Annotated in this window: 49 protein-coding genes and 1 tRNA gene (2 of these 50 running past the window's edge); 12 read left to right on the plus strand and 38 right to left on the minus strand. The window is 68.0% G+C overall.

Annotated features, from left to right (window positions below):
* A protein-coding gene (locus FHS07_RS08820; RefSeq protein WP_183419555.1) for a S9 family peptidase crosses the window boundary here: on the plus strand, positions 1-196 show its 3' portion. Its footprint begins 1,775 nt before the window's first position; 196 of the gene's 1,971 nt are visible here — the last part of the coding sequence; the start codon falls outside the window, past its left edge; its stop codon occupies positions 194-196.
* Between the two features lie 47 nt (positions 197-243).
* On the opposite strand, the gene FHS07_RS08825 is transcribed toward FHS07_RS08820, so the two are convergent.
* Together FHS07_RS08825 and FHS07_RS08830 are read right to left on the minus strand one after the other, a co-directional pair.
* Positions 244-795, minus strand: a complete 552-nt coding sequence (locus FHS07_RS08825) for an HdeD family acid-resistance protein (RefSeq protein ID WP_183419556.1) — start codon at positions 793-795, stop codon at positions 244-246.
* Positions 796-881: 86 nt separating this feature from the next.
* A complete protein-coding gene (locus FHS07_RS08830; protein ID WP_183419557.1) occupies positions 882-1,811 on the minus strand; it encodes an AEC family transporter in 930 nt (309 codons plus the stop codon).
* A 743-nt stretch (positions 1,812-2,554) separates the two neighbouring features.
* Here FHS07_RS08830 and FHS07_RS08835 point away from each other — a divergent pair.
* From FHS07_RS08835 to FHS07_RS08860, 6 genes are all read left to right on the plus strand, one after another.
* The gene (locus tag FHS07_RS08835; protein WP_183419558.1) at positions 2,555-3,313 is read left to right on the plus strand and encodes a DUF4839 domain-containing protein; all 759 of its coding nucleotides are present in this window, start codon (positions 2,555-2,557) and stop codon (positions 3,311-3,313) included.
* 204 nt (positions 3,314-3,517) lie between these two features.
* On the plus strand, positions 3,518-4,240 hold the full coding sequence (locus FHS07_RS08840; protein WP_183419559.1) for a hypothetical protein: 723 nt from the start codon (positions 3,518-3,520) through the stop codon (positions 4,238-4,240).
* Positions 4,237-6,183, plus strand: coding sequence for a Mu transposase C-terminal domain-containing protein (locus tag FHS07_RS08845; protein WP_183419560.1), 1,947 nt, complete (start codon positions 4,237-4,239; stop codon positions 6,181-6,183). The genes FHS07_RS08840 and FHS07_RS08845 overlap by 4 nt, the downstream gene beginning before the upstream one ends.
* Positions 6,184-6,312: 129 nt before the next feature.
* Positions 6,313-6,960 carry a DNA methyltransferase gene (locus FHS07_RS08850; protein WP_183419561.1) on the plus strand — a complete coding sequence of 216 codons (648 nt, stop codon included), beginning with the start codon at positions 6,313-6,315 and terminating at the stop codon, positions 6,958-6,960.
* Positions 6,953-10,285 (plus strand): DEAD/DEAH box helicase family protein, encoded by a 3,333-nt coding sequence (locus FHS07_RS08855; protein ID WP_183419562.1) that lies wholly within the window; start codon positions 6,953-6,955, stop codon positions 10,283-10,285. Before FHS07_RS08850 ends, FHS07_RS08855 begins: the two co-directional genes overlap by 8 nt.
* Position 10,286: 1 nt before the next feature.
* Positions 10,287-11,342, plus strand: coding sequence for an Eco57I restriction-modification methylase domain-containing protein (locus FHS07_RS08860; RefSeq protein WP_183419563.1), 1,056 nt, complete (start codon positions 10,287-10,289; stop codon positions 11,340-11,342).
* A gap of 18 nt (positions 11,343-11,360) precedes the next feature.
* Here the strand turns inward: FHS07_RS08860 and FHS07_RS08865 are convergent, their stop codons facing one another.
* Entirely contained in the window at positions 11,361-12,446 is a 1,086-nt protein-coding gene (locus FHS07_RS08865) for a PDDEXK family nuclease (protein WP_183419564.1), read from the minus strand.
* 305 nt (positions 12,447-12,751) lie between these two features.
* Between FHS07_RS08865 and FHS07_RS08870 the strand changes: the two genes are divergently transcribed.
* Entirely contained in the window at positions 12,752-13,027 is a 276-nt protein-coding gene (locus FHS07_RS08870; protein ID WP_183419565.1) for a hypothetical protein, read from the plus strand.
* Here FHS07_RS08870 and FHS07_RS08875 read toward each other — a convergent pair.
* Positions 13,009-13,614: a GIY-YIG nuclease family protein gene (locus FHS07_RS08875; RefSeq protein ID WP_221189367.1), complete on the minus strand. Its 606-nt coding sequence runs from the start codon at positions 13,612-13,614 to the stop codon at positions 13,009-13,011. The genes FHS07_RS08870 and FHS07_RS08875 overlap by 19 nt on opposite strands.
* Positions 13,615-14,182: 568 nt before the next feature.
* On the opposite strand from FHS07_RS08875, the gene FHS07_RS08880 reads away from it, so the two are divergent.
* Positions 14,183-15,451 (plus strand): AAA family ATPase, encoded by a 1,269-nt coding sequence (locus tag FHS07_RS08880; protein ID WP_183419567.1) that lies wholly within the window; start codon positions 14,183-14,185, stop codon positions 15,449-15,451.
* The gene (locus tag FHS07_RS08885; protein WP_183419568.1) at positions 15,448-16,089 is read left to right on the plus strand and encodes an HNH endonuclease; all 642 of its coding nucleotides are present in this window, start codon (positions 15,448-15,450) and stop codon (positions 16,087-16,089) included. Before FHS07_RS08880 ends, FHS07_RS08885 begins: the two co-directional genes overlap by 4 nt.
* Positions 16,090-16,394: 305 nt before the next feature.
* Here FHS07_RS08885 and FHS07_RS08890 read toward each other — a convergent pair whose 3' ends face one another.
* On the minus strand, positions 16,395-17,243 hold the full coding sequence (locus FHS07_RS08890) for a hypothetical protein (protein ID WP_183419569.1): 849 nt from the start codon (positions 17,241-17,243) through the stop codon (positions 16,395-16,397).
* A 171-nt stretch (positions 17,244-17,414) separates the two neighbouring features.
* Positions 17,415-17,897, minus strand: coding sequence for a hypothetical protein (locus FHS07_RS08895; RefSeq protein WP_183419570.1), 483 nt, complete (start codon positions 17,895-17,897; stop codon positions 17,415-17,417).
* Between the two features lie 70 nt (positions 17,898-17,967).
* Here FHS07_RS08895 and FHS07_RS08900 point away from each other — a divergent pair, with 70 nt between their 5' ends.
* Positions 17,968-18,138, plus strand: a complete 171-nt coding sequence (locus tag FHS07_RS08900; RefSeq protein WP_183419571.1) for a hypothetical protein — start codon at positions 17,968-17,970, stop codon at positions 18,136-18,138.
* 16 nt (positions 18,139-18,154) lie between these two features.
* Here FHS07_RS08900 and FHS07_RS08905 read toward each other — a convergent pair whose 3' ends face one another.
* The 7 genes from FHS07_RS08905 to polA form a co-directional block, all read right to left on the minus strand.
* Positions 18,155-18,967, minus strand: a complete 813-nt coding sequence (locus tag FHS07_RS08905) for an SDR family NAD(P)-dependent oxidoreductase (RefSeq protein ID WP_183419572.1) — start codon at positions 18,965-18,967, stop codon at positions 18,155-18,157.
* Positions 18,968-19,241: 274 nt separating this feature from the next.
* The gene (locus FHS07_RS08910; RefSeq protein ID WP_183419573.1) at positions 19,242-19,613 is read right to left on the minus strand and encodes a hypothetical protein; all 372 of its coding nucleotides are present in this window, start codon (positions 19,611-19,613) and stop codon (positions 19,242-19,244) included.
* A 197-nt stretch (positions 19,614-19,810) separates the two neighbouring features.
* Positions 19,811-20,575 (minus strand): SGNH/GDSL hydrolase family protein, encoded by a 765-nt coding sequence (locus FHS07_RS08915; protein ID WP_183419574.1) that lies wholly within the window; start codon positions 20,573-20,575, stop codon positions 19,811-19,813.
* A 215-nt stretch (positions 20,576-20,790) separates the two neighbouring features.
* Positions 20,791-22,125 (minus strand): MFS transporter, encoded by a 1,335-nt coding sequence (locus FHS07_RS08920; protein WP_183419575.1) that lies wholly within the window; start codon positions 22,123-22,125, stop codon positions 20,791-20,793.
* Complete coding sequence (locus tag FHS07_RS08925) at positions 22,122-23,198, minus strand: LLM class flavin-dependent oxidoreductase (RefSeq protein ID WP_183419576.1); 1,077 nt, start codon at positions 23,196-23,198, stop codon at positions 22,122-22,124. Before FHS07_RS08925 ends, FHS07_RS08920 begins: the two co-directional genes overlap by 4 nt.
* A 98-nt stretch (positions 23,199-23,296) precedes the next feature.
* Positions 23,297-24,973: a DUF885 domain-containing protein gene (locus FHS07_RS08930; RefSeq protein ID WP_183419577.1), complete on the minus strand. Its 1,677-nt coding sequence runs from the start codon at positions 24,971-24,973 to the stop codon at positions 23,297-23,299.
* Between the two features lie 245 nt (positions 24,974-25,218).
* Complete coding sequence (gene polA / locus FHS07_RS08935) at positions 25,219-27,855, minus strand: DNA polymerase I (RefSeq protein ID WP_183419578.1); 2,637 nt, start codon at positions 27,853-27,855, stop codon at positions 25,219-25,221.
* Positions 27,856-27,927: 72 nt separating this feature from the next.
* Between polA and FHS07_RS08940 the strand changes: the two genes are divergently transcribed.
* Positions 27,928-28,359, plus strand: a complete 432-nt coding sequence (locus tag FHS07_RS08940) for a hotdog fold thioesterase (protein WP_183419579.1) — start codon at positions 27,928-27,930, stop codon at positions 28,357-28,359.
* Between the two features lie 97 nt (positions 28,360-28,456).
* Here the strand turns inward: FHS07_RS08940 and FHS07_RS08945 are convergent, their stop codons facing one another.
* From FHS07_RS08945 to carA, 25 genes are all read right to left on the minus strand, one after another.
* A complete protein-coding gene (locus FHS07_RS08945; RefSeq protein ID WP_055954901.1) occupies positions 28,457-29,077 on the minus strand; it encodes an ANTAR domain-containing response regulator in 621 nt (206 codons plus the stop codon).
* A 59-nt stretch (positions 29,078-29,136) separates the two neighbouring features.
* A tRNA-Leu gene (locus tag FHS07_RS08950) sits at positions 29,137-29,217 on the minus strand.
* A gap of 75 nt (positions 29,218-29,292) precedes the next feature.
* On the minus strand, positions 29,293-30,738 hold the full coding sequence (pyk, locus tag FHS07_RS08955) for a pyruvate kinase (protein ID WP_183419580.1): 1,446 nt from the start codon (positions 30,736-30,738) through the stop codon (positions 29,293-29,295).
* A 55-nt stretch (positions 30,739-30,793) separates the two neighbouring features.
* Positions 30,794-32,260 (minus strand): glutamate synthase small subunit, encoded by a 1,467-nt coding sequence (locus FHS07_RS08960; RefSeq protein WP_183419581.1) that lies wholly within the window; start codon positions 32,258-32,260, stop codon positions 30,794-30,796.
* Positions 32,253-36,830: a glutamate synthase large subunit gene (gene gltB, locus FHS07_RS08965; RefSeq protein WP_221189368.1), complete on the minus strand. Its 4,578-nt coding sequence runs from the start codon at positions 36,828-36,830 to the stop codon at positions 32,253-32,255. Before gltB ends, FHS07_RS08960 begins: the two co-directional genes overlap by 8 nt.
* A gap of 52 nt (positions 36,831-36,882) precedes the next feature.
* Positions 36,883-37,887 carry a prolipoprotein diacylglyceryl transferase gene (lgt, locus tag FHS07_RS08970; RefSeq protein WP_183419582.1) on the minus strand — a complete coding sequence of 335 codons (1,005 nt, stop codon included), beginning with the start codon at positions 37,885-37,887 and terminating at the stop codon, positions 36,883-36,885.
* On the minus strand, positions 37,884-38,690 hold the full coding sequence (trpA, locus tag FHS07_RS08975; RefSeq protein ID WP_183419583.1) for a tryptophan synthase subunit alpha: 807 nt from the start codon (positions 38,688-38,690) through the stop codon (positions 37,884-37,886). Before trpA ends, lgt begins: the two co-directional genes overlap by 4 nt.
* Positions 38,687-40,066 carry a tryptophan synthase subunit beta gene (gene trpB, locus FHS07_RS08980; RefSeq protein ID WP_183419584.1) on the minus strand — a complete coding sequence of 460 codons (1,380 nt, stop codon included), beginning with the start codon at positions 40,064-40,066 and terminating at the stop codon, positions 38,687-38,689. The genes trpA and trpB overlap by 4 nt, the downstream gene beginning before the upstream one ends.
* A complete protein-coding gene (gene trpC / locus FHS07_RS08985; protein ID WP_183419585.1) occupies positions 40,063-40,839 on the minus strand; it encodes an indole-3-glycerol phosphate synthase TrpC in 777 nt (258 codons plus the stop codon). The genes trpB and trpC overlap by 4 nt, the downstream gene beginning before the upstream one ends.
* A 2-nt stretch (positions 40,840-40,841) precedes the next feature.
* Positions 40,842-41,072, minus strand: a complete 231-nt coding sequence (locus tag FHS07_RS08990) for a DUF6704 family protein (protein WP_183419586.1) — start codon at positions 41,070-41,072, stop codon at positions 40,842-40,844.
* Positions 41,073-41,347: 275 nt separating this feature from the next.
* On the minus strand, positions 41,348-41,935 hold the full coding sequence (locus FHS07_RS08995) for a Trp biosynthesis-associated membrane protein (protein ID WP_183419587.1): 588 nt from the start codon (positions 41,933-41,935) through the stop codon (positions 41,348-41,350).
* Positions 41,935-42,273: a phosphoribosyl-AMP cyclohydrolase gene (hisI, locus tag FHS07_RS09000; protein WP_183419588.1), complete on the minus strand. Its 339-nt coding sequence runs from the start codon at positions 42,271-42,273 to the stop codon at positions 41,935-41,937. Before hisI ends, FHS07_RS08995 begins: the two co-directional genes overlap by 1 nt.
* Positions 42,270-43,034, minus strand: a complete 765-nt coding sequence (hisF, locus tag FHS07_RS09005) for an imidazole glycerol phosphate synthase subunit HisF (protein WP_183419589.1) — start codon at positions 43,032-43,034, stop codon at positions 42,270-42,272. The genes hisI and hisF overlap by 4 nt, the downstream gene beginning before the upstream one ends.
* A complete protein-coding gene (hisG, locus tag FHS07_RS09010) occupies positions 43,034-43,876 on the minus strand; it encodes an ATP phosphoribosyltransferase (protein ID WP_183419590.1) in 843 nt (280 codons plus the stop codon). Before hisG ends, hisF begins: the two co-directional genes overlap by 1 nt.
* A 46-nt stretch (positions 43,877-43,922) precedes the next feature.
* Positions 43,923-44,186 (minus strand): phosphoribosyl-ATP diphosphatase, encoded by a 264-nt coding sequence (locus FHS07_RS09015; RefSeq protein WP_094732978.1) that lies wholly within the window; start codon positions 44,184-44,186, stop codon positions 43,923-43,925.
* A gap of 263 nt (positions 44,187-44,449) precedes the next feature.
* Entirely contained in the window at positions 44,450-45,121 is a 672-nt protein-coding gene (rpe, locus tag FHS07_RS09020; RefSeq protein WP_183419591.1) for a ribulose-phosphate 3-epimerase, read from the minus strand.
* A 203-nt stretch (positions 45,122-45,324) separates the two neighbouring features.
* Positions 45,325-46,695 carry an RsmB/NOP family class I SAM-dependent RNA methyltransferase gene (locus tag FHS07_RS09025; protein WP_183419592.1) on the minus strand — a complete coding sequence of 457 codons (1,371 nt, stop codon included), beginning with the start codon at positions 46,693-46,695 and terminating at the stop codon, positions 45,325-45,327.
* On the minus strand, positions 46,692-47,609 hold the full coding sequence (gene fmt, locus FHS07_RS09030) for a methionyl-tRNA formyltransferase (protein WP_183419593.1): 918 nt from the start codon (positions 47,607-47,609) through the stop codon (positions 46,692-46,694). Before fmt ends, FHS07_RS09025 begins: the two co-directional genes overlap by 4 nt.
* Before the next feature lie 88 nt (positions 47,610-47,697).
* The gene (locus FHS07_RS09035; RefSeq protein WP_183419594.1) at positions 47,698-49,680 is read right to left on the minus strand and encodes a primosomal protein N' family DNA-binding protein; all 1,983 of its coding nucleotides are present in this window, start codon (positions 49,678-49,680) and stop codon (positions 47,698-47,700) included.
* A 193-nt stretch (positions 49,681-49,873) separates the two neighbouring features.
* Entirely contained in the window at positions 49,874-51,067 is a 1,194-nt protein-coding gene (gene metK / locus FHS07_RS09040; RefSeq protein WP_183419595.1) for a methionine adenosyltransferase, read from the minus strand.
* A gap of 121 nt (positions 51,068-51,188) precedes the next feature.
* Complete coding sequence (gene rpoZ, locus FHS07_RS09045; RefSeq protein WP_055837405.1) at positions 51,189-51,443, minus strand: DNA-directed RNA polymerase subunit omega; 255 nt, start codon at positions 51,441-51,443, stop codon at positions 51,189-51,191.
* Positions 51,444-51,725: 282 nt separating this feature from the next.
* Positions 51,726-52,667 (minus strand): guanylate kinase, encoded by a 942-nt coding sequence (gene gmk, locus FHS07_RS09050; RefSeq protein ID WP_183419596.1) that lies wholly within the window; start codon positions 52,665-52,667, stop codon positions 51,726-51,728.
* Positions 52,660-53,520, minus strand: coding sequence for an orotidine-5'-phosphate decarboxylase (pyrF, locus tag FHS07_RS09055; protein WP_183419597.1), 861 nt, complete (start codon positions 53,518-53,520; stop codon positions 52,660-52,662). The genes gmk and pyrF overlap by 8 nt, the downstream gene beginning before the upstream one ends.
* Positions 53,517-56,804, minus strand: coding sequence for a carbamoyl-phosphate synthase large subunit (gene carB, locus FHS07_RS09060; RefSeq protein ID WP_183419598.1), 3,288 nt, complete (start codon positions 56,802-56,804; stop codon positions 53,517-53,519). Before carB ends, pyrF begins: the two co-directional genes overlap by 4 nt.
* A protein-coding gene (gene carA / locus FHS07_RS09065) for a glutamine-hydrolyzing carbamoyl-phosphate synthase small subunit (protein ID WP_183419599.1) crosses the window boundary here: on the minus strand, positions 56,797-57,671 show its 3' portion. Its footprint extends 358 nt past the window's final position; 875 of the gene's 1,233 nt are visible here — the last part of the coding sequence; its start codon lies off the right edge, out of view — the gene reads right to left on this strand; it ends in the stop codon at positions 56,797-56,799. Before carA ends, carB begins: the two co-directional genes overlap by 8 nt.

Consider the following 57,671-nt stretch of genomic DNA (forward strand, 5'->3'; position numbering starts at 1 on the left):
CGAGCTCGACTTCCGCTGCCCGCTCGAACAGGCGACCCGCTACTACGCCGCGCTGAAGCACAACGGCGTCGACGCCGAGATGCTGGTCTTCCCGGGCGAGGATCACGAGCTCACCCGCGCGGGCCGACCCCAGCATCGGGTTCAGCGTTTCGACGCCGTCCTCGAGTGGTGGAGCCGATACCTCCCCACGGACTGACGAAGGAAGGGCCCGGATGCCATGGCATCCGGGCCCTTTTCGTTCGGTCAGACCGTCTTGCCGAACTGGATCGCGCGCACGATCTGGAACACGCCGAGGATCACGAGCGAGATGCCGATGAGGAGGAAGAGAGTAACCGCACCGAGGAGCGGTGAGAACAGCAGCACGACGCCCGCGAGGATGCTGATGATCGCGAAGAAGATCGTCCACGCCCGGGCCTTCGACCCGTGGCCGACGGTGGTGAGCGAGACGACTCCCTCGATGATCCACAGGATGCCGACGAGGGTCCCGATGAAGACGCCGAACCATGCGGTCGCGGCCGAAAGGTTCGCGAACGAGAAGATGCCGGCGACGATGAACAGCACGCCGAGCGCGAGGTAGCCCAGGCGCGCCCATCCGGAGCGCCAGAACAGGCCGATCGCGATGTTCACCAGGCCCGCGATGATGACGTAGACCGCGAGGATGGCGACCGCCACCTGGGCGGTGCGGCCCGGCCAGATGAGGATCAGCAGACCGATGACGAGCGACAGGACGCCGCTGACGCCGAGCGCGGTGCGTACGGCTCCGATGGCGGGGTTGGACGTGGGGGCGGAAGACATGGCGAGCCTTTCTGAGTGAAAGCTGAAAACAGCTCTCACCTTAGACCTGAGGGTTCGACTGTGCGAACCCCCCCGGTCACGCCGTGTCACGCGGGGGAGTGCTGGAGCAGCAGGGCCACGGTGAACAGCACGGGCAGACACCCGAGCGTCGAGATGAAGACGACATCGCGCGAGAGGATCTCGCCCACCCCGTACCGCTGAGCGAAGTTGAACACGTTCTGCGCCGTCGGCAGCGCCGCCAGCACCACGACGATGAAGATCTGATCGTCGGGCAGGGCGAACAGCGTCGCCACCGCCCACGCCAGGGCCGGCATTGCCAGGAGCTTCAGCATCGACGCGACGACGACGTCGACGCGGCGACCGGGCTCGGTGAGCACCCGTTGCCCGTAGAGCGACATGCCGTACGACATCAGCAGCACCGGCACGCAGGCGCCGGCGATGAGATGCAGCGGGTCGAACACGATCGGCGGCAGGTCGACGCCGACGAGCGCCACGATCACACCCAGGGCGGAGGCGATGAGCATCGGGTTCTTCGCCGTCTGCAGCACGATCCGCCCGATGTTGCGGGAGCCGGAGGTCACGGCATCCAGGATCGACAGCGCGATCGGCATCAGCACGAGCAACTGGAACAGGATGACGGGAGCGGAGAACGCCGCGTTCCCGAGCATGTACAGCGAGATCGGGATGCCGATGTTGTTGCTGTTCACCTGTCCCGCCGACAGTGCACTGATCACGGTCTCACCCGCGGGGCGACGCAGGATCAGCGTAGAGATGAGCACCGAGACGCCGATGATGACCGCGGCCGTGATCATCGACACCGGCAGCAGGGCGGAGAACAGGGTCGCGACGTCGGCGCGCGCCAGCACCGTGAAGAGCAGGAAGGGTGACAGCACGTAGAACGTCAGACGGCTCAGCACGTGTCGGGCGTGCGGACCGAGCAGGTCGATGCGCGCGATCACGTAGCCGACGACGACGGCGAGACCGACGACCGCGAAGCCGGTGAGGACACCGCTCATGCGCGGAGGCGCCGTTCACGGCGGGCGGGGGAGTCGGGCATCGGTTCGAGCGTACTCGGAGGTCGTCTGTGATCCGGGCCCGAGTCGACAAACCCGGCCACGTTCGCATACTGCTATACAACGGGCGCGTGGAATTTCCGCGGTATGGTCTTGCGGGTGAAGTAATCGGAGTATGCAATGAGTCGAAGTCTGCTCATACAGCTCGTCGGTATGCCGATAGCTGCGCTCATTGCCATCCTGTTTGTCTTCGGCTATTGGATACCCGCAGTCCTCGCGCTCATTGCGGCGACTGTAGGAATAGTCTGGGCGGCTCGGGCGCGGAACAATGCGGAGCTCGATGACGCCATCCGCCGGAGCGAGATCGGGGACGACTGACCCATGCGCTCGCGCCCATGTCCGAGGCGCCTGAGGGTGAGGGCGTGACCCGTGTACCGGCCGTGCTGCGTTATCCGATTCAGGCGTACGCCCCGTGCGTGGCCGATGCAGACCCGCTGGCGGCAAGGCCGATAATGCACATTATGTCAGTTTGCACCGCTCACCCGCAGACCGCACGACTCCGCGTGCCCGTTGCCAGCAGAAATGACATTCCTGCCATCGAACGCGTCAATCTACGGATTGCGCTCCTCTGCGGCGCGTTTGTGACACGAGATCTGTCAGTCGCGCTTCGCACGATGGGTGCTCATTCATGTCGATAAGCTCGCGGAGTCGGTCGAAACTCCGGCACCAATCTGGGGGTTGCGCTGATGACGACGGACGCTGACGTCGCCTACGAAACGAAGACCGTCCGCGCAGTTCGCGGAATGGAGTCACGCACGATCAAGAAGTGGGAAGCTGACGGCTGGAAGCTCGTCGCGCAGACTCACGGCAAGGTGCAGACTGAACTCACCTTCCGACGCCCGAAGCCGAAGTCACGCCAATTGCTTTGGATCATCGGAGGCGGCGCCTTCGCACTCATACTCGCGACGATCATCGCCTTCGGAGTCCTCAGCGAACGGAACGCGGAGACCGCGGTGAGCGCTGCCCCGGTGTCGAGTGAGTCCACGAGCGAGCCCAGCGCCGAGCCCTCTCCTGAGCCGGATGAAGTCACTCCGTCCGCCGAGCCCCAACCTGAACCCCTTGTGCTCACGCCGGCCAACAGTCCCGAGCTCGCAGCGCTCCTTGTGTTGACCGACTACTGCGCTCCAGAGGTTGCAGCCTTCGCGGCCGCCCACAGTGGTCAGACCATCTCGTTCCCCGGGTACATCGGCGCGATGGCGCCACATGACGGTGCGACCACCAGATACGACTTCCTCATCGGCGCCGGCGACTTCAGCGAGTCCTCTGCGCCAGGTCCCGCGTTCCAGTTCCGTGACGTGAACGCAACCAATGACCTCCAGTGGGTGGGTGCGGTTCCGGACTCGATCGGCGTCGGGACGAACCTGAGCGTCACAGCACAGGTCGACCGCTATGAGCAGAGCTCGTGCCTGTTCCTCCTTGAGCCAGTTGGCACCGCGGTGCGATAACTGGTTCGTTCGCACCTGTTGATCTTCTAGCGGGCGGGCGCGTATGCCTATATACGCAGACTGAAAGCCAGGAGAATGCCTGGTTAGACAGGAGAAAGGACGATCTTCGGGTATCTGTGTCGTTTTGCTTGTCACGGCCCGGTCGATTAGCGATGCTTCTTCTCAGAGGCTGACTTAGGCGGCTGAGGAATGAGGTGGCGCGCGGTGGATCTTTACAATCTGCTCGCCGAGCCACCAGTGCTCTGCAGACGCGACGGCGATCGAGCGCCGGTGAATCTGAGCGTCGACGAGTTCTCGGCGCTCGCCCCTGGCTCGCTCGCACCCGTTATCGGGATACCTTCGTGGATCGGCAAGCAGTCCTACGAAGGTCGATGGTGGTTCTCGCGAACGGGGCACCACGTAGCATTCGCGTCAACGTGGGAGCGAGACCTCCTAACGTGTCTCGACTACTCGGGGGACGCGACTGCCCTCGTTCGCGATCCCGCGATCTTCGTGTCAGCCCGAACGATTCGCACTCCCCCGCTTCGCCCGTGGCTCCTCATCCAGAAAACCGACGGCATCCGCGTCATCCCTCTGAACGCCGCCGATCACGACCGCTCGCCGGAGCTGTCCGAAATCCTCGCCGGGAGCGACGTCAACGTCGCCATCCCCCAGATGCCCTTCAGCGCTGAGCTCCACCTCATCAGGTGGCTGGCCGGATATCGATTCACGCGCTTCCGCCTGCCAGACGACATTGAACAAGAAGTTCGCCGGTCGTGCACCACGCCAAAGCCGCTTCTTGAGGCCGTGGCGAACGCTGCCGCTTCCACTACGTACGCTCTTCCCACAATCCAAGCGAACCTGTATTCCCAGATGTGGCGGCGAGCCATAGAGCTCGTCAACAGGGCTGGGGGCCTCTCCGACACATCCACTGTGCGCGCAGCATGAACGCCGACCTCACCACCGTCGCTGACCTGGCCAGGTACTCCCCCGCCGTGCAGGCAAAGTGCATCTCCATCGCAACCGCTATCGACGCCGTCGACTCGGACCCCGCGAACCACGCCTCAACGCGCGCCGCCCGCGTTCAGCGCACGCTTCAAGAACTGGCCGGAATTCACATCGGCCAACGGCAGGTCTATCGGTACCTCGCCGCCTACCGAGTGAAAGGCGTCGCCGGCCTCGCCGACGCTCGCAAGACACGCAGCCGTCGAGAATCAAGAACCGATCCACGACTCATCGACCTGATCGAGGCGGAGCTGAAAGCCCAGCAGCCCGCTTCGACGGGGACGAGATCCCGAACAATCGCGCGCGTCCAGTGGGAAGCATCTCGAAGTGACATATCAACCCCCTCGAGGCGCACGATGTACAGACTGCTCGAGCAATTGGACCGAAAGCGAGGGACCTTCGGGCCTGCGACAACCCGCAGGTCGAAGGCGGCGAGACCCGACCGGACATTCCATCCCGCCGCTCCCTCACGTCCGGGTGAACTCGTCGAAATTGACGCCACGCCGCTTGACCTGTTCGTCCAGATGCCCGACGGAGAAATCGCGCGTCCAGAACTGACCTATGCCATCGACGTCGCCACCGGCACGATCGGTGCCACGCTTCTTCATGAGAGCTACGCGAAATCGGTAGACATAGGCGCCATCCTTCCTGCTCGCATGCTCACCCGCACGAGCGACCAATCCTGGTGGCCCGAAGCAATCTCGATGGCGGAGCGGCTCTTCGAACCCACGGCCGAACCGACGCGGCGGATCCTCGAAGAAGCAGCCGCACAACTGCCACTCATCGTTCCCGAGTCCGTGACCGTGGACCGCGGCAAAGTCTTCATCGGATCCACCTTCACCGCCGCGTGCGAGCGACTCGAGATATCCCAGACCCGCGCCAACCCACGACAGGGCACAGACAAGCCCCATGTAGAGAGTGGATTCAAGCGGATTCGCGAAGGGTTCGTGCAGTACCTCTCCGGCTACACGGGCGGGACCATCTCCAATCGCGGTGAGGACCCACGCGCCGACACGGTCTGGACGCTCGGTGAAGTACAACTTCTCCTCGACCTATGGGTGATCCTCCACTGGCAGACGACGCCGCAATCCGGTCTCCGTCTCCCGGGGATGCCGCATCGCAATCTCTCCCCCAACCAGATGTACTCCGCACTCTCCGCCGCCGCGCCGCACGTGCCCGTCAGCCTCAGCAGAGACGATTACATCGCCCTGCTGCCACTGACGTGGCGCACCGTTCAGCCGTACGGCATCAACCTCGGCGGACTGATTTACGATGCTGACCTCCTGCATCCGATGCGCGGAAGGAAATCCGGCCTTGCCGGCGAAGCGCGCGGTCGATGGGAAGTTCGCTACGACCCCTACAACCTTCGGCAAGTCTGGGTTCGGGATCTCCACAACGACAGATGGATCACCGCGTCTTGGGCCCTGGCGAATAAGACCGAGCACCCCTTCAGCCACGAAATTCTCCGCGCGGCACAGCGAGCGCTGAGGCAATCAGGGCCGAGCACATCGATCGACATCCTCGAGCAGATCAACCGCATCCAGTCGCACGAGATAGGCGCCTATAAGGTTGCCGGGCGGTGGCTGATCGCGCGCATCGACCTGCGCGGCTTCGCGGCGAGCGACGCGCGAGCGGCGAAGTCCGACCTCCGTCTCGTGCTCGATCCGGCACCAGCGTTCACAGGCGACGTTGGCGGGGCCCTTACGCACTTGCCTGAGCGGATTCACACTCAATCGGTCGCGGAGATCCTGCGCATTGATGTTGCGAAGGTTCCGGCACTTGGACTCGCCGTCGACGCGCAAACCCTCGTCAATCGTGCCGCGCTCGTGACGTTCTTGCAGTCGGTTTCCAACTTCGGCCCGCACTACTCCCCCGCGTCGGCGTGATCGCCGACGTTTTCGTCGCACATGTCGACCGACGCGGCGAAGGACTCGATGTGTCTGCCGCGCACGGCATGATGGTCTAACCGGCACTTGAAGGGGTAGCACCGTGACGAAGACCAGTGGAGACGCTCGGTGACGACCCTGGTCATCGAGGAGCGCATCGTGAAGTCTCGGAACCGTGTGAGGGCTTACGGCGAGGTTTTCACGCCGCGCCACATGGTCGATCAGATGCTCGATCTCGTCAGCGACGATCTCGAGGAAGGGCCGGAGTTCGTCGATAAGACCTTCCTGGAGCCCGCCGCCGGCGACGGGAACTTCCTCGTCGCGATTCTGCATCGCAAGCTCCGAGCTATTGAGCGGCGTCTCTCCCCCAGCGTGTGGGCAGACGAATCCCTCTTCGCGCTTGCGTCGATCTACGGCATCGAACTCCTCGAGGACAACCACGAGGATGCCCGGGCAGCGATGCTCGCAGAGTTCGTCGCCTTTCACGCGAGGCATGGCGCTCCGCAGAGTCCTGACACCGACTTGATGCGCGCCGCATCGTTCCTCGTCGACACGAACATCCTCCGAGGCAACACTCTGACCGGCCGCGACTGGCGTGGCGAGGAGATCCAGTTCTCCTGGTGGACCCGTGATGCCCACTCCCCCGGCATGGTGGTGCGCGAACCGTTCTCGCTCGCCTCCCTGCGCGAGAGCCACGGGTTTGACTTCACCGTGTACGAGACGTACGCAGTGTGCCGAATCGACCACATCCATGAAGAAGTGAGAGCCGGTGCCTAGACCGAACATCAGCACTTTCCGCGAGGTGGTGCCATATCTCTACTCTTGGACCACCCCCGACATCCCGAAGTACGAGGGCTGGGAAAAGATCGGGTACACCGAGCAGGAGTCTGCCGACAAGCGCATCTCGCAGCAGGCGAGCCAGCTCAATATCGCGAAGGTCAAGCAGTGGGCGTACCGCGCGGCGTTCATCACCGAGGACGGCGGTACGTTTCGCGACTCCGATTTCCATGCGTTTCTCCAGCAGCAGGGCATCCAACGCGAAGTCGATCCCACGAATACTCCGAGCCGCACGGAGTGGCATAAGTTCGCCGGCGCGCCCAAGCCGAGTCAGCAGTACTTCTTCGACTTTGCGTCGAAGTCGTTCACCACGCCGGCCGGAGAATCGCAGGACGACTATGAGTTGCGCCGTGAGCAGCACGAGGCAGTCGCCCAAGCGCTGACGGCGTTCGGGCACCACAAAGCCGACGAGGTGCTGTGGAATGCGAAGCCGCGATTCGGCAAGACGCTGACGACGTACGACCTGGTGCGCAAGATCGATGCTCGGCGGGTGCTGATCGTGACGAACCGCCCGGCGATCGCCAATTCCTGGTTTGACGACCATCAGCGGTTTATCGGCCACCAGACCAACTATCACTTCGTGTCGGACTCCCCGTCGCTCGATCATCGCGGTCCAATGACGCGCGACCAGTGGAAGGCCTTCCTTCGCGAGACCGCCGACCAGGACCCCCGCGTCATCGAGTTCGTTTCGTTGCAGGATCTGAAGGGATCCAAGTACTTCGGCGGCTCCTTCGACAAGCTCAAGCACATAGCTGACGCCGACTGGGATCTGCTCGTCATCGACGAAGCGCACGAGGGCATAGACACGACAAAGACGGATGTCGCGTTCAACCAGATCACGCGCCGGCACACCCTGCACCTGTCGGGTACCCCCTTCAAGGCGCTCGCCTCCGGCCGGTTCAGCGTCGACCAGATCTTCAACTGGACCTACAAGGACGAGCAGGACGCCAAGGCAGAGTGGTCGGACGACTCTGTCGACAACCCGTACGCCCAGCTCCCTACCCTGAACCTGCTCACCTACCAGCTGTCCCGTATCGTCACCGACCGTCTCGCCGAAGGCGTCGCGCTCGAAGAGGATGCAGCGAACGTCGACTACACCTTCGACCTGGCGGAGTTCTTCGCCACGAAGGATAACGGGTTCTTCGTCTACGAGAACGATGTCGTTCGGTTCCTGGATGCGCTGACGACACAGGAGAAGTACCCGTTCTCCACCTCTGAGCTGCGCGACGAGATCCGACACTCCTTCTGGTTGCTCAATCGGGTCGCATCGGCAAAGGCGCTGGAAAGGCTGCTGAAGAAGCATCCTGTCTTCGGTGAGTACACGGTCATCGTCGCTGCCGGCGACGGTCGCCCGAACGTCGGTGAGAACGACGGGCTTGATGAAGATGCCGACGATTTGGTGACCGTGGGCAAGTCGCTCGACAAGGTCCGCGCCGCCATCGCGAAGGCCGAGGTCCAGGGTGGTAAAACGATCACACTCTCGGTGGGGCAGCTCACCACCGGTGTCACCGTGCCGGAGTGGACCTCGGTCATCATGCTGTCCAATCTCTCCTCCCCCGCGCTCTACATGCAGGCAGCGTTCCGGGCCCAGAACCCGTGCACGTTCACGCGCGGCGACTCCATGTTCCAGAAGAAGAACGCCTACATCTTCGATTTCGCCCCCGAACGTACGCTCACGATCTTCGACGCGTTCGCCAACGACCTCGCCCCGAGTCCTCCCGTCGACGCCAGTGAGCGCAGGGAGAACATTCGTCGGTTGCTGAACTTCTTCCCCGTCCTCGGTGAAGACACTGAGGGTCGGATGATCGAACTCGACGCCGCCCAGGTGCTCACGTTCCCGCAGGTGTTCAAAGCTCGTGAGGTCGTTCGTAGAGGCTTCCTGTCGAACCTCCTGTTCGCAAACGTGTCAGGCATTTTCCGCGCGGTCGAGCACTTTCAAGACATCCTCAACCAGCTGCCCGTTGCCAAGGAGAAGAAGACCAAGCAGGGCGATCCCGTTGAGGTTCCGTTCCCTCCGCCGATCACCGACACGGAGGGGAACGCGAAGGTCGACTTCGGCACTGTCATCAATCCGAAGGTCGTGGAGCTGGGCAAGCCGGTCTACTCGAGTGAGGACGTGCCACAGCTCGATCCGGCCACGACGAAGGCGGTCGACGCCGCCAAGCAGATTGCCGCGGCGATAACGGAGAAGGCGCGAGAGACGCGGGCCAAGGTGGCGGCTGAATACGGGATGACTTCGAAGCAGGTCGAGAGCGACGAAAAGTCCACCGAGGCGCACGTGACAGCCAAGGTGGAGCGCGCCTACGTCGACCACCAGATCACGCTGAACCACATCAGCGCCGAAGGCGCGGATGCGGCTACGGAGGCCGAATTCGTCGCACTCGACGCGAAGAGGGAGGAAGCGAAGGCGGAGCTCGACGCGCGAGTGCTCGCGATCTTCCACAGCACGCTCGACAGTGTCACTGAGACCGTGGTCACGCGTGAGGAGACCAAGAAGGCCCAGACGCAGGTGAACAAGACCATGGATGCCGCGCGCGATCATCTTCGCGGGTTCGCGCGGACCATCCCCATGTTCCTCATGGCGTACGGCGATCGGAACACGACGCTCGCCAACTTCGACGATTACACCCCGGACGACGTATTCACCGAGATCACCGGGATCACCGAGGACGACTTCCGCAAGCTCCGCGACGGTCGCGACGTGACAGATCAGGCCACCGGGGAGGTCACGCGTGTCCCGGGCCTGTTCGACGAGTCGGTCTTCAACCAGGCGATCCAGGAGTTCCTGAACAAGAAGGATGAACTCGCCGACTACTTCGACCCGGAGCTCACCGAAGACATCTTCGCGTACATCCCACAGCAGAAGACATCGCTCGTCTTCACGCCCAAGCCCGTCGTGCAGCTAATGTGCGACACGCTCGAAGCGGAGAACCCTGGCATCTTCTCCGACCCGGACAAGACGTTCGCCGATCTGTTCTCCACCGCCGGCCTCTTCTGCATGGAGATCGTCCGCCGACTCGACAAGGGGCTCGTCGACGCGATCCATAACCAGGACGAGCGGCTGCTGCACATCTTTACCCGCCAGGTCTTCGAGATGAGCCCCAACAAGATCCTGCACAACATCACGCTGGAAGCCGTCAGCGGCGGCGTCGCAGAGCGCCGAGCGTGGCTGCAAGATTCCGGACACTTCCGGGTCGGCGACCTCGCGCGAATGACCAGCGAGGAACGCGAGCATGTCGTCGACGAGATGCTGGGAGGCAACTGACATGGCCAGGAAGTTCGATGTCGTCATTGGCAACCCGCCGTACCAGGAGGACTCCGTCGGCGAGTCGACCCACAACATGCCGATCTATGACAAGTTCATGGATGCCGCATACGAAGTGGGCATCAAAGTCGTGCTCATTACTCCCGCGCGCTTCCTCTCCAACGCCGGTTTCACGCCTAAGCCGTGGAACAAGAAGATGCTCGCGGATGAGCACATCACCGTGGCACACTTCGAGCCGGACTCAAATCGCTTGTTCCCGGGTCTCTCCGACCCGATCAAAGGTGGTATCGCCGTCACCTACCGCGACTCAGAGCAGAAGCTGGGCCCGATCGGCTTCTTCACGAAGCACCCTGAGCTTCACACAGTCCTTCGCAAGGTTGAGGTCGCAGGAGACGTGCCACTAACTGACCTTGGCATCACAAACGACCGTCAGCATCGCTATACGGACAGGATGCACGCGGAGAACTCCGGGGCACGGGCACTCATGTCGAAAGACAACCCGTACAAGCTAGACGCGAGTGCATTCGCGCGGCTCTCGTTCCTCTTCCACGATGAAAGGCCCGCCGACGAGTACGAGTACGTTCAAGTCCTTGGACTGTCTGCCCGGAAGCGAACCACTCGGTGGCTTCGGCGCGACTACATCACCGGTCCTGCTTCGTTCAACACGTACAAGGTGGCTCTCCCGGAGGCGAACGGCACCGGGGCTACGACGGACTTTTTCGGCGTCGCCCTCAACAACCCGACTGTGCTCGAGCCGGGAGTGGCGGTGACGAGTACCTTCCTCACGATTGGTGCATTCGAGACAAGCGCAGAGGCTGAGGCGCTGCTCAAGTACCTCAAGTCAAAGTTCGCTCGCGCGATGCTCGGTGTGCTCAAGGTGACGCAGCACACGGCCGCGCACACGTGGCGGCACGTCCCCAGCCAGGACTTCACCGCCCACTCCGATATCGACTGGTCGAAGTCGGTCCCCGAGATCGACGCGCAGCTCTACGCCAAGTACCGACTGGACGCCGACGAGATCACCTTCATCGAATCCCACGTGAAGCCGATGGAGTGATTCCGCCTCCCTCCCGTGTCAGTCGTCGAGGCCAAATGCGCCCGTGACCTCTTCGATTGTGAACTGTTGGCGCAGTTTGGCGGCGGTGTTCTGGTTGGCGAACATACCGGTCCTCCAGAAGCCCTGTTCGCGCGGCACTGTGTGGGTCCACTCGACCGGTACGGCCCATTCGGCCATCGTGTCGTCCTGATCATCCGTGTGCCTGTAGTTTCCGCTTAGCGGAAGGTCGATCAGGCGCGTGTCGACGCCGTCGACTGTGACGCTGGTTTCGTCAAATCTCTGGGCTTCGCCGATCACTGTGCCGACACCGACATACCCAATCTTGGGGATACATGCGAAGACGCGTGCTCCGGGCGTGAGATTCTTCAGGGTGCGAGAGAACCACTCGCCGCCGCCTCCGGATACGAAGCCATACTCCCTTCCATCGGACCAGTGACGGCCCTCCGGGCTGTCACCGAACGAGACGTACCAATCCGTGCCGTTCCATGTCTCACGAGTCTTAGCGCGGACGGAGGCTGTCTTCGGGATTGCCCGACCTTCGTGCTCGACGAGCCAGGTGCGCGCAAGATAGGACGCGCCGTTGTCCGTGAAGTGTCGAAAGAAGACGACGTTGATCGGGACACCGAAGCCCTCGTTGAGAAAGCGGACGATTCGCTCGGTTGCGGCATCAACGCTCGCCGCCACGATCGTGAAGACCTGTGTCGCGTTCACCTCGTCGGGAAGCGTCTCGTTGAAGCGTTCCGCAAACGCCTCTTCCAACGCGATGTCGGGCCTGTAAGCCTCGAAGATCGCATGGACTTCTGCGCGGCTGAGAGCGGACACCCAGGAGCCGTAGTCCAGCGCCTGCGCGGTCACGTCTCGGGGTGTCTTGTCGCGCTTGAGCTCGATCACATGAACAGCAGCGGTCTCATCGAGGGCCAGGAGATCAATGAACCCGCCGTGTGCAGTCGGAACCTGCCGGCCGATGACAAGCAGAGTGCTTCCGAGCATGGTCGGATCGGACTCGATGTAACTCTCGAGTTGGGACTCAAGTCCGATCGGCGTCGGCACGATTCGGCTCAACTTGTCGCCGTCGGCCCGCCAGAGTCCCATCTCTACTGCCATGAGTATCGGTCCCTCGGTTCGGCGGCACAAGGAAGCCGCCAGCTGACATGGGTCGTCTTGATCGTATGGGTTCCAGCACTGAGACGCAGATCGATGGGCAGGATCACCGAAGTGCACAATCCGCGTCGGGTTGGTCAATGATGGCTGCGGGTGACATTCCAGCACGGAGCTCCGCGAGGTGTACTGTCATCTTCACCCGGCTCACGCATCAGGCGAGAGCCACGAATCGTCCGCATCCAGGCGGACGGGATGGAACGACGATGAGCGTTGTCTTCGTATCAGTGAACCAGTCCTACGAGGCTGGAATGACCGCCGACGAGCTTGCTCGGGTTTCGCACCGCGCGTGGCCGCTTTCGATTGCGACCGCCAGCCGGATGGAGTTCCTCGTGGCGGTGCGGCACGACCGCCCGCTGATGGCGTGGCACGTCCTATCCGCGTTCACCACCGACGAGACCTACCAGACCAACGGCGGCGCGCGGCCTCGGATCGGGTTCGCGCTCGGCGGGCCGGTCCCACTCAAGCCCGACTGGCACGAGGTGCCGGCGATGCGCCGAGGCGTCGCCTACGACTCCAACCGCTGACCAGCGCTCCACGCTCGGGCTTCAGCCGCCATCCGTGCGCGGGCGGCGCTCAGGCCCGGCGCCGGGCGCGGGTTACCGGCGAGGTTCAGGGGTGGCGTCCACCGGATGATGATGGCGCTTTCCGTATAGCGCAATGGCCCGGTGAGACCGCTCGCTGGCCAAACGGCGAGCGTAAGGTGCTCGTGCATCCACCCAGTGAGGAGGACGTCGTGTTCGGAGCTGAGTCCGAAGTTGCCAAAGTAACCGGGTTTGGCCAGATTCCGCGGGACGCCCCGAAGCCCGAGCGTGTCGTGCAGGAGCGCGGCGAACGAGCGGCGCACTGTGCTGCTACCGGTGCGTGCACGTTGGGTGGCGGCGGCGAAGTGTCCGCGGAGCTCGCGGCGGACGAGGCTGTCTTCCGCCTTCCCCACGTACAGCAGGGCATCGGCTCTGCGCTCCAAACCGAGCTGAGACCACGCCTGATCGTTACCGTAGATGGCGTACACGCCCGGTGAGTCCGGCACGTTGGCGGCGGCATCGGTGATGCTCCACCGGGGGCCGCGGAGCGCTGCTCGGGCTGATTCATCGTCGGTCACATTGAGCACCATACCTGCCCACTTCTCTGCGCCGTGGGACTTATCTGCACGTTGCCTCTACGGCCCCCGGCTGGGATGACGTACGCGATGCCGCAAGCTGCCGTAGAGCCTGTCTCCGGACATGCCAAGCCGAGCTCAGGGGGGTTCGCGGTGTGATCTCTGACGACGCTGGGAACCTGCTTCCCGTCGAGACCGGCACGTCACGCCGGTTATCACCAGGGCATTCGCCCACCTTCCTCGCACCGAGATCCTGCGCGGCGTGCTGTTGCGAGCGGCGCCCGGGCCGGCATTTGGCAAGTCGCTGACGCCCAGCGGATCCGAGTGCTCAATCTAGATATCGTTGGAGCACTATCGAAATGCGGGAGTCTGACTGATGGCTACAACGCGAGCTATGCGGCTCCTCCGGGCGGAACTCATCGACGACGACGGCTCAATTCTCGACGTTGAGTTCGCATCGTCCCCCGGTCCCGGGTCGTGGACAACCCTTGTAACTGGCCGAAACGGTTCCGGGAAGTCGCGCCTACTATCAGCGATCGCCTTGGCGTTTGACGCCGTCGACGGAAACAAGCCTCGACGCTCCGTGAATGTGTCCGTTCAGTACACACTGAACGGACACGACTGCGCCATACACCTCGAACGGAGAAGGGTTTCCGCCTTCCTAGACGGCCAGGTGATTCCGATCGATGCGCTTCCCCGGCCTCGGGCAGTGGTGGCGGTGACAGCAAGCGCGTTCGACAAGTTTGATTTACCAACGCCGGAGGGCCTGTTCGCCAAGTCCGCACAGCGCAGTGAGCTCTACCGCTATCTCGGGCTCAAGGATGCCCGAGGACGGGTATCGACGAAGGCTGGCATCTTTCGCGCACTCGAGAGCCTCTTCGAGGCCACTGGCCTCGATACCGGACGGAGATTGCGAATCGCTCATGTCTTTGACTACCTAGGCTACGAACCGCGGGTCGAGGTTCTCTACCGATGGACCTCGCGAGGCCGTTCGTTCCTGGAAGCTGGTGCCGGTGAAGGCTCCGTCGGCTACCGCAGATTTTTGGAGAGCGAACGCGCTGTAGGGACTCGTGACCGGCCCATTCTCGGTGACTACTTTTTCGAAGATCCGTCGGCGATCGATCAACTTGGTGCGGCCGCTGACAATCTCCAACAGTCGAGCGACGGCAAGGGTACTCGTCTGGTGGCTGACTTCTCCGCTTTGCGCTGGTCTGAAGACCAGAGGTTTCGTCAAGCTCAGCAGCTATCTCGCGCGCGCCTGTTGGAGATGGAGGAAGTCAGCTTGAGTCGGGCATCAACTGGCGTATCCGTCAACATCGAGGACGCAAGCTCGGGCGAACTGGCGATCGCGACTGCGATGCTTGGGATCGCTTCATCAATTGATGACCAGAGCCTCATTCTGATGGACGAGCCCGAGATTAGCCTCCATCCTGAATGGCAGGCGGACTATCTGACGCGCCTGGCTCAGACTTTTGAGCCATTCGCTGAATGTCATTTTGTACTTGCTACTCATTCGGCAACGCTCGTGTCCGGAGCACACCCCGAACTGTCGAATACTCTTGACATCGAGGAAAGCCAGGGCGCTCGTAAGGAAGTGTCGCCTGGCAAGTCAGCCGACGAGGTACTCGTTCGTACCTTCGGCGTTGCGCAGGATGGCAATCTCTACGTCCGTCAACTTCTCATCGAGGCACTGCGACTCGTCGCCGACCGACGCACCACTGAGTCGAGATTCTCAGAGGTTCTCGAGAAGCTACAGCGCGTCGACAGCATGCTGCCAGACTCGAGTCCGATGCGGCAGGTAATCGCAGACCTCGGGCGGACACGATTCTCGAGCGATGGCGCCAGAGCATGATCTCGCAACCCGTCGAGCTTTCCACGGAGGACGTGCTCGCTACTCAGGCAGTGTCCGAACGTAGCCTCACCCCTGACCCCTGGGCTGACGAACGCATAGGAGCCATGAAGGCGAGGGCGAAGAAGCACTACATTGCCGAGCAGGACAATCGCTGCTGCTATTGCGCCGAACAGTGGCTGACCGAGCACGGTCGCGTCTGGGATCTGGAACATGTCGTGCCGAAGGTGTTACGTCCTGAGTTCATGTTCGAGCCTCGCAATCTCGCGGTCGCTTGCCCTGACTGCAATCTGGCCAAATGGGACAAAGAGACGTTGACCGGCCCGCAGATTGCTGAGTATCCATCACAAGCCGGTTCGTTCCTTGTTGTTCACCCGCACTTTGACCGTTGGGAGGATCACATAGAGAAGTGCGGAGTCGTCTTCAGGCCGATCACCGAGAAGGGCACGTGGACCGTCACTGAATGCAATCTGGGACGCTTTGCGCTGAAGTACGCGGATCCCACCGACGAGGCGGACCCGCTCGATCGCAGATTCGAAGCCGCTCTCACTGACCTGACGGCTGACCCCGTCACAGCGCAGGCCGCCCTTGTGCGAATCCAGACTTACCTGGCGAGCGGAGCGGGCGCGGTGCCCTTATAACGAAGGGGCCAGATTGCCTCTCGGTCTCTTGTTGCAGTTTTAGGCGCTCACGGGTCAGAATCTCAGCCCAGGCATCGCGGACTTTTGTACCACTCCCACTAGTGTCAGAGTCCACGGAAATGACAGTTCAGTTGGCTGAATGCAAACAGAGTCTTGACTCGACACCCGTCAAACGCCCTGATCACTGCGGCCCGCGGCTGACAACTCAAGTGGCACCGGGCACCGCGGCCCGCTGTGGGGGCCCCCATCGCTCCCACTCGTTCAGTACCGGCGTAACGAATCGCTGCCGCCTCGTCTCGCGCCCTCTACTCGATGAAGACGGCCGTTGTGGTGGTGCGCCAGGTGCCCGGTTCGACCTCCCAGGCGACGGTGAGCGGCTGCGTTTCCGTGGATGGCGGTGAGGTGACCCATGCGATGTCCCAACGGGCTTGGATATCGCTCACCGCCGACGAGGCAGGTACTTCGTCGAGGCCGAGGTAGGCGGTGACCGTAGAAGGGAAGCCGACGAGTCCGGGGCCGTCCACCCCGGCATCCGCCGCCAGGTCACGGAAGATCAGAGCGGCGGGAGACGCCGGATCGACGGCGACGGACCGGCGCGCATCCTCCGGCCCTGACGCGGGGTTCACCCATTCGTACGGGCTGGCGCCGGTGGTGGGGACGCCGGCATCGTCGATGCGCACCCCCGCGCCCGTGTCGCGCACGAGCCACCCGTCCGCGATCCGGTCGCGAACGGCCGTGACCAGAACGGTGCCCTCGGTCGGGCCTCGTCCCGCCTCGATCGTGCCGTCGGCTCCGAGGTACCCGGCAGCCTCATCCGGTCGGACGATGCTGTTCGCGGCCGACTCAGCGAACTGCTGCTCGGAACCGACCAGGGCGCGGGATTCGTCGGTCAACAGCGCGTAGGCCGCTGCGTATTGCTCCGCCTGGATCGCGCTGAGATACTCCCCGACGACGGTCATCGCCGCCTCGCCGGTCAAGGAGTCGGTGGGTGTGGTCTCCGGTGCCGGAGAGCTGGGCGCGACGGATGCCGCAGGTGCGGCGGTGGCGGGGGCGGAAACGGCGTCTCCTCCCCCGGTGCAGCCTCCGAGAACCAGGACGGCCGTGGCTACTCCCCCGAGGAGGACGAGCTTCGCGTGCATCATCTTCTGGGTCATACGGCGACGTTAGGCGAGGCGATCCGGCCGACTGTACGCGGTGGCCGGCGCGACGAGAGTGTGAAAGGGTGCGCCCCGTGCACCGCCAGGGGCCTTCCGCGTCGCTGCCGGCGACCGCCGTTCCGCCTCAATCCCGAAGAAGGGCCACCGCTGTCACACGCGCATCTCGGCTCACCGCAGCACCTCGACGAGCACGATCCACGAGATCATCAGGGCCACGATGATGGAGAGCAACGCCCCGAACGCGAAGGCTGTTGTTCCGGCGGCCACCGACCCCGAGATCATCAGGATGCCCCCTACGGCGTACGCGGCGGGAACGAGAAACCCCAGCACGCTCTTCAGGCCGCGCAGCCGGTTCAGCGGGCTGCGATCGGCCGTGATGCGGCGGGCGGCATCGACCGCGAACGTCGCCGCGATGAGGGAGGCCAGCACCGCGACCGCGCCGTAGACCACGCCGTCGAGGTCAGGAACGAGCCCGAGCGCACTGACCACGAGCGCCAGCACGAGGGACGAGATGGCCGTGCCGAGACGCGCGGTGAGCGCCGGTGCCTTCACGATCTCGGCGATGTTGACGCTGGCCGCGACGATGACGAGACCCGCGAGGGCGGCCGTCGCGCCGACGAGCGCGAGGTTGAAGTCGCCCCAGTCATCCATGACCGGATGCTAGCGCTCGACCTCGCACCCGGCCAACCCTCGCGCGAACCCCGGCCGTTACGCTGGGCGCATGCCCGACGACGACGGCGAGACGCAGGAGGAACGCGCGCTCCGCGCCATCGCGAACATGCAGGCGGGAGCCGACATCTCCGACGAGGCGCTGCGCCTCTCCAACGACTACACCGACCGTCAGACGCGGCGTGTGAAGGCGTGGCTCACTCGGATGACTCGGCGCGGGTGACCCGTACGGCGCGGGTTCACTCCCCCGGCCGCACCCACCCCGAGGTCACCGACAGCACCCGGGAGCCGTCGAGGTCGGCGAGCGAAAGGCTCGCGAAGCGCACTGCGGCATTCGACGTCTGCCAGCGAAACCGCGGCGCCGAGGTGGTCGCGGCCTCGACCACCGTCTTCGCGGCGTCCTCCGCCGACTGCGCCGACGCGAAGGCCGTGGCCGTGCGGTCGAGATACGCCTGCTGCTGCTCGGCGTAGGGGCCGGGCTCCGCACGGTGCACCGAATCGGTGAAAGACGACGCGACCGCAGCGGGCTCGACGATCGCCACGTCGATGCCGAACGGTGCGACGACGGGGGCGAGCGACTGCATGAGTCCCTCGACGGCGAATTTCGCGGCGCAGTAGGCGTCGGCGAACGGCTGTCCCACTGCTCCCCCGACGCTCGTGACGGTGACGATCCGTCCGCTTCCTCGCTCCCGCATGCCGGGCAGCACGAGGCGCGTCAACCGCGCGACCGAGAGGTAGTTCGTCTCGAGTTGCTCCTGCAGGTCGGCGTCGCTCAGCTGCTCGAGCGTGCCGACGGCGCCGCGCCCGGCATTGTTGACGAGGATGTCGACCGGGCCCACTGCGTCGATGAGCGCCCGCGCGGCGGTGGCATCCGTCACGTCCAACGACCGGATGTCGATTTCGACACCCGCCTCGGATGCCGCGGACCGCAGCGCGTCGGCACGCGAGGCGTCGCGCACGGTGGCGACCACCTCGACCCCCGACAGTGCGAGTCCGATGGCCGTGTGCAGGCCGATGCCGCTGGAGGTGCCGGTGACGATTGCGAGGGTCATGACGCCATGTTGTCGCACGCACCCGTGTGGGAGCTATGGGGTGATGGTCGCCCTCGCCGCAGCCGGTCCTCGAACCCGCCGCGGCGAAGACGTTCGGCGACCTCAGCCTGTCTCGGCGGCGTGAGAGCGCAGGCCTCCGGCGAATGCGGTGCCCTCACTCCCCCGCCCGCGCCACCACGGGGATGGGCGCCGTCGGCACACGGATCGTCCGAAGGCCCGACCACTCGTCGCGGCTCGGGCGCCGATGACCGGCATCCGATGAGCAAGGGGTCGATCAGGGGCGCAGGAGATCCGAGACCACGCCGATCGCGATCGCGACGACCGCGCACACCAACAGCACCGCGGCGACGATGCTGCCCGCACCGCTCTCTCCGGCAACCGCGCGCCGCCGCGCATGACGCAACAGAGCCGCGCTGCCGACGAGAAGGCTCCCGCAGGCGAAGATCCCGAGGGCGAGGAGAAGACCCGCGCCGATCTCGGGGGTGTGCAGGTACCCCAGCAACACGGCGCCCGCGTAGACGATGGCCGCGGTGAGTACCCCGGCGAGCACCCGGGCACCGATGTCGCGCCAGAACCGCTCTTCGCGGAGCCACGTCCGCACCCATCCCCACGGACTCAGCGGAGGAACGTCGGTATCGTCATGCACCTCTGCACCTTAGCTTCGATGTCGTCGCGGCGGCCGACTCAGCGCGGTGAGAACCGTGGGTCTACTCCGGTGGCGCGTCGTCCCCCGTTGTCGGTCCGCGGCGAACGTGGCATCCAGCACACGAGCGGTCGGGGATCGCACGTGACGGCGGTGAACCGCGCCGCGGACTCGATGCGGCGGGTGCGTCGTACGGGCCGTCAGCGGTTCGGCGCGAGCTCGACCCACTCCCCGCCGAACTTCGCCGCGCGACCGTCGCCCGAGGAGGTGCCCGCGAGGCGCCGGCGCACCCACGGTCCGACGTGCTCACGGTAGTAGGCCGTGCCCTTCAGCCGCTCGATCTCGGGGATCTCGCGCAGACGCCACCAGCCCTGCGGCGGGGTGAGCCCGACCGCCTCGACGACCCGGGCGGCGACGCGGTGGTGTCCGCGGGTGTTCATGTGCAGGCGGTCCACCGACCAGAACTCTCCGCCCGCCAGGTCGCGGTCGAACCAGTTGTAGGCGGTGATGACGTCGGCGCGCGCCGCGAGTCGCTTCTCGACCGCGCTCGACAGCCGATCGCCTCGCGTCTGCAGAACACGCCCCAGCGGCAGCCCGGCCGACGGGTTCGCACCCGACAGCACGATGAGCTGCACGCCCTCTTCGTCGCAGCGGCGCAGCACGTGCTCGAACACCCCGACGATGCGCTCCAGGTCGGCGCGCGGGCGCAGCATGTCGTTGCCCCCGCCGTTGAACGACAGGTGCGTCGGTTTCAGCGCCAGCGCGGGTTCGAGCTGCTGCTCGACGATCGGCTCGATGAGCTTGCCGCGGATCGCGAGGTTGGCGTAGTGGATCGGCTCGCCCACGGCATCCGCCCATCCCTGGGCAGCCAGGTCGGCCCACCCCCGCACGGTGCCGTCGGGCAGTTCGTCGCCGACCCCTTCGGTGAACGAGTCGCCGATCGCGACGTACCGCACGAATGCCATGCCCCGAGCCTACGCGGGCCGACTCCCTGGTTGAGTGTCCAGGACACGCCGCGCGTGCCGCGTCGGCGCGGCGTGTTGTGGACGCTCGGTGGTGCCTGCTCCCCTCGGTTGAGTGTCCAGGACACGCCGCGCGTGCCGCGACGATGCGGCGTGTCTTGGACACTCAACGGAGCGGCGAGACGCGACCGTCGGGACCGCGGTCGCGGTCGCGACCGTCACGCCAGTGCGCGCCCGCGCTGCTCCCGCAGGAACAGCGCCGCGACCACCGCGACGGCGAAGAACGCCGCGAACACGACGAACAGCAGCTGCGCCCCGCCGAGGCCCAGCAGGGGTGGCACCGCGAGAGGCGCGATGATCGACGCGATGCGCCCCACCCCGGCGGCCCAGCCGGCCCCGGTCGCGCGCAGCGCCGTGGGGTAGGTCTCCGGCGTCGCCGCGTACAGGGCACCCCACGCGCCGAGGTTGAAGAACGACAGCATCATGCCGGTCGCGATCACGGAGAACTCGCCCGATGCGGTCCCGAAGAGCACCGCCGCCACCGCCGAGCCGGCGAGGAACGTCGCCAGTGTCGCGCGCCGGCCCCACGCTTCGATGAGCCACGCCGCGACCGCGTAGCCCGGCAGTTGCGCGAGCGTGATGATGAGCGTGAAGCCGAAGGAGCGCACGAGGTCGTAACCCTGGGCGACGAGGATCGTCGGTATCCAGATGAACGCGCCGTAGTACGAGAAGTTCACGCAGAACCACAACACCCACAGACTCGCCGTGCGGGGGCGGAGCGCCGGTGCCCACAGGGCGCTCACCTTCGGGCGGGCGGCCGGAGCGGATGCCGCGACACCCTCCGTCGACGCTTCGAGGGCCACGCGACCGGCCGCGGCCTCCAGGTCGCGCACGATGACGATCGCCTCCGCGTTGCGTCCGCGCGAGGCGAGCCAACGAGGCGATTCGGGGAGGCCCCAGCGCACGATCAGCGCGTACACCGCCGGGATCGCCCCGATCGCGAATGCCCAGCGCCAGCCGTCGGCCGACGACGGCACGACGAGGTAGCCGATCAGCGCCGCGGCGGTCCACCCCACGGCCCAGAACGCCTCGAGGAACACGATGAGCCGCCCGCGCATGCGCGCCGGGGCGAACTCGCTCACATACGTCGAGGCGACGGGCAGCTCCGCGCCGAGGCCGAGCCCCACCACGAAGCGCAGGACCAGCAGGGCGGCGAGGCCCCCGACCAGCGCGCTCGCGCCCGTCGCGAGACCGTAGACGAGCAGGGTGAGCGCGAAGACGTGGCGCCGACCGAAACGGTCGGCGAGCAGCCCTCCGACGCTCGCGCCGATCGCCATGCCGGCGAACCCCGCCGACGCGATCCACGACGCCTCGGTCGGCGCGAGCCGCCACTGCACGCTGAGGGCGGCGATGACGAACGAGATGAGCCCGACGTCCATGGCATCCAGTGCCCAGCCCAGACCCGACCCGCCGAGGATCCGCCCGTGCCGCCGCGTGAACGGCAGTGCATCGAGACGTTCGGACACCCGGACGGTGTCGGTGCCGATGGTCACCGGATGCCGGAGACGTCGGTCGTGACGCGCGCGTCGCTGTCGGCGAGCATCTCGTGCACGAGCGGCATTACCCGCGTGCCGTAGAGCTCGATGCTCGTCATGAGGCGGTCGTGCGAGATGGAGCCGCTGGCGAACTTCATCTGGAAGCGGGCATTGCCCAGTGCCTGAACGGTCGCGACGATCTTGCGGGCGACGGTCTCGGGTGAACCGATGTACATGGCCCCGTCGGGGCCGACGTCCTGCTGGAAGCGCAGGCGGTTGTACGCGGGCCAGCCGCGCTCGCGACCAATCGTGGTGTTCAGCTCCGCCACGCCCTCGTAGGCCTCTTCCCACGCCTGCTGGTCGGTCTCTGCGATATGGCCGGGAGAGTGCACCGAAATGGGCAGCTGCGGCCTGCCGAGTTCCTGCAGCGAACGACGGTAGAGGTCGGCGTAGGGACGGAACCGTGCCGACGACCCGCCGATGATGGCGAGCACGAGGCCGTACCCGTAGCGCGCGGCGCGCACGACGGACTCCGGGGAACCACCGACACCGACCCATGCCGTCAGTCCGCTCTCGGTCTTGGGGTACACGTCGGCATCCTGCAATCCGGCGCGCGTGCGACCCGACCAGGTGACGGGCTTCTCGTCGCGCAGCAGCGAGAAGAGTTCGAGCTTCTCCTCGAACAGCTGCTCGTAGTCGGCGAGGTCGTAGCCGAACAGCGGGAACGACTCGATGAACGACCCGCGCCCGAGGATCACCTCGGCTCGGCCGTTCGAGACGGCATCCAGTGTCGCGAAGCGTTCGTACACTCGCACGGGGTCATCGCTCGAGAGCACCGTCACCGCGGTGCCGAGATGGATGTCGCTCGTGCGGGCGGCCGCGGCGGCCAGCACGATCTCGGGGCTCGTGACGGCGAAGTCCTTGCGGTGGTGCTCCCCCACCCCGAAGAACGACAGACCCACCTGATCGGCGAGCACCGCCTGTTCCACGACGTTGCGGATCGTCTGCGCGTCCGATTGCAGCGACCCGTCCGAGCCGCGCGAGATGTCTCCGAAGGTGTCGAGTCCGAGCTCGAGGGGACGGTCGTCCATGGGGTCTCCTTGCATTCGGATGAATGAACTTTACGCGACGACCGGGTATTCCCCCGCATCGCCGAGGGGCGCCACCGCAGCGACGCCCCTCGGGGAGATCAGCCGGATGCCAGGGCCGCACGCAGCGTGTCGAGACCGACGCCGCCGATGTCGAGGGCCCGCGTGTGGAACTGCTTCATCGAGAAGTCCGCGCCGCGGCGCTCCTGCTCCTCGTCGCGCACCTGCTCCCAGATGCGCTGGCCCACCTTGTACGAGGGGGCCTGCCCGGGCCAGCCGAGATAGCGGTTCACCTCGAACCGCACGAACTCCTCGCTCATGTTCACGTTCTTCAACATGAATGCCAGCGCGTAGTCGTGGTCCCACGTGCCGGTGCCGTCGAGACGGGGCTTCTGCAGGTGCACGCCGATGTCGAGCACCACGCGCGCCGCGCGCATGCGCTGTCCGTCGAGCATGCCGAGGCGGTCGGCGGGGTCGTCGAGGTACCCGAGCTGTTCCATGAGGCGCTCGGCGTACAACGCCCACCCCTCGGCGTGCCCGCTGGTGCCGGCGAGCAGGCGACGCCAGGAGTTCAGCTGGGCACGGTTGTAGACCGCCTGCGCGATCTGCAGATGGTGCCCCGGTACGCCCTCGTGGTAGACGGTGGTGAGCTCGCGCCAGGTGTCGAAGGTGTCGACGCCCTCGGGCACCGACCACCACATGCGACCCGGACGGGAGAAGTCGTCGGTCGGTCCGGTGTAGTAGATCCCGCCCTCGTTGGTCGGGGCGATCATGCACTCCAGCTCGCGGATGGGCTCGGCGATGTCGAAGTGCGTGCGGCCGAGCTCTTCGACCGCCCTGTCGCTCGTGCGCTGCATCCATTCCTGCAACGCCTGCGTGCCGCGGAGTTTCCTCGACTCGTCCTTCTCGAGGAACGCGACGGCCTCCTCGACCGTGGCGCCCGGGAGGATCTCGTTCGCGATCGCCTCCTGCTCGGCGACCATGCGCGCGAGTTCTTCGACACCCCAGTCGTAGGTCTCGTCGAGGTCGACCTCCGCGCCGAGGAACCGGCGGGAGTGCAGCGCGTAGAGTTCGCGCCCGACGGCATCCGTGTCGCCCGCGACGGGTGTCAGCTCCGACGAGAGGAATCTCGCGAGCGAGTCGTAGGCGAGGCGTGCGGCGTTGGCGTTCGTCGAGAGGTCGCGAGCGAGGGATGCCGGCAGCTGACCCTCTTCGGGCGCGGCGTCGCCGACGAACTCGGCGAAGAACCCGGTGTCGGCGGTGTAGCGGGCGATCTGTGTGACGACCTCGCTCACTTGACGGCGAGCCGGGACGACACCCTCGGCGATGCCCCGCCGGAGCGTCGCCACATAACCGTCGATGGCGGCGGGAAGAGCGCCGAGGCGCGTGGAGATCGTCGCCCAGTCGTCGACCGTCGCGGTGGGCATGAGGTCGAAGGTCGCGCGGATGTCCTGCGCGGGAGAGGCGATGACGTTCAGGTCGCGCAGGTGCGTTTTCGCCTCGTGCTGCTCGACCATGAGGTCGAGCTCGCGAGCCAGGTCCATCTTGGTGACGGCGTCGATCGAATCCACGGCATCGGCGGCCTCCAGGGCGGCCCTGGTCGACCGCGCCTCGGCGATGAGAGCCTCGGCTCCCTCGGGGCTGTAGTCGCCGAAGCGGCCGTTGTGCTCGAAGCGACCGATGTAAGTCGCCAGCGTCGGCTCGCGCTCTGCCAGGGTGTCCACCCATGCGTCGGCGATCGTGTCGATCGGCGTGGGCGTGCGTTGTGCGTCAGTCATCCTCCGAGCCTAGGCACCTGACGGCGGCGGCGCACACCCCCGTCGCATGGATGCAGTGACGGCCGACCGCGACGCGAGCCGGTGTTCGTGAGCCGCGAAGGTTTCGGGAGCGGAGGAGAAGCCGGGAGCGGAGGAGCCCGTGCCGGTCGAGCGTCCTCCGGTCCGGGAGTGTCCTCCGGTCCCGGAATCCCTCCCCGGTTCGCTCGACGGGGGCGATGCCGTATCGCCGGCGACCGAGGTGATGCTCAGTGCCCCGCTTCGTCCCAGTCGCCGCCGCGGCCGATCTGCACGTCGAGCGGTACCGTCAGCTCGGCGGCGTCCGCCATGCGCGCGCGGACGATCTGCTCGACGGCATCCCACTCCCCCGCCGCCACCTCGACGACGAGTTCGTCGTGGATCTGCAGCAGCACGCGCGAACGCAGCTGAGCGGATGCCAGGTCATCGCGGATGCGGAACAGCGCGACCTTCATGATGTCGGCGGCGCTGCCCTGGATGGGGGCGTTGAGCGCTGCGCGCTCGGCGTTCTCGCGCAGCACGCGGTTCATGCTCGTGAGGTCGGGGAACGGGCGGCGGCGGCCGAAGATCGTCTCGGTGTAGCCGTCTTGGCGGGCCTGCTCGACCGAGCCGCGCAGGTAGTCGCGCACCGCACCGAAGCGGGCGAAGTACTCGAGCATGAGCTTCTTCGCCTCGGACTGCTCGATGCGCAGCTGCTTCGACAGCCCGAACGCCGACAGACCGTACACGAGGCCGTACGACATCGCCTTGACCTTCGTGCGCATCGCCGGGGTGACGTCGGCCGGCTCGACGCCGAAGACGCGCGCGCCGACGAACCGGTGCAGGTCTTCACCCGAGTTGAACGCCTCGATGAGCCCGGGGTCGCCCGACAGGTGCGCCATGATGCGCATCTCGATCTGCGAGTAGTCGGCGGTCAGCAGGGTCTCGTAGCCCTCGCCGACCTCGAAGGCCGCGCGGATGCGACGGCTCTCCTCGGTGCGGATGGGGATGTTCTGCAGGTTCGGGTCGGTGCTCGACAGTCGTCCGGTCTGGCTCCCGGTCTGCACGTACGTGGTGTGGATGCGCCCGTCAGCGCCCGTCGCGGTGTCGAGCGCATCGATGATCTGCTTCAGCTTGGTCGCTTCGCGGTGGCGCAGCAGCAGGTCGAGGAAGGGGTGGTCGGCGCTCTCTTGCAGGTCGGCGAGGGCGGCGGCATCCGTGGTGTATCCGCTCTTGGTCTTGCGGGTCTTCGGAAGCTGGAGTTCGTCGAACAGCACCTCTTGCAGCTGCTTGGGCGAACCGAGGTTGACCTCGTGTCCGATCGCGGCGTACGCGTCGCGGGCCAGCGCGTCGGCGCGGGCGCCGAGCTCCGACGAGAAACCGGCGAGCTTCTCGTGCGACACGGCGACGCCGGCGAGCTCCATGTCGGCCAGCGCGGTGAGCGTGGGCATCTCGATGTCGTCGAGCACCTCGGCGACCCGCTCCGGCATCTCGGTGCGCTGCACCTCTGCCACGCGCCGCGTGAACCACGACAGCTGGCCGGGGGTGGCGCCCTCGGTCTCGGGCACGAGTTGCGTCGGATCGGCGACGGGAAGCTTCTCATCGAGGGCGCGCTCGACCAGGTCGGCGAGCGTCTTGTCGGGGAAGCTCGGGCGCACGAGCCACCCCGCGAGGATCACGTCGAACGCGACCCCGCCGACTCCCACGCCCTCGCGGGCGAGCGCTTTGACCTGCGGCTTGGCGTCGGCGAACACCTTCGGGGCATCGGATGCCAGCCACCCGGCCAGCGCGTCGCGCACCGCCGGAGTCCAGTCTGCCTCGACCGCGGCCGACGACGAGGCGAGCCCGATCTGCGCGGGGGTGCCGCCTGCAAGGGTCACGGTGACCCCGACCGTGCCCTCTGCGGAGGCCACCCATGCGGCGAGGGCGTCGGCGTCGAGGCGTGACGGAGTGGGGGCGGTGGCGGTCGGTCGTACCTCCTCGGAATCGCCCGCGTCAGCGCCGAACGCGTCGAATACCCGCGGCAGCAACGTGCGGAACTCCAGGCGCGCGAAGATGTCGCGCACGGCCTGCGCGTCGAGCGGCTTCACGGCCAGGTCTCCGGGTCCGACGGGAAGCTCGACATCGCGCAGCAGGCGGTTCAGCGTGCGATTGCGTCGAACGCCGTCGAGGTGCTCGCGCAGGTTGTTGCCGACCACGCCCGTGATCTTGTCGGCGTTGTCGAGCAGTGCCTCCAGCGACCCCCACTGTGTGAGCCACTTCACCGCGGTCTTCTCCCCGACCTTCGGCACGCCGGGCAGATTGTCGCTGGTCTCTCCGACGAGCGCGGCGATCTCGGGGTACTGGGCAGGCGGGAGTCCGTACTTCTCGACCACGGCGTCGGTGTCGTAGCGCTTGAGCTGCGACACGCCCTGCACGTTGGGGTAGAGCAGCGTGATGTCCTCGGTCACGAGCTGGATCGTGTCGCGGTCGCCAGAGCACACGAGTACCGTGAAGCCCTGCTCTTCGCCCTGGGTGGCGAGGGTGGCGAGGATGTCGTCGGCCTCGAAGTCTTCTTTCTTGAGCACCGGCACGCCCATGGCCTCGAGGCAGTCCTGCAGCAGCGGGATCTGTCCCTTGAACTCGGCGGGCGACTCGCTGCGGTTGGCCTTGTATTCGGCGTACTCGCGGGTGCGGAACGACTGCCGCGACGTGTCGAACGCAACCGCCAGGTGCGTCGGCTTCTCGGCCTTGACGAGGTTCACGAACATCGACAGGAAGCCGTAGATGCCGTTGGTGTGCTGGCCGTCCTTCGTCGAGAAGTTGTCGACCGGCAGGGCGTAGAACGCCCGGTACGCCAGCGAATGGCCGTCGACGACGAGGAGAGTAGGCTTTTCGGCATCCGTCACCCCTCCAGCGTAACGAGAACCACGGACACTCCCCCGGCCCCGCCCGAACAGGGCGACGACAGGAAGGCGATGATGACGTCGACCTCAGGCGACACCACCTCCGGCCTCGACTGGGCCCAGCAGCGCGGAATGGGCGCTCTCGCCGAGAAGATGGGCATCGAGTGGGTCGAGTTCACCGTCGAGCGGTGCGTCGCGACCATGCCGGTCGAGGGCAACACCCAGCCGGTCGGCCTGCTGCACGGCGGCGCCTACGTGGTGCTGGGTGAATCACTCGGGTCGATGGCGGCGAACCTGCACGCCGGTGCCGGACGCCTGGCCGTCGGCATCGACATCAACGCCACGCACACGCGTTCCGCGACGTCGGGTGTCGTGACCGGCGTCTGCACGCCGATCCACCTCGGCCGCTCTCTGACGGTGCACGAGATCGCGGTGACCGACGAGCAGGGCCGCCGCTGCTCAACCGTGCGCATCACGAACATGATCAAGGACGCCCCGCAGCGCTGACGGACACCTCGGCGGGTTCGGCCACCCTCCCGGAAACGCGAAATGGATGCCACCGCAGTGGCATCCATTCAGCGAATCGTCTCGTCAGGTCGTTTCGTCAGGCCTTCTTGGGGGCCAGCTGCTCGATGATGGCCTTCGCGACGTCCTGCATGGTGAGGCGGCGGTCCATCGAGGCCTTCTGGATCCAGCGGAACGCCTCGGGCTCGCTGAGGCCCATCTTCTCGTTGAGCAGCCCCTTCGCGCGATCGACGAGCTTGCGGGTCTCGAAGCGCTCGACCATGTCGGCGACTTCGGCCTCGAGCGTGATGATCTGCTCGTAGCGAGCCAGGGCGATCTCGATCGCCGGCAGCAGGTCGTTGGGCGTGAAGGGCTTGACGACGTAGGCCAGGGCACCGGCCTCGCTCGCGCGCTCGACCAGCTCCTTCTGGCTGAAAGCCGTCAGCAGCACGACGGGGGCGATGTGGTTCTTGCTGAGCTTCTCGGCGGCGCTGATGCCGTCGAGCTGCGGCATCTTGACGTCCATGATGACGAGGTCGGGACGCAGCTCGGTCGCCAGCTGAACGGCGGTCTCGCCGTCTCCGGCTTCCCCGACGACGTCGTAGCCGTTGTCGCGGAGGATCTCGACGATGTCGAGGCGGATGAGCGACTCGTCTTCCGCCACGACGACGCGACGGGGAGCCGCGGGGGCGCTGCCGGTAACGGCTTCTTGATCAGTCACGGAACCATCCTAAGTCTGGAAGGGCGCCAAGCCCTGGATCGCACGGGATGCTGTACGGGTACCGGTGGTGGGACTCGAACCCACACGTCTTTCGACAGAGCATTTTGAGTGCCCCGCGTCTGCCATTCCGCCACACCGGCAAGTGTCGCGCTCCCAACCTAGCGGGCGGGAGCGCGACGACGCGCGCCGGATGCACCGGCGCGCGTCGTCTGGGCTCAGACTTCCTGGTACCCGGGAGCTGCGCCGTGAACGGCGTCGCCCACGCGGTGTACACGCAGGTCGTTCGTCGAACCGGCGATTCCGGGAGGAGAACCCGAGATGACGACGACCTTGTCGCCGACCTTGGCCAGGTCGTGCGAGAGCAGGTAGTCGTCGACCTGCAGGAACATCTTGTCGGTGTGCGACACGTGCTCCACCAGCGTCGAGCGCACGCCCCACGTCAGCGCGAGGCGACGGCGGATGCCGGGCTCGGGCGTGAACGCGATCATGGGGATGGTCGAACGCAGGCGCGACATGCGGCGGGCCGAGTCACCCGACTCGGTGAAGACGCACAGGTACTTCGCCTCGACGAAGTCGGCGACCTCGACCGCGGCGAGCGTGATGGCGCCGCCCTGGGTGCGGGGCTTGTTCGTCAGGGGCGCGATGCGCTCGAGACCGTGCTCTTCGGTGGACTCCACGATGCGGGCCATCGTCTCGACGACCACCACCGGGAAGTCGCCGACGCTGGTCTCGCCCGAGAGCATGACCGCGTCCGCGCCGTCGAGCACGGCGTTGGCGACGTCGGAGGTCTCGGCGCGCGTGGGCACGGGATTGTTGATCATCGACTCGAGCATCTGCGTCGCGACGATGACGGGCTTCGCCATACGGCGAGCCAGCTCGACGGCGCGCTTCTGCACGATCGGCACGGCCTCGAGCGGCAGCTCGACGCCCAGGTCGCCGCGGGCCACCATGATGGCGTCGAACGCGTCGATGATCTCTTCGAGGTTGTCGACCGCCTGCGGCTTCTCGATCTTGGCGATGACGGGCACGTAGCGTCCCTCTTCGGCCATGATCTCGTGCACGCGCACGATGTCGGAGGCGTCGCGCACGAACGACAGCGCGATGAGGTCGGCGCCGGCCTTCAGACCCCAGCGGAGATCGGCTTCGTCCTTCTCGCTCAGTGCGGGGACGTTCACGGCGACGCCGGGCAGGTTGATGCCCTTGTTGTTCGACACGGGGCCGCCGACGACGACCTCGGTGGTCACGACGGTGCCGTCGGTCTCGACGACGCGCACGCGCACCTTGCCGTCGTCGATCAGCAGGAAGTCGCCGGGCTTGACGTCGTGGGGCAGGCCCTTGAACGTGGTGCCGACGATCTCTTTCGTGCCGAGGATGTCTTCGATGGTGATCTTGAAGATGTCACCGGGCAGCAGGTCGTGGGGACCGTTCTCGAACTTGCCGAGACGGATCTTGGGACCCTGCAGGTCGACGAGGGCGGCGACCGGGCGGCCGGCGTCCTCTGCGGCCTTGCGCACATTGGCGAAGTTGGCGTCGTGCACGGAGTAATCTCCGTGGCTCAGGTTGAGGCGGGCGACGTCCACCCCGGCGTCGATGATGGCGCGAACCATCTCATACGACGACGTGGCGGGCCCGAGTGTTGCGACGATCTTGGCGCGTCTCATCCGTTTTCAAGCTCCGTGAGGATTTTCGGGAAGTGGCCGATCGGCCCTTGCCAGCTTAGGCGGGCAGGAGGCCGATGGCGACATCGGTGGGGCGCACCGGTGCGGGCAGCACCGTCTCGCCCATGAGGAACGTGTCGACCTCGGCGGCGGCCGCACGGCCCTCGGCGATGGCCCACACGATGAGGGACTGTCCGCGGCCGGCGTCGCCGGCGACGAACACGCCCGGCGTGGTCGTGGCGTAGGTGGCATCGCGTTCGACGTTGCCACGCCCGGTGAACTGCGTGCCGAGCTGATCTTCGAGGTGCTCGCGCTCGGGCCCGGTGAAGCCCATCGCGATGAGCACCAGGTCGGCCGGGATCTCGCGCTCGGTGCCGCTCTTGGGTACGCGGCGGCCGTCGAGGTACTCGGTCTCGGCGACGCGCAGGGCGCGAACTTCGCCCGCGGCATTGCCGAGGAACTCCACGGTGGAGGCGAGGAACGAACGCTCCCCGCCCTCTTCGTGGGCCGAGGCCATCTCGAACAGGTTCGGCATCATCGGCCAGGGCTGCTCGGAAGGACGCTCGGACGGCGGCTGCTTGCCGATCGCGAGGTTCGTCACACTCAGGGCGCCCTGGCGGTGCGCCGTACCGATGCAGTCGGCTCCGGTGTCGCCGCCGCCGATGACGACGACGTGCTTGCCCTCGGCCGAGATCTGCTGGGGGACCTGATCGCCCGCGACCGCCTTGTTGCCCTCGATGAGGTACTCCATGGCGTAGTGCACGCCGTCGAGGTCGCGGCCCGGGATGGCGAGGTCGCGCGGCACGGTGGCGCCGGTGGCCACCACGACGGCGTCGTAGCGCGCCCGCAGGTCGCTCCAGGAGATGTCTTTGCCGATCTCGACACCCGCGCGGAAACGCGTGCCCTCCGCCTGCATCTGGCGCAGGCGCAGCTCGAGGTGGCGCTTCTCCATCTTGAAGTCCGGGATGCCGTAGCGCATCAGCCCGCCGATGCGGTCGTCGCGCTCGAACACCGCCACCGTGTGGCCGGCGCGCGTGAGCTGCTGGGCGGCCGCGAGACCGGCGGGGCCGGAGCCCACGACGGCGACGGTCTTGCCGGTCAGGCGCTCCGGCGGCTCGGGCTCCACCCAGCCGTTGGCGAACGCCTCGTCGATGATCGAGACCTCGACCTGCTTGATCGTCACGGCCGGCTGGTTGATGCCGAGTACGCACGAACTCTCGCACGGGGCAGGGCACAGGCGACCGGTGAACTCGGGGAAGTTGTTCGTCGCGTGCAGACGCTCGATCGCGGCGCGGCCCTCGCCTCGCCAGGTCAGGTCGTTCCACTCCGGGATGAGGTTGCCGAGCGGACACCCCTTGTGGCAGAACGGGATGCCGCAGTCCATGCATCGACCGGCCTGACGGCGGATGACGGCCGAATCTCCCGGCTCGTACACCTCTTTCCAGTCCATGATGCGCACGGGCACCGGTCGACGCTTCGGGAGCTCGCGCTCCGTGGTCTTGAGAAAGCCCTTCGGGTCAGCCACCCGTCACCTCCAGAATGCGCTTCCAGACGACGTCGCCGTCGGGATCGAGTCCCTCCGACACCGCCTCCTGGCGGGTCTGCAGTACCGCGGCGTAGTCGCGTGGCAGCACCCGGACGAAGTTGTCCACCTCGGTCTCGAAGTCGTCGAGCAGACGACGGGCGAGGGTGGAATCGGTCTCCGCGACGTGTTTTGCGAGCAGGTCGCGGAGGATCTCTGCATCCCCCGATCCGAGGGCGCCGAGTTCGAGCTCACCGGATGCCATGGCATCGCGGTTCACAAGGTCACGGTCGAGCTTGTAGACGTAGGCCTGGCCACCCGACATGCCGGCGCCGAGGTTGCGACCCGTGGCGCCCAGGATGACGGCGAGACCACCGGTCATGTACTCGAGCGCGTGGTCGCCCACGCCCTCGACGACCGCCGTGGCACCCGAGTTGCGCACGAGGAAGCGCTCGCCCACGACGCCGTTGAGGAACATCTGCCCCTGCGTGGCGCCGTAGCCGATGACGTTTCCGGCGATGACGTTCTCGGATGCCGCGAACGACGACCCGCGCGGCGGGCGCACCACGATCGTGCCGCCCGACAGGCCCTTGCCGACGTAGTCGTTCGAGTCGCCCTCGAGGCGCAGCGTGATGCCCGCGGGCATGAACGCACCGAACGATTGTCCGGCGGAACCCGTCAGACGCACGTCGATCGAGTTCTCGGGCAGCCCGTGCTCGCCCCGTGCCTTGGTGACGTGGTGGCCGAGCATGGTTCCGACCGCGCGCGCGGTGTTGCGGATCGGCAGGTCGATCGTGAGTTGACCGCCGTGCGCGATGACGTCCTGCGCGCGCTCGATGAGCTGCACGTCGAAGTGGTCCTCGAGCTCGTGGTTCTGGCTGCGGCCATGGCGGCGCGGCTCGTCGTCGGCGAAGCGGGGTCCTTCGAGGATCGGCGCGAGGTTGAGCCCGCGCGCCTTCCAGTGCTGGATCGCCTCGTTGGCGTCGAGCAGCTCGGCGTGGCCGACGATCTCGTCGATGGTGCGGTAGCCGAGGGCGGCGAGGTACTCGCGCACCTCCTGCGCGATGAACTCCATGAAGTTCACGATGTACTCGGCCTTGCCGGTGAAGCGCTGGCGCAGCACGGGGTTCTGCGTCGCGACGCCCACGGGGCACGTGTCGAGGTGGCAGACGCGCATCATGATGCAGCCCGACACCACCAGCGGGGCGGTGGCGAAGCCGAACTCCTCGGCGCCGAGCAGCGCGCCGATGATCACGTCGCGACCGGTCTTCATCTGACCGTCGACCTGCACGACCACGCGGTCGCGCATGCCGTTGAGCATGAGCGTCTGCTGCGTCTCGGCGAGGCCCAGCTCCCACGGGGTGCCCGCGTGCTTGAGCGAGTTCATCGGGCTCGCACCCGTGCCGCCGTCCTGACCGGAGACCAGGATGACGTCACTCAGCGCCTTGGCGACACCGGCGGCGACCGCACCGATACCCGACTGGCTCACCAGCTTGGTGTGGATGCGGGCCGAGGGGTTGGCGCGCTTGAGGTCGAAGATGAGCTGCTTGAGGTCTTCGATCGAGTAGATGTCGTGGTGCGGCGGCGGCGAGATGAGACCGACTCCCGCCGTCGCGTGACGCGTGCGCGCCACCCACGGGTACACCTTGGTCGGGGGCAGCTGACCGCCCTCGCCGGGCTTGGCGCCCTGGGCGAGTTTGATCTGGATGTCGTCGGCCTCGGTGAGGTACAGGCTCGTCACCCCGAAGCGACCGGATGCCACCTGCTTGATGGCGCTACGGCGGGTCGGGTCGAGCAGACGGTCGACGTCTTCTCCGCCCTCACCGGTGTTGCTCTTGCCGCCGATCTGGTTCATCGCCACCGCGAGCACCTCGTGCGCCTCTTTCGAGATCGAGCCGTAGCTCATGGCACCGGTGGAGAAGCGCTTGACGATGGCCGAGACCGGCTCGACCTCGTCGAGCGGCACGGCGGGGCGGGTGCCCGTGCGCAAGCCGAACAGGCCGCGCAGCGTCTTCAGCTCGTGCGCCTGGTCGTCGATGAGCTGCGTGTACTCGCGGAAGATGTCGTATCGGCGCTCGCGCGTGGCGTGCTGCAGCCGGAACACCGTGTCGGGGTTGAACAGGTGGGGGGCGCCGTCGCGGCGCCACTGGTACTCGCCACCGGTCCACAGGCGTTCATGCGCCCGCGCCGCGGCATCCTGCGGGTAGGCGTACGCGTGCCGCGCGGCGTTCTCGGCGGCGATGATGTCGAGTCCGACACCGCCGAGCTTGGATTCGGTGCCGGTGAAGTAGGCCTCGACGAAGTCGCGCGACAGACCCACGGCCTCGAACACCTGGGCGCCGGCGTACGACGAGACCGTCGAGATCCCCATCTTCGACATGATCTTCAGCACGCCCTTGCCGAGCGCGTAGATCAGGTTCTTGACGGCCTTCTCGGGCGTGATGTTGCTGATGAAGCCGGCGCGTACGAGGTACTCGACGGTTTCCATCGCGAGGTACGGGTTGACCGCCGAGGCGCCGTACCCGATGAGGGTGGCGACGTGGTGCACTTCGCGCACGTCGCCCGCCTCGACCACGAGGCCGACCTTCATGCGGGTCTCTTTGCGGATGAGGTGGTGGTGCACAGCCGCGAGCATCAGCAGCGACGGGATCGGCGCCAAGTCCTTGTTGGAGTCGCGGTCGCTGAGCACGATGAACTCGGCCCCGTCTTCGATGGCCGCATCGACCTCGGAGCACATCTGCACGAGGCGCTTCTGCAGCCCCTTGTGACCGGCCTCGACCCGGTACAGGCCGCGGACGGTCACCGACGACCGGCCCGGGAGCGCGGTGTCGATGTGCTGGATCTTCGCGAGCTCGTCGTTGTCGATCACGGGGAAGTCGAGCGTCACCGTGCGGGTGTGGTCGGGTCCCCAGTCGAGGAGGTTGCGCTCGGGCCCGAGGCCCAGCGAGAGCGAGGTGACGACCTCTTCGCGGATGGAGTCCAGCGGCGGGTTGGTGACCTGCGCGAACTGCTGCGAGAAGTAGTCGAACAAGAGGCGGGGGCGGTCGCTCAGCACGGCGACGGGCGCGTCGCTGCCCATGGCGCCGAGCGGCTCGGCGCCGCCCTGACCCATGGGGGTGAGCAGGATGCGCACCTCTTCTTCGGTGTAGCCGAAGGTCCGCTGGCGGCGGGTGATCGAGGCGATGGGGTGCACGATGTGCTCGCGCTCGGGCAGCTCGCTCAGCTTCACGCGACCCTTGTCGACCCATTCGCCCCACGGCTGCAGAGCGGCTAGGTCGGCCTTGATCTCGTCGTCTTCGACGACGCGGCGCTGGGCCGTGTCGACGAGGAACATGCGGCCCGGCTGCAGACGACCGCGGCGCTTGATGCGCTCGGGCGCGAAGTCGAGCACGCCGGTCTCGGAACCGATGACGATGAGACCGTCGGTGGTCTCGGTCCAGCGCCCGGGGCGCAGGCCGTTGCGGTCGAGGGTGGCGCCGACCAGCGTGCCGTCGGTGAAGATGAGGGCGGCGGGGCCGTCCCATGGCTCCATCTGCATGGAGTGGTAGTCGTAGAAGGCGCGCAGGGCGGGGTCTATCGTCGCCTGCTTCTCGTATGCCTCGGGGACCATCATCATGATCGCGTGCGGGAGGCTCCGACCGGTGAGGGTGAGGAGTTCGAGCACCTCGTCGAAGGATGCCGAGTCGCTTGCGCCCTCGGTGCAGATGGGGAGCAGTGGACGCACGTCACCGATCAACTGGGACTCCAGCTGCGACTGGCGGGCGCGCATCCAGTTGCGGTTGCCCTTGACGGTGTTGATCTCGCCGTTGTGCGCGAGCATGCGCAGCGGCTGGGCGAGGGGCCACGACGGGAACGTGTTGGTCGAGTAGCGCGAGTGCACCACGGCGAGCTCGGAGGCGAAACGCTCATCCGAGAGGTCGGGGTAGAACGGCTCGAGCTGGAGGGTCGTGACCATGCCCTTGTAGCCGAGCGTGCGGCTCGACAACGACACGAAGTACGCGTCGATCTCGTGACGCGCGCGCTTGCGCAGGCGGTACACGCGGCGGTCGAGGGCGATGCCCGACAGCGCCGGCTGATCGCCCTCGGCCGGGCGCGCGACGAACAGTTGCTCGAAGGCGGGTCGCGCCTCGTAGGCGAGCTTGCCGAGGTTCTCGTGCTCGACGGGGACCTCGCGCCAGCCGAGGACCTCGAGGTTCTCGTGGCGCGCGATCTCCTCGATGCCGGTCTTCATGGCGGTTCGCTCGTCGTGGCCGAGCGGGAGGAACACCATGCCCGCGGCGTACTCCCCCACCGGGGGCAGATCGAAGTCGACGACGGCACGCAGGAACGCGTCGGGCATCTGCGTCAGGATTCCTGCACCGTCGCCGGTGCCCGCGTCGGAGCCGATGGCGCCGCGGTGCTCGAGATTGCGCAGCGCCGTCAGCGCCAGGTCGATGATGTCGTGACCGGCTTCGCCGCGGAGAGTGGCGACCATGGCGAGGCCACAGGCGTCTTTCTCGAACGACGGGTCGTACATTCCCTGTCGGGCCGGGAATGAGCCTCCGACGGTGTCGGAACGCAGGCTGGAAGCCATATCAACCGTCCTCATGTTGATGCTTCGGATGGGACGACGTCGGCCCAGAGTGTTATTTCGTGGCGGGGCTGCTTGTGGCGCTGGTGCCGACGGTGTCGCTCGTCGCGGGCGGCTCGCTCACGTCGACGAAGTCAGAGGGGTCGCCTGAGTCTACAGCCCCGGGAGCCTTGCCTTCGCGACCGGGCACATACGGCGACGGCTCGAGACCGAGGTGACGACGGGACTGCACGACGAAGATCACGATGCCGAGGAGCACACCGAAGATGGCCGCCCAGACGTTGGTGCGAAGGCCCAGGATGATGTCGCTGGGGTCGATTCGGATGGATTCCCAGACGATTCGGCCCGCCGAGTACCACATGAGGTAGATCGCGAACTGCTTGCCCCACTGCAGGCCGAAGCGCTTCCCGGCCCACAGGATGACCGCGGCGCCGAGCAGGTTCCAGATGACTTCGTAGAGGAAGGTCGGCTGGAAAAGCGTGTCGGATGGCAGTCCGACGGGGATCGCCGGGTTGCCGGCCGAGATCTCGAGGCCCCAGGGCAGGTCGGTGGGCTGGCCGAAGAGCTCCTGGTTGAACCAGTTGCCGAAGCGGCCCATGGCCTGCGCGATGATGAGGCCCGGTGCCACGGCGTCGGCGAAGGTCCAGAACCGGATGCCGGTCCACTTGCATCCGAGGATCGCACCGATGGCGCCACCGATCAGCGCGCCGTAGATGGCGATGCCGCCCTCCCAGATCGCCCACACGGAGCCCGGCTGGGTGATGTTCCAGGGGTTGGATCCGGGGCCGAAGTAGAAGCCGAGGTGCGTGACGACGTGGTAGATGCGCGCCACGACGATGGCCAGCGGCACCGCCAGCAGGCAGATGTCGATGACGACCCACTTCTCTGCCCCCCGACGCGTCAGGCGCGCGTTCGTGAGGAAGACCGCCACGATGATGCCCGCGATGATGCAGAGCGCGTAGAAGTGGATGCGGAGCGGACCGAGATCGACGTAGGAGATCGTCGGGCTCGGGATGCTGGCGAGCACGCCGGAGGCGGCGCTCGAGAGGGCGAACGTCATGCGAACGAGTCTAGGGCGCGCCGCGTCGTGCCTGCGGACAGCTCCCGCGCGAGGTCCGAGAGCCCCTCGACGCCGCCGTCGCGCAGCGCCTTGACCAGAGCGGTGCCGACGATCGCGCCGTCGGCGTAGTCGACGACACCCGCGACCTGCTCGGCGTTGGAGATGCCGATACCCACGCAGGCGTGCTGCGCGCCGAAGGCGCGGAGACGTTCGACGAGCTCGCGGGCTGCGGCATCCAGTTGCGTGCGCTCGCCCGTGATGCCCATGGTCGACACGGTGTAGACGAAGCCCGTGGAGGCTTCGACGATCATCTTCAGGCGCTCGTCGGACGACGTGGGGGCGGCGAGGAACACGCGGTCGAGACCCGTGCGTTCGCTCACGGCGATCCATGCGGCGCCGGCGTCGGGCGTGATGTCGGGGGTGATGAGACCCGCGCCGCCCGCGGCCACGAGCTCATCGGCGTACCGGTCGACGCCGTACTGCTCGACGAGGTTCCAGTACGTCATCACCAGGACCGGCACATCGGTGCGCGCCGTGACCTCGCGGATGATGGTGAACAGGTCGCGCATGCGGAAGCCGTTGGCGAGCGCCGTCTGCGTGGCCTCCTGGATCACCAGGCCGTCCATCACCGGGTCGCTGTAGGGCGGGCCGAGTTCGATCACGTCGGCACCGGCCTCGGCCAGGGCGACGGCGGCGTCGATGCTCGTCTGCACGTCGGGGAAGCCGGCGGGCAGGTAGCCCACGAACGCCCCGCGACCCTGAGCGCGGGCGGCGTCGATGGCGGCGGAGACGCGCGAGGTCACAGTTCGACCCCCGCACCGCTCGCGGCGTCGGGCGCGGCTGTCACGTCGACCGGTGAGCCGGGGGCGGATGCCACGGCCTCGGCCGCGCGCGTCTGCGCGGGGCCGTCCGCCTGCTCCGACGCGTGCTCGGCGTCGTAGAGGTCGAAGTAGCGCGCCGCGGTGTCCATGTCTTTGTCGCCGCGACCCGAGAGGTTGATGGCGATCACGGCATCCGGACCCATCTCGCGTCCGACGCGCAGGGCGCCGGCGAGGGCGTGCGCCGACTCGATCGCGGGGATGATGCCCTCGGTGCGCGACAGCAGGCGCAGGGCCTGCATCGCCTCGTCGTCGGTGGCGGGGATGTACTTCGCGCGGCCCAGGTCGGCGAGCCAGGCGTGCTCGGGGCCGACGCCGGGGTAGTCCAGGCCCGCCGAGATCGAGTGCGACTCGGTGGTCTGTCCGTCTTCGTCCTGCAGCACGTACGTGCGGGCGCCGTGCAGCACACCGGGGCGACCGCGACCGATGGATGCCGCGTGCTTGGGGGTGTCGACGCCATCGCCGGCGGCCTCGACGCCGTAGAGAGCGACGCCCTCGTCGTCGAGGAACGCGTCGAACATGCCGATGGCGTTGGAGCCGCCGCCGACGCACGCGAAGACGGCATCCGGGAGGCGGTCGAGACGTTCGAGGAACTCGGCGCGCGTCTCTTCGCCGATGATCTTCTGGAAGTCGCGCACCATCGCCGGGAAGGGGTGGGGGCCGGCCGCGGTGCCGAAGATGTAGTTCGTCGTCTCGACCGAGGCGACCCAGTCGCGGTACGCCTCGTTGATCGCGTCTTTCAAGGTGCGGGAGCCGGTCGTGACGGGCACGACCTCGGCGCCGAGCAGACGCATGCGTGCGACGTTCAGCGCCTGGCGCTCGGTGTCGACCTCGCCCATGTAGACCACGCAGTCGAGGCCGAAGAGTGCGGCCGCGGTGGCTGTCGCGACCCCGTGCTGACCGGCGCCGGTCTCGGCGATCACGCGCGTCTTGCCCAGGCGCTTGGTGAGCAGCGCCTGCCCGAGCACGTTGTTGATCTTGTGCGATCCGGTGTGGTTCAGGTCTTCGCGCTTGAGGAACACCCGGGCGCCGCCCGCGTGCTCGGCGAACCGCGGCACCTCGGTGAGCACCGAGGGGCGGCCCGCGTAGTCGTGCAGCAGGGCGCGCAGCTCGGCGTGGAAGGTCGGGTCGGCCATCGCCGACTCGTAGACCTCGGTGAGCTCGTCGATGGCGGCGATGAGCGACTCGGGCATGAAGCGGCCGCCGAAGTCGCCGAAGAACGGCCCCTTCTGGTCGCGCAGGCTCGCGGACCGGTCGCCCGGCTCGTGGTCGCTCGGTGCGTGGTCACGAACGGTGGTCATGAGGTCTCCTGGAGGAACGCGCGAAGGGTGGCGACGGGGTCGCCGGTCACGAGGGCCTCGCCCACGAGGACCACATCGGCACCCGCGGCTCGGTAGTGGGCGACGTCGGCGGGGGTGAGCACGGCGGATTCGGCGATCTTCACGGCATCGGCCGGGAAGCGGTCGGCGAGCGAGCCGAACAGATCGCGGTCGAGCTCGAACGTGGAGAGGTTGCGGGCGTTGACGCCGATGAGCTTCGCGCCGATGTCGGCGGCGCGTTCGAGTTCTTCCGCCGAGTGCGTCTCGACGAGGGCCGTCATGCCGAGTTCGTTCGTCAGGGCGAACAGCTCGGAGAGCGTCTTCTGGTCGAGAGCGGCGACGATCAAGAGCACGAGGTCGGCGCCGGATGCGCGGGCTTCGAGCACCTGGTAGGGCGTGGCGAGGAAGTCCTTGCGTAGCACGGGTACGCCCACGGCCGCGCGGACGGCCTCGAGGTCGGCAAGACTGCCCTTGAACTTGCGACCCTCGGTGAGCACCGAGATGGCCGACGCTCCGCCCTCTTCGTAGAGGCGCGCCTGGCGTGCCGGGTCGGGGATGGCGGCGAGGTCGCCGCGCGAAGGGCTCGCGCGCTTGACCTCGGCGATGATCTTCACCCGATCGGCGGGGGCGAGCATCGCCAGGGCGTCGCGTGCCGGCGACTGCGCGATCGCGTCGCGCTCGACGTCGGCGAGCGTACGCGACGCAGCGCGCTGCTCGGCATCTTCAACCGCTCCGGCCGTCAGATCGGCCAGCACGGTCAGTGCGCCTTCGGGTTGGACTTCGCGCCGCCCGCGCCGTAACCGGCCTTGGTCATGCCCCAGCCCACGATCGCACCGACGACCAGCAGACCCACGGAGGCCCACACCATCACGGGCATATCGAGCCAGAAGAACAGGGTGCCGAGCGTGAACGCGACGAGCATGATGATCACGGCCGTCCAGGCGGCGGGCGAGTGTCCGTGGCCGGGGTCACCGATGGGGTTGCTCATGGGGCTCCTAACAGTCGCGCGCGGGCGCGGGGAAAAGCGTCGGCCCAGTCTATCGAAGCGCGAGGCGGGTCCCGGCGTCGACGTCTCGATGTCGCAGGGTCTTCGGCCGTGACGGTGTCGGGCCGCCGCCACCGCATCCGTCGACAAACGCGATCGACGCGAAGAAACGCCCCGTCACGTCGTTTCTTCCACGCGAAGGCGTTTCTGCGCGGCGCGATCGAGGGATGCCACGGCGCTCCTGTCGCGACACGGCGTAGGGCCGCGACCCGGAACGGTCAGGCCGTCGGGTCGTCGCCGCGGGAGAGGTCGTCCCACGAATCGATCGCGTCGTGGGGGCGACCGGTGTCGGTGCCGGCCTCGGTCGCCGTGCGGTACTTGCGACTCGCTCCCGATGCCCAGCGACGGGCGGTGACGAGGGTGAAGACCGCGGCGGCGAACAGCACGACCTGCGCGAGCAGCGTGATCACCGGCCACGGCGTCAGTGAGAACCCCGTGACGAGGGAGGCCACGGCATCCGTTCCCGAGATGCCGGTGGCCTCGGTGACGGTCGAGGCCGCGGCGGCGACCGGGCGGGCGATCAGCAGCTGCGCCGCGCCCAATCCCACCAGCGCCGCGATCAGCGCGCCGAGAACGCCGAACACGTAGCGCAGCACGGGGCCGACGATCGACAGGGCGGCGCCCAGCGCGAGCGCGGCCAGGCTGAGCGGGGTGAGGATCGGCAGTGCCTCGGCGCCGGCGACGGCGAGGGTTTGCTGCGCGCCGTCGTCGAGGGTGACGTCGATCCACGTCTGGGTCGACGCGATCACGCCCATCGCTCCGGCGACCAGCATCGCGAGGACCGCCGTGGAGCGGGCGCGCCGCATCAGTGCTCCCCCACGACCGGGTGCAGGTCGTCGGCGTCGAAGCAGGTGTGATCGCCGGTGTGGCAGGCGGCGCCGATCTGGTCGACTTCGATCAGCAGTGTGTCGCCATCGCAGTCGAGGCGTGCCCCCTTCACCAGCTGGATGTGGCCCGAGGTGTCGCCCTTGCGCCAGTACTCCTGACGCGAGCGCGACCAGAACGTCACGCGGCCGGTGGTGAGCGTGCGGTTCAGGGCTTCGGCATCCATCCATCCGACCATCAGCACCTCGCGCGAGTCGAACTGCTGGATCACGGCGGCCACGAGTCCGTCGGCGTCGTACTTCACACGGTCGATGCTCATCGGCGCACCTCGATCCCCTCGGCGGCCATGGCGTCCTTGACCTGCCCCACGGTCAGCTGACCGGAGTGGAAGACGGATGCCGCGAGCACCGCGTCGGCGCCGGCCTGCACGGCCGGGGCGAAGTGGCCGAGTTCTCCTGCGCCGCCCGACGCGATGACCGGGACCGCCGCGACCTGGCGCATGAGGCGGACGAGTTCGAGGTCGAAGCCCTGCTTCGTGCCGTCGGCGTCGATCGAGTTGACCAGCAGCTCCCCCGCGCCGCGCTCGACCGCCTCGCGCGCCCACTCGAGGGCGTCGAGGGTCGTCTCGGTGCGTCCTCCGTGGGTGGTCACGACGAAGCCGGACGGGGTGGATGCCGCGCGCTTCACGTCGAGCGAGAGCACGATGACCTGCGCGCCGAACCGGTCGGCGATCTCGTCGATCAGGTCGGGGCGGGCGATCGCGGCCGAATTCACACCGATCTTGTCGGCGCCGACGGCGAGCAGGCGGGCGACGTCGTCGGCGGAGCGCACTCCCCCGCCGACCGTCAGTGGGATGAAGACCTGCTCGGCGGTGCGGCGCACGACGTCGTAGGTCGTCGCACGCTCGTCGACGGTGGCGGTGACGTCGAGGAAGGTGACCTCGTCGGCGCCCTGGTCGAAGTAGAGCTTGGCGAGCTCGACCGGATCACCCATGTCGCGCAGGTCGAGGAAGTTGACGCCCTTGACCACGCGGCCGGCCGCGACGTCGAGGCAGGGGATGACGCGACGCGCGAGGGTCATCAGAGCCTCGCGGCGAGGATCTCGGTGACGAGGATCGCGCGCGCCCCGATCGCGTAGAGCGCGTCCATGACCTGGTTGACGTCGCGGCGCGGGCTCATGACGCGCACGGCCACCCATTCGGGGTCGCGCAGCGGCGAGATCGTCGGCGACTCCAAGCCCGGGGCCACCGCGACCGCCTGCTCCACGAGGGCAGCGGGCAGGTCGTAGTCGATGAGCACGTACTTGCGGGCGGCGAGGACACCGCGCAGACGCCGCAGCAGCGTCTCGGTGCCCTCGACCTCCTGCGGGCCGGCGATGAGCACGGCATCGGACTCGAGCAGGACGGGCCCGAAGATCTCGAGCCCCGCCTGACGGAGCGTGGTGCCCGTGGAGACGACGTCGGCCACGGCATCCGCCACCCCGAGCTGGACGGCGGACTCGACCGCGCCGTCGAGCGGCACGATGTCGACCGCGATGCCGCGCTCGTCGAGGAATGCATCGACCAGTCCCGGGTAAGCGGTGGCGACCCGCAGGCCCTCGAGGTCGTGGATGCCGGTGAAACGGCCCGGGCGACCGGCGAAGCGGAACGTCGAGCCGGCGAAGCCGAGCGACTCGACCTCGCGGGCGCCCGGCATGCGGGCGTCCAGCAGCAGGTCGCGGCCGGTGATGCCGACATCCAGCGCGCCGGACCCGACGTAGGTCGCGATGTCGCGGGGGCGGAGGTAGAAGAACTCGACCTCGTTCACGGGGTCGACGGTGTACAGGTCTTTCGAGTCGCGTCGTCCGGTGTACCCGGCCTCCGAGAGCATCTCGGCGGCGGTCTCGGCGAGCGACCCCTTGTTCGGCACGGCGATTCGCAGCATGACGGGTGCTTTCGTGTGGGGTGAGCTGTGGGAGGAGGGGCGGGGCTCAGAGATGTCGGTAGACGTCTTCGAGCGACAGACCCTTCGCCAGCATGAGCGTCTGCAGGTGGTACAGCAGCTGCGAGATCTCTTCGGCGGCGGCCTCGTCGGACTCGTATTCAGCGGCCATCCACACCTCGGCGGCTTCTTCGACGATCTTCTTGCCGATGGCGTGCACGCCCGCGTCGAGCTGCGCGACGGTGCCGGACCCCTCGGGTCGCTCGACGGCCTTGGCGCTGAGTTCCGCGAACAGGTCGTCGAAGGTCTTCACGGTTCCAGGATATCGGGTCGGCGAGGGTGGGGCTGTCCGAGGCGTTCGGAGGCGTGTGGTCCCGGGTGGCTGAGCGTTCGGGGCCAGGCCGACCGCGTCGCGGGTGCGGCCTGCACCGACGTCGCGCACGGGCGCGAGGTCGCGGCATCCGTGTCGCCTTGTGGTTGCCGTGTGTCGCCTTGTGGTGAGAAACGCGATTCGTGCGTGGAAACGCCGTGTCGGGGCGTTTCTTCGGGTGGATTCCGTTTCTCGCGGGGCGCAGGTCAGTGACGGTGGCGGGAGGCCGTGGCGCGCAGCGACAGGATGGCCGCGTCGGGGTCGTCGGCGCCGAAGACCGCGGATCCGGCGACGAAGGTGTCGGCCCCCGCCTCGGCGGCCTGGGCGATCGTGGATTCGCCGATGCCGCCGTCGACCTGCAGCCAGACGCTCGAGCCGCGGCGCTTGGCTTCGTCGGCGAGTGCGCGGAGCTTGGGCATGGTCTCGGGCATGAACGATTGCCCGCCGAAGCCGGGCTCCACGGTCATGACGAGGATCTGGTCGAACTCGTTGAGCGAGTCGAAGAGGTTCTCCACGGGCGTGCCGGGCTTCACGGCGACGCCGGCGCGTGCACCGATCGAGCGCAGTCGGCGCGCGAGGGCGATCGGGGATGCCGCGGCCTCGAGGTGGAAGGTGACGGATGCCGCCCCGAGCTCGGCGTAGGCCGGAGCCCAGCGGTCGGGGTCGTCGATCATCAGGTGCACGTCGAGGGGCACCGGGCTCGTCTCCTGGATGCGCCCCACCATCTGCGGCCCGAACGTGAGGTTGGGCACGAAGTGGTTGTCCATGACGTCGACGTGCACGAAGTCGGCACCCGCGATGCGCGCGAGCTCGGCCTCCATGTTCACGAAGTCGGCGGCGAGGATGCTCGGGTTGATGCGGGAGGCGTCGGTAGGCACCCGACCATTATGTGCGGGCGGTGCGCTCGCACCGCCGCCGCGCTCCCCTGCGTCGTCCTGTCGAGTGTCCAGGACGCGCCGTTCGACGGGCCTCTCGCTCGGCGTGTCCTGGACACTCGACGAGCTGGACGGGAACGGCCGCGCCCGGGCCTGTCCGCGCACGGCGGGCCGGGCCTCCCCGCCTGCGCCGGGCGAGCGGCCGATCAGCGCTTGCGCAGCAGGGCGATCGACATCGCGTCGGTGCCGTGGCGGTGGGGCCAGAGCTGCGCGCGGAGGGAGCCGTCGGCCTGGTCGGGCAGGTCGATCTCGTCCACGGCCACCGAACGCACGACCGCGCGGGCATCGAGTTCTTCGACCTCGTCGCCGAGCTCGCGCTTGACCTCGGCGAGCACACCCGAGGTCTCGGCCAGATGCGGCGAGCACGTCACGTAGGCGACGACACCGCCGGGCGTCAACGCCTCGAAGGCCGCGAGCACCAGGTCCTGCTGCAGGGCCGTGAGGTCGGGGACGTCGGCCGGGGTCTTGCGCCAGCGTGCCTCCGGTCGGCGGCGCAGCGCTCCGATGCCGGTGCACGGGGCGTCGACGAGGATGCGGTCGTACTGCCCCGGCATCCGGGCCGCGCGCTCCCGCCCGTCCTCCTCGCTCACCTCCACCTCGAGGGGCACGGATGCCACGGCCTGTCGCACCAGCCCGGCGCGCGCCGGTGCGATCTCGTTGGCATCCAGCGTCGCGCCGTGCGCGAGGGCTTCGGCTGCGAGCAGGGCGGTCTTGCCGCCGGGGCCGGCGCACAGGTCGAGCCAGCGTTCCCCCGCGCGCACCGGGAGGGCGCGGCTCAGGGCGAGTGCGGCGAGTTGCGACCCCTCGTCCTGCACGCGGAGGCGGCCCCCGGAGGCGCGGATGAGACCCTCGGGGTCTCCGCCGCGGGTGGTGAACGCGGTGGGGGCGAATCGGGTGGATGCGGCGTCCTCGGGCACCTCGGCGAGTCCGGGGAGGGCGATCATGGCCACGCGCGGGGCGATGTTGTCTGACTCGAGCAGAGCGGTGAGCTCGTCGGCGCGGCCCTCGGCGGTGAGTGCGCGGCGGAGGGCGCGCACGATCCACACCGGGTGCGAGGTGGTCAGTCCGATGCGCTCGTCGTCACTGCGCGCGGCGGCGGCGATGCGGTCCATCCACTGGCCGGGCGTGTCGCGCGAGACACGGCGCAGCACGGCGTTGGCGAACCCCGCCGCGCCTTTCCCCCCGCCGTGCCGACGGGCGAGTTCGACGGACTCGTTGACCGCGGCGTGCGAGGCGACGCGGGTGGACAGCAGCTGGTGCACCCCGAGGCGGAGCGCGTCGAGCACGTTCGGGTCGATGCGATCGACGGTGCGGTCGGCCGCGGCGGCGATGATGGCGTCGTACGTTCCCCGCCGGCGCAGGGTGCCGTAGGTCAGTTCCGTCGCGAGACCGGCGTCTTTGGCATCCAGTCTCGCCCGCACGATCGCGTGCGGCAGCAGAAGGTTGGCGTACGCCTCGTCGCCGGAGACGGCGCGGAGGACCTCGTAGGCGACGGTGCGCGCTCCCTGGACGCTCATGCGCCGAGCACCGGTTCGTCGGTGCGAAGACCTCGGAACCAGTCGCCGGCGGCCATCGCCCCCTTACCCGCGGGCTGGACGGTCTCCAGGCGCAGGGGCCCCGTACCGGTACCGACGATCACGTCCTTTCCGGATGCCGTGACCCGGCCGGGAGTGAGCGGCGGCGCCTCGGCGGGAGCTGCGCGCAGCACCTTGAAGCGGGCGCCGTCGAGGGTGGTGTGGGCTCCGGGTTCGGGCGTGACGCCGGCGATGCGGTGGAGGAGGGTCTCGGCATCCTGGGTGAAGTCGAGAGCGCCGTCTTCGAGTGTGAGTTTGGGGGCGAGGGTCGGTTCGCCCCGCTGCGGTGTCGCGGCCGCCGTGCCGTCGGCGATGCCGTCGACCACGCGCGCGAGCACGGGAGAGCCGATCTCGGCAAGCGCGTCGAGAACATCGGCGGTCGTCGCGCCGGGGGGCACCTCGTAGCGCTCCTCGGCGAAGACGTCTCCGGCGTCGAGAGCGGCGACCAGCTGGAAGACGCTGGCGCCGGTCACGGTGTCACCGGCGATGAGGGCGCGCTGCACGGGCGCGGCGCCGCGCCAGCGTGGCAGGAGGGAGAAGTGCAGGTTGATCCATCCGTGCGCGGGGGCCGACAGCAGCGGCTCGCGGACCAGTCCGCCGTAGGCCACGATCACGCCGAGGTCGGGCTCGAGTGCGGTGATCTGCGCGGTCGCGCCGGCGTCGAGGCGGTCGGCCTTGATGATCGGGATGCCGAGGTCGCCGGCAGCCTGGGCGACCGGCGACGGCGTGAGCACGCGCTTTCGTCCGAGCGGGGCGTCGCTGCGGGTCACGACCCCGACGATCTCGTGCGGGCCGGCGGCCAGGGCGCGGAGGGAGGGGACGGCGACGGCGGGAGTGCCGGCGAAGACGAGGCGCATGGTTCTCCTCAGGCGATTCGGGGCAGGGGGATGTGGGCGGGTGCATCGACACGGACGACGGTGGCGTTCGACAGACGGTGCGCGGCGCTCACAGATCCGGTTCGGGGATGTCGAGACGGACTCTGAGCGTACTGCGCGGCTTCGGGCCGCGACCCTTGCGCGACGTGCGGGCGCGCAGCGCGTCGGCGATGACACCGGCGCGCAGAGCCTCGGCGACGGCGCGTCCGTGCGCGTAGTCGAAACGCACGAGCGCGCGCGAGGTCGCGACGTCGGGGGTCTCGGACGTGTCGACCGGCCCCAGGATCGCGAGCGGGTCGAGGTCGGTCACCGTCTCGCGAAGGGATGCGAGCAGGGTGTCGACGCTGCGGGAATGTCCGTCGACGCTGGCGACCCGCACGGCGGGCGGCATGCGCAGGGGCGCCCGATCCACCAGCTCGGCGCGGGCGTACGCGGGTTGGGTCCAGGTCGCGAGCGCACGGGCGACGGGCCCCGCAACGCCGACGAGGTGCACGGGCGCGCCCGGTGCGGCGAGGGCCGCCGCGTTCGACCACCAGCGCAGGCAGCTCTCGCCGATGCGCAGGGCTTCGCTCTGCAGCATCCGGTCGCCGTCGAGCAGGATGACGGCGCGATATCCGCCACGGGCGATCGGCTCGGCGCCGCGGGTGGCGATGATCAGCGCCGGCTGACCGTCGACCTCCGCCACAGGGTGGGCGCCGTCGGCGATGATCACCCGGGTGTTCGGGAAGGCGCGGCCGAGCTCGTCGGCGGTGCGCTCGCTGCCCGACGATGCCATTCTCAGCTTCGTCGAGCCGCAGTGCCCGCACGCCCAGGCGTGGGCGCTGCGACCGCACCAGGCGCACACCGGGGTCGCCCCGGGACGAGCCGCACGGAGGGGCCCGGCGCAGTGCGCGCATCGAGCGGGGCGACGGCAGTCGGCGCAGACGAGCGAGGGGGCGTACCCGGGGCGGGCGACCTGCACGAGCACGGGCCCGTTCTGCAGCGCCTCGCGCGCCGCGGCGAATGCGGAGGAGGGCACGCGCGACTGGCGCTGCTCCCCCTCGCGGGTCGCGCTCAGCACGATGCGCGGGCTCGGACGCCGAGCCTGGGCGATCTCGCGCACGTAGCCCACGTCGACGAGCCTCTGCACGTCGGTCGTGCGCGTATGCCCGGCGAAGATCAGCGCCGAGCCCTCCAGCTCCTGGCGCACCAGGGCGGCGTCGCGCGCGTGCACACCCGGAGAGAGCGGTTCCGACAGCAGCGAATCGCCGTCGTCCCAGATCGCCACGAGCCCGGTGTCGTGCGCGGGCGCGTACACGCCCGAGCGGCGGCCGACCACGATGCAGGGCGCGGATGACAGGGTGCGCAGGTACTGCGCGTAGCGGGCGGGCCCGGACTGGTCGGCGTCGTCGCGCACGATGGCATCCGGCGTCACGAGTTCGCCGAGGGCTGCGAGCAGTTGCGCCTGATCGCGGTAGTCGGGCACGACGAGCACGGCGCTCCTCCCCCGCGCCAGCGTGTGCACCGCGGCGGCGGCGAGGAGGTCGGCCCAGGCTCCGCGCGGAAGCTCGGGATGCGGGTGCGGGGGCGCGTCGAGCGCGAGGCGCTCTCCCGCGTCGAGAGCCTCGGTGAGCCCCGGGTACGCGCGCAACGCGACGTCGGATCGTTCGCGGGCGGCCGGCACCACCTCGGGCTCCCCGGGCGGGGGCGCCGAGGCCCACGCCTTCTCGGCGCGGACCATGCGCCGGGGAACGGCCAGTCGCAGCACGTCGCTGACGGAGCCGGCAGCGCGATCGGCGACGCGACGCGTGAGCGTGTAGAGACGTTCGGGCAACACGGGCATCGGCGACACCACGGCCTCGATCGATGACAGCGGGCGTTCGGTGCCGTCATCGGCCACGACCTCGATGACGAAGGCATCCATCATGCGCCCGGCCGACCGCAGCGGCACCTTGACCCGCACACCCGGGGCGACGTCGGCCACCAGCGGGTGCGGGACGGCGTAGTCGAAGAGGCGGTCCAGCTGCGGCACGGGCGACTCGAGCTGCACGCGCGCGACGCGGCGTTCGCTCACGGGCGGACTCCGTGGGCGCAGGCGGCGGCGCACCCGAGGACGTGAGAGCCGGGGCCCGTGCATGCCCGCACGACGGGTTGTTCACGAGCCCACGTTCCGAGGAACGTGCGAACCCGCGCCCGGCCCCGACCGGTCATGCTCCTCGCCGCACCGACGCGTCCCCGGCTACGCCGTGCGGCGCCCGCCCGCACGCTCAGATTCCGGCGGCGGCGCGCAGCTCGTCGACGCGGTCTGTGCGCTCCCAGGTGAAATCGGGCAGCTCGCGGCCGAAGTGACCGTACTTGGCCGTCTGCGCGTAGATCGGGCGCAGGAGGTCGAGCTGCTCGACGATGGCGGCGGGCCGCAGGTCGAACACGTCGCGGATCGCGCGGACGATGACGTCGTCGTCCACATGAGCGGTGCCGAACGACTCCACGTACAGACCGACGGGGTTCGCTTTGCCGATGGCGTATGCGACCTGCACCTCGAGGCGATCGGCGAGGCCCGCCGCGACGGCGTTCTTCGCGACCCATCGCATGGCGTACGCGGCCGAGCGGTCGACCTTGGACGGGTCCTTGCCGCTGAAGGCGCCGCCGCCGTGGCGGGAGGCTCCACCGTAGGTGTCGATGATGATCTTGCGGCCGGTGAGCCCGGCGTCGCCCTTGGGGCCGCCGATGACGAAGGGGCCGGCCGGGTTGATGTAGTACTTCACGTCGGGAAGGTCGAGCCCGGTCTCGGCCAGCACGGGATCGATGACCTCTGCCTGCACCTGCGCGCGCAGGTCTTCCTGCGAGATGTCGGGGTGGTGCTGCGTCGACAGGACGACGCTGTCGACGGTGCGCGGCGTGAAGCCGTCGTAGCCGAGCGTCACCTGGGTCTTGCCGTCGGGGCGCAAGAACGGCAGCACCCCGCTCTTGCGCACGGCCGCCAGACGCTCGGCGATGCGGTGCGCCGTCCAGATGGCCATCGGCATGAGCTGCGGAGTCTCGTTCGTGGCGAAGCCGAACATGATGCCCTGATCGCCCGCACCCTGCAGGTCGTGGGGATCGACGGATCCGCGCTCGCGTTGCTCGAAGGCCTTGTTGACACCGGCGGCGATGTCGGAGGACTGCGCGCCGATCGAGACGGACACGCCGCACGACTCGCCGTCGAACCCGGTGTCGCTCGAGGTGTACCCGATGCGGTTCACCACGTCACGGACGATCGCGGGGATCTCGACGTACGCCCGGGTCGACACCTCGCCCGCCACGTGCACGAGCCCGGTCGTGACGAGGGTCTCGACGGCGACACGCCCCGTGGGGTCGTCGGTGAGGATGGCATCCAGGATGCTGTCGGAGATCTGATCGCAGATCTTGTCGGGGTGTCCTTCGGTGACGGACTCGGACGTGAACAGGCGTAGGTCGGTCAAGACGACTCCGGGAGGCTAGCGATCAGGGAACGGGCACAAGTATGCCCCGGACGGCGGTGAGCCGCCCGGGGCATCGTCACATCTGTGAGCACATTACGAGCGTGCCCTCGAAGACGGTGGATTACTCCGCAGCGCGCAGGCGCAGCTTGTCTTCGTGGATCTCGTGCAGCGCGATCGTGAGGGGCTTGTCCTCGACGGTGGAGTCGACCAGCGGACCGACGTTGTCGAAGAGGTTTCCCTCGTGCAGGTCGGAGTAGTAGTCGTTGATCTGACGCGCGCGCTTGGACGCGTAGATGACGAGCTGGTACTTCGAGTCGACCTTGTCGAGCAGAGCGTCGATGGGCGGGTCGATGATGCCCTTGTCACGTCCGGCCATGGGGAACCTCCTGGTTCGGCGGGATGGGGTGGATGCGGCGCCGGGAGCGCCGAAGCATCCTCCCATTCTAGCCGACGCCGACCCGGGGTGTGCCGAGGGCGTCGGGTGGGTCGCCCGTGCCGGGATCGGGGCGTGTTGTGTGCGGTGGGGCGGGCGACGTCCACCCCGGTGCACGAGGCGCGCCCCGAACCGGACCCGCCCCGGCGCCCCGAACCCCGCTCGCGCCGGCCGGAACCCGCACCCGCCCGCCCGAACACGCTCGCCGGCGGGACGGCCGGGCCGTCAGCGCTGCGCGGCGGCCAGAGCCACGACGTCGGCGGCGGCGGACGCCACGTCCTCGTTGACGACGCGGTAGTCGAATTCGTTCTGCGCGGCGAGCTCGACGCGGGCCGTGCGCAGACGGCGGGCGCGCTCCTCGGCATCCTCGGTCCCCCGCCCGACCAGGCGTTGCACGAGTTCGTCCCAGCTCGGCGGCAGAAGGAACACCAGCGTCGCCGAGGGGTCGGCGGCGCGCACCTGTCGCGCCCCCTGCAGGTCGATCTCGAGCAGGGCGGTGCCGCCCGCGGCCAATACCCGCTCGATCGGCTCGCGGGGCGTGCCGTAGCGATTCTGGTTGTGTACCACGGCCCACTCCAACAACTCCCCCGCGGCGACCAGGCGGTCGAACTCGGCATCGTCGACGAAGTAGTAGTGCTGTCCGTCGACCTCGCCCGGGCGGGGGCTTCTCGTCGTCGCCGAGACCGAGAGGTGGATCTGCGGGTAGTTCTGCTTGATGTGCGCCGCCACCGTGCCCTTTCCGACCGCCGTGGGACCGGCGAGCACGATGAGCCGGCTGCGACCTTCGCGCGGACCCGGCTCGGGCCAGCGGGTGTCGAGGAAGCCCCGCAACGCGTCACGCTGACGCGTGCCGAGACCGCCGAGCCGCTTGACCGGCGAGATCCCGAGCGAGACGAGGATGCGATCGCGCTTGCTCTCGCCGATCGCCGGGATCGCCGTGAGGAACTCGGTCACGCGCATGGCCCCGGCCGGAGACAGCGGGTCGGCCAGACCCCGCCGCAGCAGCTCCTGCGGCGAGATGACGCGGCTCGAGACGTCGCGCTTCAGCGCGGCGCGCTCGCGACGCGCCTCGACCGCGCGACGCGAGGCGGCGGCGCGGTCGACTTCCGGCGGGCGGCGCGATGAGGCGGCGCCGTCGGCTTCGGGCGGAAGACGGGTGTCAACCATTCAGGGTCTCCCGGTAGAGAGCAGCACGCTCGTCGATGCGGGCGGCGAGACGGTCGGGTCCGACCGCGAGGATGCTGCGACTCTCATTGGCCACGACCGCCTTGGAGACGTATCCGAAGAGGCGACGGAGATCGGCGGGCGCGGCTCCCTGAGCGCCGAAGCCGGGCGCGAGGATCGGCATCCCGGCGAGGGCCACATCGCCGAGACCGAACGCGGCACGGTCGACGGTGGCGCCGACGACGACGCCGATCGAGCCGAGCGCACCGGGGGCGCCGATGTTGGCCTCGTTCACGTCGTGGGCGACGCGCGCGGCGACGTGTTCGTGATCGCCGACGGCGAGGACGTCGTCGACGATGGCGCTCTGCAGTGCCCGTGCCTCGGGGTTGCTCGTCGCGGTGAGTACGAACGCGCCCTTGCGATGACGGACGGCGAGCGAGAGCGTGTCACGCAGCGAATCGGCGCCGAGGTACGGCGTCAGGGTCACGGCATCCGCCTCGAGGGGCGAACCGGGCTCGAGCCAGGCGTGGGCGTAGCCCTCCATGGTCGTGCCGATGTCACCGCGCTTGGCGTCGGCGACGACCAGCAGTCCCGCGGCGCGCGCGGCGGCCATGACGTCTTCGAGCGCGGCGAAGCCCTTCGAGCCGTACCGCTCGTAGAACGCCACCTGCGGCTTCACGACTCCGACACGGCCGATCGCCGCCTCGACGACGCGCAGGCCGAACGTGCGCACGCCCTCGGCGGTGGCATCGAGTCCCCACACCGACAGCAGTGCGGCGTGGGGGTCGATGCCGACGCACAGCGGACCGTGCTCGTCGAGGGCGGCGCTGAGCCGCTGCCCGAACGACTCGCTCACAGACGGCCCGCGCGATCCACGGCGTATTCCTGGAGGCTTCGGACCTCGAAGCCGTCCTTCATCGCACCCAGGGCGCTCACCGCGGCGCCGAGGACGGCCATCGTGGTGAACAGGGCCTTGTCGGCGGCGACGGCCGCTGCGCGGATCTCGTAGCCGTCGGCGCGCGCCGATCCGCCGCTGGGGGTGTTGACGATCATGTCGATCTCCCCGGCGTTGATCAGGTCGACGACGTTGCGCTGACCGGAGCCCTGCGTCTCGGAATACTTCTCGACGACCTCCACCCGGATGCCGTTGCGCGCGAGGATCTCGGCCGTGCCCTCGGTCGCCATGAGCTCGAAGCCGAGCTCTTGCAGACGGTGAGCGGGCAGGATCACGGCGCGCTTGTCGGCATCGGCCACCGAGATGAACACGACGCCCGATGTCGGCATCCCGCCGTACGCGGCCTCCTGCGACTTCGCGAACGCGGTCGGGAAGTCGCGGTCGATGCCCATGACCTCACCGGTGGAACGCATCTCGGGTCCGAGCACGCTGTCGACGGTGTGACCGTCGGCCGTGCGGAAGCGCTTGAACGGCAGCACGGCTTCCTTGACGGCGACGGGGGCGTCGAGCGGGACGCGTGAGCCGTCCTTCTCGGGCAGCAGTCCCTCGGCGATCAGCTCGGCGACGGTGTTGCCGGCCATGATGCGGCTGGCGGCCTTGGCGAGCGGGATGCCGAGGGCCTTCGACACGAACGGCACCGTGCGGCTGGCGCGGGGGTTCGCCTCGATGACGTAGAGCACGCCGGCCGAGATCGCGAACTGCACGTTGAGCAGACCGCGCACGCCCACGCCCTTCGCGATGGCGAGGGTCGCCTCGCGCACACGGTCGACCTCGGTGCGGCCGAGCGATACGGGCGGCAGGGTGCAGGACGAGTCACCGGAGTGGATGCCGGCTTCCTCGAGGTGCTCCATGACACCGCCGATGTACAGGTCGGTACCGTCGTACAGCGCGTCGACGTCGAGCTCGATCGCGTCGTCGAGGAAGCGATCGACCAGCAGCGGCAGCCCGGGGCCGATGATGGCCTGGTCGGCGACGCGCACGAAGTAGTCGCGCAGCGCCTCGGTCGAGTACACGATCTCCATGCCGCGGCCGCCGAGCACGAAGCTCGGGCGCACGAGCACCGGGTAGCCGATCTCCTCGGCCACCGCGACGGCGCCGTCGACGTCGATCGCGGTGCCGCTGCGGGGGGCGACGAGACCCGCCTCGTCGAGCAGGCGCGAGAACAGCTCCCGCTCCTCGGCGAGGTCGATCGCCTCGGGGCTGGTGCCGAGGATGGTGTAGCCGGCGGCCTCGATGCCCTTGGCCAGGCCGAGGGGCGTCTGACCGCCGAGCTGGCAGACGACGCCGAGGATGGTGCCCGACTGCGCCTCGGCGTGCAGCACCTCGAGCACGTCCTCGAGCGTCAGCGGCTCGAAGTACAGGCGGTCGGAGGTGTCGTAGTCGGTCGACACGGTCTCGGGGTTGCAGTTGACCATGACGGTCTCGTACCCGGCTTCCGACAGCGCGAAGGAGGCGTGCACGCACGAGTAGTCGAACTCGACGCCCTGTCCGATGCGGTTGGGGCCCGACCCGATGATGACGACCTTCGTGCGGTCGGAGGGGGTCACCTCGGTCTCGGCGTCGTACGAGGAGTAGTGGTAGGGCGTGAGGGCCGGGAACTCCCCCGCGCAGGTGTCGACGGTCTTGTAGACCGGGCGCACGTGGAGCGCGTAGCGGGCTTCGCGCACCTCGGCCTCGTCGAGACCGCGGAGCTGGGCGATCTGCACGTCGCTGAAACCGTGCTCCTTCGCAAGGCGCAGGGTGTCGGCATCCAGGCTCTCGGCCTCGCCGATGGCCGCGGCGACCTCGTTGATCAGCACGATCTGGTCGATGAACCACGGGTCGATCGCGGTGGCGTCGAACGCCTGCTCGGGCGTGGCGCCGAGGCGCAGTGCCTGCTGCAGCACGACGATGCGACCGTCGGTCGGGGTCTTGGCGATCTCGAGCAGCTCCCGCGCCGAGCGCGACTCGTCGCCCCAATGGAAGCTGGAGCCCCGCTTCTCGAGCGAGCGGAGCGCCTTCTGCAGTGCCGTGGTGTAGTTGCGGCCGATCGCCATGGCCTCGCCGACCGACTTCATGGTGGTCGTGAGTGTGGTGTCGGCGGCGGGGAACTTCTCGAAATTGAACCGCGGCACCTTGACGACGACGTAGTCGAGCGTCGGCTCGAAGCTCGCCGGGGTCACCTTGGTGATGTCGTTGGGGATCTCGTCGAGCCGGTAGCCGATCGCGAGCTTCGCGGCGATCTTCGCGATCGGGAAGCCCGTGGCCTTCGACGCCAACGCCGACGAGCGCGAGACGCGCGGGTTCATCTCGATGACGATGATGCGCCCGGACGCGGGATCCACGGCGAACTGGATGTTGCAGCCACCGGTGTCGACACCGACCGCGCGGATGATGTCGATGCCGATGTCGCGCAGACGCTGGTACTCGCGGTCGGTCAGGGTCAGCGCGGGGGCGACCGTGATGGAATCGCCCGTGTGCACGCCGACGGGGTCGACGTTCTCGATCGAGCACACCACGACGGTGTTGTCGGCGGTGTCGCGCATGAGCTCGAGCTCGTACTCCTTCCACCCGAGGATCGACTCCTCCAGGAGCACCTCGTTGGTGGGCGAGTCGTGCAGGCCCGCGCCGCCGATGCGCCGGAGGTCGGCTTCGTCGTACGCGAAGCCCGAGCCGAGACCACCCATCGTGAACGACGGGCGTACGACCAGCGGGTACCCGAGCTTCTCGGCCCCGGCGATCAGCTCGTCCATCGAGTGGCAGATGACGGATGCCGCCACGTCGGCGCCCGCCTCGATGACCAGTTCCTTGAAGATCTGGCGGTCTTCGCCGCGGTTGATCGCGTCGAAGTCCGCGCCGATGAGCTCGACGCCGTACTTCTCGAGGATGCCGCGCTTGTGCAGCTGGATGGCGGCGTTCAGGGCCGTCTGTCCACCGAGGGTGGGGAGCACGGCATCCGGCTTCTCCTTCGCGATGATCGTCTCGATCACCTCGGGGGTGATCGGCTCGATGTAGGTCGCGTCGGCGAAGTCGGGGTCGGTCATGATCGTCGCGGGGTTGGAGTTGACGAGGATCACGCGCACCCCCTCCTCGCGCAGCACCCGGCACGCCTGGGTACCGGAGTAGTCGAACTCGCAGGCCTGACCGATGACGATCGGGCCGGAGCCGATGACGAGGACGGAGTTGATGTCGTCGCGCTTAGGCATGGGTGTCTTCCTGGGTCGAATCCTGAGCGTCGGTGGGAGTGCGAGCCGTGGTGGCCGGTCCCTGGGCCTGTCGAACGGTCGCGATCACCATGTCGCGGAAGCGGTCGAACAGGTAGTTGGCGTCGTGGGGTCCTGCGGCCGCCTCGGGGTGGTACTGCACGCTGAACGCGGGGATGTCGAGCGCGCGCAGGCCCTCCACCACGTTGTCGTTGAGGCCGATGTGGCTCACCTCGACGCGTCCGAAGCCGTTGGGGCTGTCGACGACCCGGTCGAGGGGCGCGTCGACGGCGAAGCCGTGGTTCTGCGACGTGATCTCGACGCGGCCGGTGGTCTTGTCGAGCACGGGCTGGTTGATGCCGCGGTGGCCGAACGGCAGCTTGTACGTGCCGAACCCGAGGGCGCGGCCCAGAAGCTGGTTGCCGAAGCAGATGCCGAAGAACGGCAGACCGTCGCCGAGGACGGCGCGCAGCAGCTCGACGTGCTGATCGGATGCCGCGGGGTCACCGGGGCCGTTGGAGTAGAACGCCGCGACCGGCTCGATGGCGCGGATCTCGTCGATCGTGGCCGACTGCGGGAAGACATGCACGTCGAATCCGCGGGCGGCGAGGTTGTCGATCGTGGACTTCTTCACGCCCAGGTCCAGCACGGCGAGGTTCCCGATGCGCTCCGCCGTGGCAGGGGTCACCTCGATCGCGGTGACGGACACCTCGGCGCTCAGGTTGCGGCCGGCCATGCCCGGGGCCTCGCGCACGCGACGCAGCTGCTCGTCGGCATCCAGGCTCGCCGCCTGACCCGAGAAGACGCCGCCGCGCATGCTGCCCGAAGAGCGGATACGACGGGTGACCGCGCGGGTGTCGATACCGGAGA

Origin of the sequence: Microbacterium proteolyticum (assembly GCF_014192415.1) — a bacterium.
GTDB lineage: Bacteria > Actinomycetota > Actinomycetes > Actinomycetales > Microbacteriaceae > Microbacterium > Microbacterium proteolyticum.

Coding starts and splice junctions, on each gene's coding strand:
- FHS07_RS08870 (WP_183419565.1), top strand. CDS start 12,752: ATGACCGCCGACGAGCTTGCTCGGGTTTCGCACCGCGCGTGGCCGCTT.
- fmt (WP_183419593.1), bottom strand. CDS start 47,609: ATGCGCCTCGTCTTCGCCGGCACTCCCGCCGTCGCCGTCCCCTCCCTC.
- FHS07_RS08995 (WP_183419587.1), bottom strand. CDS start 41,935: ATGCGGCGCGCCCGCTCCACGGCGGTCCTCGCGATGCTGGTCGCCGGA.
- FHS07_RS08865 (WP_183419564.1), bottom strand. CDS start 12,446: ATGGCAGTAGAGATGGGACTCTGGCGGGCCGACGGCGACAAGTTGAGC.
- FHS07_RS08875 (WP_221189367.1), bottom strand. CDS start 13,614: ATGGTGCTCAATGTGACCGACGATGAATCAGCCCGAGCAGCGCTCCGC.
- trpB (WP_183419584.1), bottom strand. CDS start 40,066: ATGACCACCGTTCGTGACCACGCACCGAGCGACCACGAGCCGGGCGAC.
- FHS07_RS08900 (WP_183419571.1), top strand. CDS start 17,968: ATGCCCGACGACGACGGCGAGACGCAGGAGGAACGCGCGCTCCGCGCC.
- FHS07_RS08835 (WP_183419558.1), top strand. CDS start 2,555: ATGACGACGGACGCTGACGTCGCCTACGAAACGAAGACCGTCCGCGCA.
- FHS07_RS08930 (WP_183419577.1), bottom strand. CDS start 24,973: ATGACTGACGCACAACGCACGCCCACGCCGATCGACACGATCGCCGAC.
- FHS07_RS08895 (WP_183419570.1), bottom strand. CDS start 17,897: ATGGATGACTGGGGCGACTTCAACCTCGCGCTCGTCGGCGCGACGGCC.
- FHS07_RS08845 (WP_183419560.1), top strand. CDS start 4,237: ATGAACGCCGACCTCACCACCGTCGCTGACCTGGCCAGGTACTCCCCC.
- rpoZ (WP_055837405.1), bottom strand. CDS start 51,443: ATGGCCGGACGTGACAAGGGCATCATCGACCCGCCCATCGACGCTCTG.
- FHS07_RS08915 (WP_183419574.1), bottom strand. CDS start 20,575: ATGGCATTCGTGCGGTACGTCGCGATCGGCGACTCGTTCACCGAAGGG.
- hisF (WP_183419589.1), bottom strand. CDS start 43,034: ATGACCCTCGCGCGTCGCGTCATCCCCTGCCTCGACGTCGCGGCCGGC.
- FHS07_RS08990 (WP_183419586.1), bottom strand. CDS start 41,072: ATGAGCAACCCCATCGGTGACCCCGGCCACGGACACTCGCCCGCCGCC.
- FHS07_RS08940 (WP_183419579.1), top strand. CDS start 27,928: ATGACGTCGACCTCAGGCGACACCACCTCCGGCCTCGACTGGGCCCAG.
- FHS07_RS08830 (WP_183419557.1), bottom strand. CDS start 1,811: ATGAGCGGTGTCCTCACCGGCTTCGCGGTCGTCGGTCTCGCCGTCGTC.
- FHS07_RS08860 (WP_183419563.1), top strand. CDS start 10,287: ATGGCCAGGAAGTTCGATGTCGTCATTGGCAACCCGCCGTACCAGGAG.
- FHS07_RS08885 (WP_183419568.1), top strand. CDS start 15,448: ATGATCTCGCAACCCGTCGAGCTTTCCACGGAGGACGTGCTCGCTACT.
- FHS07_RS08925 (WP_183419576.1), bottom strand. CDS start 23,198: ATGGACGACCGTCCCCTCGAGCTCGGACTCGACACCTTCGGAGACATC.
- hisG (WP_183419590.1), bottom strand. CDS start 43,876: ATGCTGCGAATCGCCGTGCCGAACAAGGGGTCGCTCGCCGAGACCGCC.
- hisI (WP_183419588.1), bottom strand. CDS start 42,273: ATGAGCATCGACCGTGTGAAGTACGACGCCGACGGACTCGTGGCCGCC.
- pyk (WP_183419580.1), bottom strand. CDS start 30,738: ATGAGACGCGCCAAGATCGTCGCAACACTCGGGCCCGCCACGTCGTCG.
- FHS07_RS08905 (WP_183419572.1), bottom strand. CDS start 18,967: ATGACCCTCGCAATCGTCACCGGCACCTCCAGCGGCATCGGCCTGCAC.
- lgt (WP_183419582.1), bottom strand. CDS start 37,887: ATGACGTTCGCCCTCTCGAGCGCCGCCTCCGGCGTGCTCGCCAGCATC.
- FHS07_RS08890 (WP_183419569.1), bottom strand. CDS start 17,243: ATGACCCAGAAGATGATGCACGCGAAGCTCGTCCTCCTCGGGGGAGTA.
- gltB (WP_221189368.1), bottom strand. CDS start 36,830: ATGGCTTCCAGCCTGCGTTCCGACACCGTCGGAGGCTCATTCCCGGCC.
- FHS07_RS08825 (WP_183419556.1), bottom strand. CDS start 795: ATGTCTTCCGCCCCCACGTCCAACCCCGCCATCGGAGCCGTACGCACC.
- gmk (WP_183419596.1), bottom strand. CDS start 52,667: ATGGTTGACACCCGTCTTCCGCCCGAAGCCGACGGCGCCGCCTCATCG.
- FHS07_RS09025 (WP_183419592.1), bottom strand. CDS start 46,695: ATGAGCGTCCAGGGAGCGCGCACCGTCGCCTACGAGGTCCTCCGCGCC.
- carB (WP_183419598.1), bottom strand. CDS start 56,804: ATGCCTAAGCGCGACGACATCAACTCCGTCCTCGTCATCGGCTCCGGC.